The following is a 57,671-nucleotide window of genomic DNA, read 5'->3' on the forward strand; positions in this document are numbered from 1 at the left end:
CTCATTACAGTGTTTGCAGTAGAATCTTTGTTTTTTTATTTTAAGCATAAGAGGGTTATTACCTGACCTATTTAAAATTACTTTAACAATTTGTCTTCCATTTTTCACTACTGAATAATTTTCATTTACGCAACCGCATTTAGAGCATGCTTTTGGAACATATGTAAGCACTGCGTTTAATACCTTAAACTCAATACCTCTTATTTTTTCAATTCCATCTCCTGTAAATACTAAATTTTTATCGCTAACTCCTAGAATATTTGATATAATATTATTTGAACACATGTTAAGCCTCCTTGTTTTTTTGTTGTCGTGACTTAATTATACAACGAGTTTGACATGTGTTCTTTATTTTTTTAAAAAATAATAGCGCTGATAGTAATTAGTCCATTTTTGTCTAACGACAATTATGGATTTTTTATTACCATCAACGCTAAATATTATACAGCCAATTCAAGGAGCTTATATAGTTACAGGCCTTTTTATAGCCACATTCACACCACAGTATTATAATCATCACTTTCTCCTAAATTTAGTACTCTAACAATAGAATATAAAAAATATATTTATAAAATGGATAAAACATTAAAACATATTGAAAACCATCCGTATAATACATTTAGATATTAATTTTCATATAAAAGTATCGAGATATTTAATATAGAGCTAGGTTTTTGCATAAAGGGTATTTAGTGAAAAATATATTATAATAAGTTGTACAATATATATTGGGGGACTAGATTATGATAATTATAGGAGAAAAGGCATATCTAAAAAGTTATGATCCAAAGATGGATCAGGGCTCAAATATGCAAAGTGAGATAAGTAAACTGGTAAAAATGCAAAACGATGATAAAAACAATACTAAAATTCAAAGAAAAGAAAACAAAAATACAAACAATGATATATACAAAAACATAAAAAATAAAGCAAGTATATTAAATAAAGATCAAAGAAATATACAAGAAAAAATCTCTTTAATTCAACTTCAAGAGCAAAAAGTAGGGGATATGGAGAATATATTAAAACAAGTTAGATCTACCTATATACAGGCTATAGAAAACGGGAAACAAGAGGAAACAAAGCAAAAAATAAAAATAAAAAAGATATTAAGAGAAGTTGACGAGTTAAATGATGATTATGAATCAGAGAAAGAGTATATAAAAGGAGACGAAAGTATACTAAGTGTTGTAGATGAAGCACTAAACAAAATAAATTATATAAAAAATAAATTGGCTCAATATAAGTCCAGGTTACTAAGTTTGGAAAGTGAAGTTGACAGAAATAAAAGGGATATTGAATCCACGGAAAAGAGTATCGAAAGTTATAAGGAATCTGAGGAATACATAAGTGAGAAAATAATACTAAACCCTCTTGATTTTATATTTATTGAGGGAAGTATTGACAGTGGGATGATTATAAATATATTGATTTAGTGAAATAATGTACTCGAAAGCTTAGAACGTATGAATTATATCATATGCTCAAAGCTTTTTTATTTGAAGAAATGTATTATATAAAAGCGAATTAGATTTATTATGTAGATATAAGCATAAATATTACATTTTACAACAAAAAATTAGGAATATACAAAAAATACCTAAGTTTTTAAAAAAACTGACGTAAATACTTGATAAAAGTCTTGATATTAACTATTATGTAATTAAAATATAGTAATAATAATAACTAAATAAGCAAACCTAAAGAAATTTAGTGACGCAAAACTAAAGGGGCTAAAGTTATAGACCAAGCCAGCCAGTTGCCAAGGAGTTAAGAAACTGTTTGTTATCATCAACGATAAAAATATACTCTCTTTATGGTATATTTTTTTTAATAATTAGGTAGATTTATTTTTGAAAATTATAAATTATAGATAAAAAATGTAAACAATTGTCGAATTTAGAAAAAATAAAAATAAAATATGGTAGAAAAATATAAAAAAGTTGTATAATGAAAAAAGAGGTAGAAATATATCAATAGCATATAGGATTTTTACCTACAAAATTAAAAATATCTAATAATTGATAATTACATATAAAAAAGTTGTTTTTACTAGTTAGTTATAAGAGGTAATTAACTATTTATTTAATAAAGGGGGAATAATATGGAAACATATAATTTAATGAAGATGGGGCTAGATGCCACGGAACTAAGGGGCAGAGTGATTGCCAACAACATTGCAAATATAAACACTGTAGCATATAAAAGAAAGTATGTTACCTTTGAGGAAACTCTAGACGACAAGATGAAGGAACCTGAAATAGAGGTTAAAACTGATGAAGGATATATTATGAGAGAAGATGAGAATAATGTTGACTTAGAAAACGAAAAAGTCAATCAAGCAGCAACTACTCTTGAATATAATGCCTTAGTCAGCTTAACAAACACTAAAATAGCCATGGCAAAGAGCGTTATATCTGGGAGGTAGTTAGATGAATATATTTGGTGGCATGAGGATTAGTGCAAGTGGATTATCCGCAGAGAGAATGAGAATGGATGTAATATCGTCCAATGTAGCAAATGTTAAGACTACAAGAACTGAGGACGGAGGAGCATATAAGCGTAAGGTAGCTACCTTTGCTGAGAACTATGATAAGAAACTAGGAATGTTGGGGGTTAAAACAGTATCAATAGAAGAGGATAAATCTCCTCTTAGAAAATTATACGATCCTAACCATCCTGATGCTGATGCACAGGGATATGTTGAATATCCTAATGTAGATTTGTTAGTAGAGATGTCTGATTTGATAGCAGCATCTAGGGCATATGAATCTAATGTTGATACATTAAATGCCCAAAAAAGTATGATATCAAAGGCTTTAGAAATAGGAAGATAGTAAATGAGGTGAAATATGCAAGTGATAGGTGGATTACAGGGGATAAATAGTATAAAGATGGACTCAAATATATTTACTCAAGCCATAAAAAATCCTGAGGTAAATAAAAATCAGGAGTTAGATAATAAAAAAAATAATTTAGGCTTTATAGATATTATGGATGCAGCTATAAGTAAAGTAAATGATACTCAAGTAAATGCGAATAACATGATTGAATCTCTTATAAAAGGAGAAGATGTGACTATGCATGATGTAATGCTGTCTGTACAAGAGTCTCAAATGTCGATGCAACTTATGTTAGAGGTTAGGAATAAGTTGTATGAAGCATACCAGGAAATAAATGGAGTACAGCTGTAGGTCTATTAACAAGGAGCAGATAAATGAACATAAAGGAAATTATAAAAAAAGCGAAAGATTCTACAAAGAATAAAAAAGACCAATTTAAGGAACTTAAAAAGGAGAAAAAGATAGCAATTATAATTGGTGTTGTAGCTGTTATTTTAGCGATATTATTTGGGGTTAAATATATTAATGATAATAAGTACAAGGTACTTTTCTCCGGACTAGATCCAAATGATGCAGCTGCTATTACTAAGGAATTAGAGAGTAAAAAGATTGAGACAAAAATAGAGGGAGACAGCATATATGTACCTAAGGAAGAAGTTGATAAGCTAAGACTTGAACTGTCAGATAGTATATCCAATGGATCTAAGGGGTTTGAAATAATGGATCAGGGTTCATCATTTGGACTTACTGATGAAGAATTCGAAATAAAAAAACAGAGAATGATGCAAGGGGAGATAGAAAAAACTATAAAGACTTTTCCACAAGTTAACGGTGCAAGAGTACATATCACAAAAGGGGAAGAATCAGTTTTTTCAAAGGAAAGCATACCAGGTACTGCTGCAGTTTATATAGAACTAAATCCAGGTGCGAATTTGGATGCAAATCAAATAAGATCTATAATGTCTTTGGTTTCTGCAAGTAGTAAAAATATACCTAAACAAAATGTAGAGGTAGTAGACCAAAATATGACCTTGCTTTCAGAGGGATTATTTGATGAAAATGGTAAGGTTGGATCGGCTGACTCAAATGGAATTAATATTGCTAGAAATGCCGAAAAAGAACTTAGCAAAGATTTAGAAAGATCTATAATAGGGCTTTTAGAACCTATATTTGGAGAAGGTAAGGTAAAGGCAAAGGTAAATGCCGACTTAAACTTTGACAGTAGCGAAAAGACAGAAATAGTAATAGATCCAAATAAGGTAATTAAAAGAGAGTCCAAAAATGAAAACAAGTCCACTGAAGATGCTAAAGCAGGTGGGGCAGTAGACAATAACATGAATAACATGGGAAATGCAAAAAAAGATTTAAATGAAAGCAAAGAAGAAGATATTGAATATGAAGTTGGAAAAGTAGAAACAAAAACTGTAACAGCACAAGGTGAAGTTAAAAGAATAACTGCATCTGTGGCTATTGATGGCGCAGTAGGGGCAGGTGTTATAAAAAAAGTTGAAGACATGGTGGCAAATACTATCGGTATGGAAGATAAAAGGGGCGATGATGTTGCAGTTGTAGCTATGGACTTTGGACAAAATGACAAAGATGCTCTAGACAAGGATAAAGAGGTAGCAAAAGTGTTAAAGACAACAGGTTATATAGTTGCTGGACTTCTAGCACTTATAGTAATCGCATTGATTACAATGTTTATAATTAAGAAGAGAAAAGGATCGAATGTTGAAGATGAAGTTGATGTTGATTCTGACTTAGACTTAATAAATAAAAAGTTAGAAGAGATGGAAAGAAATAGACAAAACGGTATTTTTGAAGATGAAGAAGAAAACATAACTTTAGAAGAAGAAGTTAGAAACTATGCTTCTGAAAATCCAGAAAAAGTTACAGAATTGATTAATAGTTGGTTAAATGACTAGAAGGTGGTAGTTTATTTTGCAAAAGGAAGTTATTAAATCAGGTAATGCCTTTGATTTAGGCGATATACCTAAGGTAAGACAGGTCACTGGTTCAAGAAAAGCAGCTGTGCTTTTAATGACATTAGGAACCGATGTAGCTGCAGGTATAATAAAAAATTTATCAGATAAGAAAATACAAAAAATAGGTGTAGAAATAGCAAATATTAGTACAGTTAATGCAAGGGAAAGAAGGGAAATACTTCAAGAATTTATAGAATTAAACAAAGGGAAGGAATTTGTGTTAGAAGGCGGTATAGATTTTGCACAATCTTTACTTAATGGAGCTCTTGGAAATCAAAGGGCTAACAAACTTTTAGAAGGTATAAAATATGATGCTTATACAAAGGTCTTTATGGCAGCAAGGAAAGCAGAGGCAGAACAGATACTAGCTTGTATACAAGGAGAGAGTTCTCAAACCATAGCCATAATTCTATCGCATATTCAATCAGATAAGGCGGCTACGATTTTAAGTGAGTTGCCTGATGCAATCAAGAATGAGGTTTCCCTAAAAATAGGAGCAACTTCTTCTGTATCTCCAGCTGTTATAAAGGCTATTGACAAGGCTGTAGAAGCTAAGTTATCCAAATTAGGACAAAGAGAAATAGAAAACTCAGGTGGTGTTGATAGTTTAGTTGATATACTAAGCAGTGTTGACAGAAAGACAGAAAAAAGCATTATTGCATACATTGAGGAAAGAAACGATGAATTGGCTGAAGAAATTAAAGCGAATATGTTTATATTTGATGATATTGTTAGGCTTGAAAATACAGCTATTCAAAGAATTCTTAAAGAAGTTGATGTTAAAGACATTGCATTTGCACTTAAAGGATCATCTAAAGAGGTTTCTAATGCTATATTTAAAAATCAATCACAAAGAGCGTCTCAAGCACTTAAGGAGGAAATTGATTTATTAGGTAAGATTAAAATTTCTCAAGTTGAAGAGGCTCAACAGAATATAGTAAATGTGATTAGAAGGCTAGATGATGCAGGTGAAATAACTTTATCAAGAGGATCAGACGATGAATTTATTATCTAGTAATGTAATTAAGGCAAAAAATATAAAAATTAAAGGAAAAAAGGTTTTGAAAACTTTTCAAGATACACCACAAAATCAGGGTATGGATAATGAATTAAATTATAAGTTGGAAGAAGAATTTGCAGCTAGAGAAGAAGAAATAAAATTAAAATTAGAAGAAGCTGAAAGTAAGTATAATGAAATTTTAGAATCTGCACAGCTAGAAAGTGAAAGATTAATACAAGAAAGTAAACAGGAAGTTGAAAACATAGAGAAAAAAGCATATGAACAAGGCCATAGCCAGGGGCTTAAAAATGGGTATGAAGATGGATATAAAGAGGCCTATGAAGACAATATAGAAAAGGCAAAAGAAGAGGCTGAAAAAATAATACAAAATGCTAATAATATGCTTATTGAAGCTAAAGATGAGCTTGAAAATTATATCAAAAATAACAAGACAAATATACTTGATTTAAGTATAAGTATAGCAGAACAAGTTTTAAGAGAAAAATTTAGTGATCCATCTTCTATGAATAACTTATTAGACAGTATCATTGAAGAATATTCACTTAAGGAAAACTTCGTTGTAAAGGTAAACCCACTATACAAGAAAAACTTAGACTCACAAATCCTAGAACTTAAAGAAGATTACAAGATAAATGGAGATGTTTTCATATTATCAGATGAATCTGTAGAAGAAGGAAATGCAATTATAGATAGCTCAAAAGGTAGACTAGTAATTGGAATAGATAGTGTACTGGACAAGGTAAAAGAGGAGTTATTATGATTGATATAGATTTTGAAAAAATAATAGGAAAAGTTAGGGATATTCCACCGGTGATTTGTGAAGGAAAAGTAAAAAAAATAATAGGACTTACAATTGAGGTTGAGGGTATAAAAGCCTTTGTAGGGGAATTGTGTACTATTTACAATAATTTAAATAACCCTGTAAATTGTGAAGTCGTTGGTTTTAGGGACGGAGAGGTAATATTAATGCCCCTTGGAGAGCTAAGTGGCATAGGACCTGGATGTAGGGTTGTAGCACAGGGAATACCTCTTAGTGTTAAATGTAGTGATGAACTTCTAGGGAAGGTATTGGATGGTATAGGAAATCCAATAGATGATAATGTAACTTTATTAGGAGAGAGATATAGCTTGTCTAATGAACCTCCGGATCCTATGAAAAGACCTAGAATAACAAATATAATGCCCACAGGAATAAGAGCTATAGATGGTTTTTTAACTTGTGGAGAAGGACAGAGAATAGGTATATTTGCAGGTAGTGGTGTTGGAAAAAGTACAACCCTAGGCATGATGGCAAGAACTGCTGAGGCTGATGTAAATGTAATTGCATTAATAGGAGAAAGAGGAAGAGAAGTACTAGACTTTATAGAAAGAGACCTTGGGGAAGAAGGTATGAAAAAATCAGTGGTAGTGTGTGCTACCTCTGATAAATCTCCTCTTGTAAGATTAAAGGGGGCTTTAACAGCTACATCTATAGCGGAGTACTTTAGGGACCAAGGCAAAAAAGTTATATTGATGATGGACTCAGTAACAAGATTTGCAATGGCTCAAAGAGAGGTTGGACTAGCTATAGGTGAACCTCCAGCACAAAAAGGATACACGCCATCAGTTTTTGCGATGCTACCGAAGTTGATGGAAAGGACTGGATTATCAGAAAAAGGATCGATAACTGCGTTTTATACTGTGCTAGTAGATGGAGATGACTTCAATGAACCTATAGCGGACACTGTTAGAGGGATATTAGATGGACATATAGTTTTATCTAGACACCTGGCACATAAAAACCACTATCCTGCTATAGATATTTTAAATAGTATAAGTAGGCTTATGAAAGAAATTTCTGATGATAAACACAATAATGCTGCATCTTTTGCAAGAGACATAATTGCAACATATAAAGAGGCAGAAGACCTAATAAATATAGGTGCTTATGAACATGGATCTAATAAAAATATAGATACAGCTATAAAGTACATAGATACTGTAAATGAATACTTAAAGCAGGGTGTAAACGAAAGCACTCCATTTGAAATCAGTAGAGAGTTACTAATCAATATGTTTGATCAAGGGGGAAGAGTGGTTGAGTAAATTTAAGTTTAAACTTCAAAAGTTACTAGACATAAAGATAAAGGATGAAGAGGAAAGCAAATTAAATTATACTAAGGCACAAAATCAAAAAAAATTAGTTGAAGATAATTTAAGAAATTTAGAGTTAAATTATGAAAAGTACTCAGATATAAGTAGTGTATCTGATGTAGTTACTCAAAAGATAACAATAAACTATTTAGCATCACTTACTCAATCAATAAAAGTAACTAATGAGCAATTAGAAAGAGAAAAACTAACAGTACAAAAAAGAAAAGAAGAATTAATAGAAAGACAGATAAAGAGAAAGTCATTAGAGATTCTTAAAGAAAATGAATCAAATAGATTAAAGAAGGAAGAAGAAAGAGTAGAACAAATAACTAATGATGAGTTTGCCTTATATGCACATATAAGAAAAAAAGCAAATGCCTCATAAAGGGGTGATTTTATATGGATATGAATTTTAATATTTCAACACAGTTCACAAATTGTTTTAATAAAAATACCGGTAGTGCGGAGTTAAGTGATAGTAAAAATGAATTTACTAATTTTTTTAAAGGATTAGAAACTCAAATAAAAGACATTCAATTGGATATTGATACAGATAAAGGTAAAAAGGAAATTGATTATGATTTACTTCAAAATATATTGAGTAGTCTACAAGTATTTATGCAATCAGACAATATAGACAAGTTTGAAACTCTAATAGGTGGGGATTATAGCGATTTATTTGAGGGATTTACAAACTTAGATTTAAAGTCTCTAATTGATATTATGAAAAATAATGAAGAAAGCAAGGTAGCACTTAATAATTTGTTTGAAAAAACTTTAAAAGATAAAAATTTAGATTCAAACTCTATATCAGATTTAAAAAGTGAGTTATCAGATAAGATAAAAGAGATTTTGAGTTCTAAGGATAATAGTGATCTAGAATATACAAATCATCTATCAAAAACTGACAAATTAGAATTAGACAACTCTAGATTAAAAAATTTAGAAAGCTTTGGTGAAGTTGGTAGTTCAAAAAATGAAGGCAGTTATCAGCAATTAGAACTTGGCACAATCGCAAACAGAGGAAATATTCTTAAAAGTGAGGATATAAACCAAGGAGATAAAGAACTAGACACCTTAGAGGGGATAGTTGATAGAAAAGATAACCATAATTTTATAATACCAAATAATACAGTATCTAATAATACAAGCATTTCAAGTGATGGTTTATTAGAAAATATACCTGTAAAAGAAATAAGGCAGGAATTTATAGGAGATGACATTGTAAAAACAGTTAAATATCTAAAGTCAAATGGACTTGAGGAAATAAAAATCAAGATAAGTCCAAGAGAATTAGGTGATATGACTATAAAACTTATAAAAAACCCAGAAGAAACAAAGTTATCAATAACTATAAGCAAGGAAGACGTATTTAACTTAGTTAACAAGAACATAGGGGAAATAACAAAGCATTTAAACGATTTAAATATAAATGTTAAGCAAGTCTCTGTTGATATAAAGGGAGATAGCAAAAATGCTTTTTCTGATAATTTAAACCAAGAATTTAATAGAAAAAACCAACAAAACGAGAAAAGAAAAAATAAGTATAGGACTTTAGAGTTTGAAGGTATAGAAGAGGTCAAAGAAGCTAAAGAAGATAGCTTAAATATTTTAATTTAGGGGATATGTTATGAGCAACTTAACAATTAACAATAGAGGAGCCACAGTGGCTAATAAAACTGAAAATGGTACTCCAATAATAGAAGCAGGTAAGGAAAACAATAAAGAAATATTTCTAAAGATGCTAGTTGCACAAATGAAAAATCAGGATCCGTTTAATCCTCAAGATCCAACTCAGTATGTTACTCAGTTGGCTCAATTCAATCAACTAGAGCAAAGTATGACACTTAATGATAATATGGAAAATCTTATAGGTATGACTAATGGACTTTTGGTAAACTCAGCTATGGGTTCAGCTTCAAATTTAATAGGTAAACATATTGAAGCATATGATGTAGCTGAAAGCAAAGATGATATAGAAAATGATAAAGAAGAAAATACAAAAACTAAAATAATAACTGGAGTAGTTGAGAGCATCCATATAAAAGATGGGATTGTATATATGGATTTAAAAAATGATAAAACAGGAGAAGTTGTACCAGTTGAGTTTGGAGCTTTAATAAAAGTGAGTGGTAAAAATATAAATATAGAGAATAAAGGGGAGTAGATTCTATGCTAAGATCGATGTATTCAGGAATAAGTGGGATGAAAGCAAATCAAACGAAAATGGACGTTGTCGGTAACAATGTTGCAAACGTGGGAACTACAGCTTATAAAAAAACTGGAGCTAGGTTTTCAGATGCATTATACCAAGATTTGATATATGCAAGTGTTCCAGGTGGTGGAATAGGTGGGGTTAACCCAGGACAAGTAGGTATAGGAACGAAGGTAAGTGGAATGTTTAAAAATATGGTTCAGGGGGCGATACAACCTACAGGTAGACCGACAGATTTGGCTATAGATGGAGATGGATTTTTTACAATTCAGGTAGGACCAGGGCAGTTAGCATATACAAGGGATGGTTCATTTAGCTTAGATTTAAATGGAAATTTGGTTACTGCTGAAGGATACATGGTTTTAGGTAAAAAACCAGGAAAGCCTGATGAGCTTGAACCAATTAAAATACCTAAGGAATTTCATTTCCAAGCAGATGGAGTTACACCTGTAGTTGGAGCAGATGGAAAGCCTGCTGATAAGCCAATTGTAGGAGGGGTTACCAAAAAGGTGCTTTCATTTAATATATCAAAGGAAGGTAAAATATCGTACCTTTTAAATGATGGGACAAAGATGCCTAAAATAGATAACTTGGGACATGTAGATCCAAAAACGCAACAAATTTTAAAAGTATCGGTGTTCCAAAATCCAGAAGGGTTAGAACTATTAGGAGGGAATCTTTACTCAGTTTCAGCCAACTCAGGTGATCCAATAGTAACGGATATTTATGGAAAGGTAAATCAAGGGGCTGTAGAGATGTCTAACGTTGACCTATCAGAAGAATTTACAGAGATGATAGTTACAACAAGAGCTTTCCAGGCTTCAAGTAAGGTTATAACAACTAGCGACGAACTCTTACAAGAGATAATAAACCTTAAGAGATAATTAAAGGGGGACAAAAATGAAAAAGCAAGATATTTTAACACCAATAGGACTAGTATTTGCTGCTGCAGTAATGTTCTTTGGTATTGCGCAAGGGGATACGGGAATATCTTCATTTGTAGATATTCCGTCCATTGCTATAACTTTAGGAGGGTCATTGGCCGCTGTATTGGTGACATTTTCATTAGAGGATTTAAAAGAAGTACCTAAAGTTATAAAGATAAGTTTTACTTCTAATAATATATACAAAATGGACTTAATTGACCAGTTTAAAGAGATATCAAGAAAAGTAAGAAGAGACGGTGTTTTATCTATAGAACAGGAAGTATCAGAAATAGAGGATGAGTTCTTAAAAAAAGGATTAGAGTTGATTATAGACGGTATAGAGGCAGAGGATACCAAAGAGATATTAGAAACAGAGATATACTCAGTAGAAAATATGTATGATAGAGGATCTAAGATATTTAAAATCTGGGGATCCTATGCTCCTGCATTTGGTATGGTAGGAACACTTATAGGATTAATACAGATGTTAGCTGACCTAGGTACTCCAGATACAATAGCATCGGGAATGTCAAAGGCACTTATAACAACTTTCTATGGAGCTATACTTGCAAATGCTGTATTAAACCCTATAGGATTTAATGTACAGACTAAGGGAGAAAAAGAAGTAGAGTATATGGAAATGATGCTAAGTGGTATTAATAGTATACAAAATGGGGACAGCACAAGGGTAATAGAAGAAAAGTTGGTGACTTATTTAAATAAGTCAGAAATGAAGGCTTATTACAATAGAGAAGTTAATGAAAAGGGAGAAGGAATAGATGTCGCGTAGAAAAAAGAAAGGTGAAGATATCAACACGAATGGGTGGATGGATACCTATGCAGATACAATAACTCTTCTTCTTACATTTTTTATATTATTATACTCAATATCAGTAGTAGACAGCCAAAAACTAAATAAATTAGCAGAAGCCATGAAAAAATCTTTACAAGGCTCTACTAAGATAACAGAACTTGAAAATATTGAAAATCTAAAAGTTGGAGAAGGTAAGTCTGATTATGAGAATTTGGCAGAAAAGTTAAATACCGTAATAGAACAAAATGCATTAACTGATGTTGTAAAAATTAGAGAAGAAGAGAGGGGAGTTGTACTTCAACTCGATGAGACTATACTCTTTGATTCAGGAGAGGCAGTGCTTAAAGATTATAGCAGGAATATTTTAAATACGATAACAACAGTAATAAAAAATATAGACAATGATGTTCTTATAGAGGGAAATACAGATAATATACCTATAAATAATGAATATTTTAAATCTAACTGGGAACTTTCAACTGCGAGGACCGTTAGTATTGTAAGATATTTCGTAGAAACTAAAGAAATTAATCCAACTAGATTTTCAGTAAAAGGATATGCAGAGTATAAGCCACTAGTTGAAAACAATACAGAAGAAAACAGAAGTATAAATAGAAGGGTTGATATATTAATCGTTGAGCAAAAGGAGAAGTAAGAATAGATAAATGGATAATGTATTGCAATATATAATAAACTTAATTGTATTTGTACCTATTACTATTATTCTAATAGTTGTTTCAATAAGACTTAGCAAAACGAATATAGGAAATATAGGCCTAAACAAATACACGAAAGTATTGGAAAGAACAACCTTAAGTAAGGATACAGATGTCTTTGTACTAAAAATTGGTGATGAAGGTTGTGTGATAGTATCATCGAGTTCTAGTATAGAAAAGATAAAAGAATTAAGTAAAGAAGAAATAAGCAATATAGAGGGGTTAAAGGAAGAGTCAAAAGTTAAATTAAAGAGTTTTAATGAAAAAATGAACCTAGTTAGAAAAAAATCAGAGTTAAAGGAGAAAAAAAGATGGAAAACTTAGTTGATTTGGTAGCTAATAATCAAGAATTCACTCCTTTAATAAGAATGTTTATCATGTTGACACTTCTAATGTTTTTGTCAACTGCAGTCTTCATGATGACGAGTTTTGTAAGGATAATCGTCACATTTTCGTTTTTAAAGTCGGCATTAGGTGCTCAACAATCTATACCAAACCAGGTATTGACAGGGATTGCAATTGTATTGACGATATTTATAATGGCTCCGACCATGAATGAAATAAATGAAAGCGCAGTGCAACCATACTTGGAAAAAGAAATTAAATTTGAAGAAGCTATAGAAGAAGCACAAGTTCCTATAAAAAAGTTTTTATTAAATCAGACTAGAGAAGAAGATATAAAGTTGTTTGTAGATAGTGCAGATATCGACAAGAAGGAACTAACGAGGGAAAATTTACCTTTATATGTACTAGTTCCAGCATTTGCAATAAGTGAGTTAAAAACGGCCTTTCAAATAGGGTTTTTAATATATCTGCCATTTTTATTAATAGACCTAGTTGTATCAAGTACACTTATGTCTATGGGAATGTTTATGCTTCCTCCAGCTATGATTTCACTTCCGTTTAAATTACTACTATTTATAATGGTGGATGGATGGAACTTGTTAATTAAATCATTGCTGTTAAGTTTTTCATAGCGAGGAGAAAATATTATGACTGAAAATATGGTTATGAGTATAGTAAAAGAGGCCTTATATACAAGCATGTTAGTAGGAGGACCGATACTTATTTTGGCACTTCTAGTTGGGCTACTAGTAAGTATATTCCAAGCAACTACACAAATACAGGAACAAACGCTTACATTTGTTCCGAAATTAATAGTAATAGCATTGACTTTAGTTATTGGTGGCAATTGGATGCTGCAGGAGATTATAAAATTTACAAATAAAATTATGAACATGATAGCTGTTATAAAGGGGTAGACCAATTGATACTTATATTTATTAGATTAATAACATTTTTCGCTTGTATAAATGTCATATTTCCAACGGGCACTCCAAAAATGTTCAAGGTAACTTTTTCATTGTTTATGTCTATGGTAATTTCGTTTGTTATGGATGTAAATGTGGATATAAATAGTATGGCAGAGCTGATTGGATGTGTAGCAATGGAAACTACAACAGGTTTAGTTTTAGGATATATAACGAGAATATGCTTTAGTAGTTTGAAAATAGCGGGAAGCTTAATCGACCAGCAGTTAGGATTATCTATGGCCAACATATATGACCCGAGCAATAAGGAGCAGTCAACCCTTATTGAAAATCTTATTTATTGGGTAGGATTAATGGTGTTTTTTAATATGAACGGCCACCATAAACTAATAGAAGGGATACAACAAAGTTTTCAATTGATTGGTATTGGAGAAAATATTTTAACAAAAAATTTTGATTACATAGTATATGTATTTGTTCAGTACTTTATAATTGGATTTAAGATGGCAGTACCAATAATTCTAGCGCTTATTGTAACTGACTTAATTATGGGTCTTATATCAAGAAGTGTACCGCAATTAAATGTAATGATAATAGGAATGCCCCTAAAACTACTGGTAGGGATAGTGTTCTTTTTGATAGCTATGCCGTTTATATTAACTGAGATACATAATCTGTTTAACAAAATACCATCTATATTAGATGGAACACTTGGGATGAATAATACTACACTAGCCTCTCTTGGACCGATGATAGCATTGTCAACGGGTGGAGATAAGACTGAAGATCCTACAGCAAAGAAAAAAAGAGATGCTAGGAAAAAAGGAAATGTTGCAAAAAGTAAAGAAATAACAACAGCTATAACTTTGATAGCAGTTTTATTAATAGTTTATACGATGTCAGACTTTATAATTTTGGAACTAAAAAATTTTTTAATTGATTACTTAGGTGGAGCAGTTAGAACAAATATAAATTATGGAACTTTAAGAGTCACAGAAATAAAATTTTTGATTGCATTTATGAAAATATTTTTACCGGTAGGAGGGACTATACTTTTATTTGGAGTTATAGGAAACCTAATACAAACAGGAATTATGTTTACTGATGAGGGATTAAAGCCTCAATTATCTAAGTTAAATCCTATAAATGGATTCAAAAATATGTTTTCATTAAAGGCATTAGGAAACTTAGTAAAGAGTGTTGCTATTATAGTGGTACTCTTTTACATAGGATATTCATTTATGAAGAGAAACTTTGAGGGAATAATGAAAAGTGGAGATATTTATTTTCCATATCTTATATATACGATAATAGATTTAATAAAAAAATTATTAGGAGCTATATCCTTGGCTGTAGTTGTTATCGCAGTTATTGACTATGTGTACCAAAGATATACTCACAACAAAGAACTTAAAATGACTAAACAAGAGGTAAAAGAAGAGTTTAAACAAATGGAGGGAGACCCTCATATAAAATCGAAGATAAAACAAAAACAAAGACAGATGGCTACACAAAGGATGATGCAGGCTGTACCATCATCTACTGTAATTGTAACAAACCCAACTCACATATCTATTGCAATTAAGTATGAGAGGGGAAAGGATAGTACTCCTATAGTTGTTGCAAAGGGGGCTGATGTAATAGCTTTTAAAATAAGGGAAGTAGCCAAAGAGCATGAAATACCAATTATAGAAAATAAACCGCTTGCAAGGCTTATATACAAAGAGGTTGAGATAGATAGAGAAATACCAGAAGAAATGTATCAAGCAGTAGCTGAAGTATTAGTAGCTGTTTACAAAATAAAAAATAAATATAAATAGTTATAAAAAGAGGTTAGCGATGGAGAAATTAGATTTTAAAAAAAGGTTTGATATAATAGTTGGATTTGGTATTTTGGGTATAGTTTTAATGATTATAATACCATTACCACCATTTTTACTAGATATTATGTTGGCGATAAATATATCATTGTCAATATTAGTATTACTACTTACTCTTTTTTCAACTAATATATTACAATTGTCAATATTTCCTACTATATTGCTTGTTACAACCTTGTTTAGACTAGGATTAAACTTATCATCGACGAGGCTTATATTGGGACAAGGATATGCAGGAAATGTAATTGAATCTTTTGGTAGTTTTGTTGTTGGAGGAAATTATGTAGTAGGTGTAATAATATTTTTAATTATAATAATAGTTCAGTTTGTTGTTATAACAAATGGTTCAGGTAGAGTATCAGAGGTATCTGCAAGATTTACACTTGATGCAATGCCAGGTAAACAAATGAGCATAGACGCAGATTTAAACGCGGGAATGATGGATGAAAAGACAGCGAGAAAGAAAAGAAGAGAACTTCAGCAGGAAGCAGATTTTTACGGTGCTATGGATGGTGCCTCAAAGTTTGTAAAGGGTGATGCCATAGCAGGTATAATAGTAACTACAATAAATATACTTGGCGGAATTGTAATAGGTGTAGTAATGCTTGATATGAGTTTTGCTGAAGCAGTTCAAACTTATATCAGGTTAACTATAGGGGATGGGCTAGTAAGTCAAATACCAGCATTACTAATATCAACTTCAGCTGGGATATTGGTAACTAGAGCAGATAGTGATGAAAACTTTGGAAGCTTACTAGGAAAACAATTAATATCTGTTCCAAAGGCTATAACAATGACAGGTGTAGTTTTAATTATATTAGGTCTTATGCCAGGACTTCCAAAATTATCTTTCTTTTCATTGGCAATAGGAGCTATAGTAGTAGGAACTTTATTAAAGAAAGACGAAAAAAGTAAAATTGAGTTTTTAGAAAACGAACAAAACAATGAAGAGGACATTGCACCTAGCATAGATACAGCTGAGGATGTATCAAGTCTTATAAATGTAGAACCGATAGAGGTTGAGATTGGGTATGGGCTTATCCCGCTTGCTGATGAAAGTAGCGGGGGAGACTTACTAGAGAGAATAGTTTCAGTAAGAAGACAGTGTGCAATTGATATGGGGATAATAGTTCAACCAATAAGAATTAGGGACAACCTACAACTAAACCCTAATCAATATAGTATAAAAATCAAGGGAAATGTAGTTGCTGTATACGACCTTATGCCGACAATGTTAATGTGTATGAACCCTATGGGAATGAGTGTAGATATTGAAGGGATACAGACAAAAGAGCCTACCTTTGGTCTTGATGCTTTATGGATAAGTAAGGATAAGGCAGAGGAAGCAGAGCTGTACGGACTTACTGTAGTAGATCCTACAACTATATTAGTAACTCATTTGTTAGAAATAATAAAGGCAAAATCTCACGAATTACTTGGAAGACAAGAAGTAAAGGCTATAATTGATGCAACTAAGGAGAGATATAGTGCCGTAGTAGAGGAACTTATACCAGACTTGATGACTTTAGGGGAAGTTCAAAAAGTATTTCAGAGTCTTCTAAGAGAAAAAATACCTATAAAAGACAGAGTTACAATACTTGAAACACTAGCAGATAATGCTAGAAACACAAAAGATATAGAACTTTTAATTGAGTATGTAAGGATGGCAATGAGTAGAAGCATATGCGCCGATTTAATAGATGAAAATAACTCTATAACTGTGGCAACATTATCAATGGATATAGAGAATTTAATAGCTAACAATTTACAAAGGTCAATAGATGGGACTTACCCATCAGTGGATCCAGATACTACAAATAAAATATTTAAAGGTATTCAAAGCATAATAGAGGGTATTAACTTTACTAATAACAGGCCAATACTGTTGGTATCACCAAAAATAAGGGCGCCATTTAGGAAACTAGTAGAGATGGTTTTCCCTAATATAACAGTATTATCTCTTAATGAAATACCAAGCGACATTCAGATAAAGGCTCAGGGAGTAGTTAATATATAGCAAAAGGGGTTGAAAACATTGACTGCATATGAACAAGAAGAACTTATAATGAGCAACATGCCTCTTGTCAAGCATATTGCATCTAAATATCACACAAACAAAATTGGTATGGACTATGAAGATATAGTAAGCTGTGGAGTTATGGGACTTATAGATGCTAGCAACAAATTTGATGAAAGTAGAGGCGTTAAATTTTCGACATACGCATATATAAGAATATCCTCATATATAATTGATGAGATAAGAAAGCATTCACCTATATCAAGAAATTATATAAGTAAGATGAAAGAGTACAATAAATGTATAGATATACTTCAAAATAAATATATGAGATACCCTAGTATAGACGAAATAGCATCTCATATGAATTTATCTAGCACAGAAATCAATGATATACAGGTTAAATTGCTTAACTTAAATACTACGTCTTTAGATAACTCATTATTTGAAGAAGAAAATGAAGTTACACTTATAGATACAATAAAAGAGGACGAAGGCTTATTACCAGATAAAATAATTGAAGATAGGGAGCTTAAAGATGTAATGGCTCAGGCTATAGATACATTGAAAGAAAAAGACAGATTAGTATTGTCGCTTTATTACTATGAAGAGTTGACATTAAAGGAAATAGGGGCGATACTTGGGGTATCAGAATCTAGAGTATGTCAATTAAATAGTAGAGCAGTATCAAATTTAAGGGATGCAATGAAGAAGTTAAAATATGAATATTAAAGGAGTAAGATTATGTTAAGAGGTCTATATTCATCCGTATCATCAATGATTACACTTCAATCTAGACAGGGGATAATAACAAATAATTTAGCCAATGTAAATACTACTGGATATAAAGAAGAAACTTTAGTAGCTAAGAGCTTTGATGAAGTTATGTTATCTAATAGGGACAGCTATACAAATGGAAACCCTAAAAGACAAGAAATAGGTAGTATGAGTTTTGGAGTGGGAATTGATGATACTATAACTAGTTTTAAACAAGGTGTCCATATTTCTACAGAAAACAATACGGACTTTGCTATAAATGGAGCTGGATTTTTTAAGGTTTTAGATGGCAACAACAATCCATTTTATACTAGAGATGGGTCATTCAAAATAAATACACAAGGATATCTTGTAACAAATGCAGGACATCAAGTTACAGGGATAAACAATATGACAGGAAATGAAGAACCTATATATGTAGGTAATAGCAAAATAGTTGTGACCCCAGATAATAACATCAATTTAGAGGGGGTAAATAAATACACTTTTAATATAGTTGACTTTCAAGACTATAAAGGATTAGTCAAAAGAGGCGATAATTTATACTCAGGGGAAAATGCAATAAAGGCTAATGCTTTTAAAATAAAACAAGGGTATTTAGAAGGTTCAAATGTAGATGCTATAGCTACAACGGCGCTTTTAATGGAGACTGTAAAAGAGTTTGAAGCCAATCAAAAAGTTATACAAACTATTGATTCAACTCTTAGTAGAATAGCAAACGAAATAGGAACAGTAAGGTAGGGGAATAAACAATGTATAATATAATGCATAATAGTAAGACTGGAATGATTGCTAATCAAGGCAAGGTAGATGTTGTGTCAAATAACATAGCAAATGTACAGACTACAGGATATAAAAAGTTAGAAGTTGGATTTTTGGATTTGTATACAGAGACTCTAGATAGAAATTCATACCCTAACAATTCAAAAGATGCAATAACAGGTACAGGAATAAAGATATCACAGGCTACAAGGAATATGATTCAAGGGCCGATAAGAAATACAGGAATAAAAACTAATCTAGCAATAGACGGTGAAGGACTTTTTTGTGTTATAAGACCTGATGGAACACATAATTACACAAGAAATGGTGAATTCAACCTGGATGCAGGGGGAAGATTAGTGGATGATTATGGAAATATATTAGATATAACATATAATAATGGTATTTTGCCACAGAATGCGAACTTAGCAAATGGAGATTTAATTATAAATAAAGTAGGAGAAGTATTCCTAGATGACGAAAAAGTTGGTAAAATAGAGATGTATATACCTAAAGGAGATAATGATTTAATACCTGTAGGTGATAGCATATTTGCCCTAAGGGAAGGTGGGGGAATTTACTTAGCAGAAAAGTCAAAAATATTACAAGGACATATAGAAATGTCTAATGTAAATATGCAAAATGAAATGACTGATTTGATTATGGCACAAAGAGCATTCCAATTTAATAGTAGAGGTATCAAGGCTATTGATGAGATGTGGGGAATGATAAATAATCTTCAAGGAAGATAAAATCTAGAGGGGAGAAAGTAAAACGTATTATGGATCAAAATGTAAAAATATATGACTTTAAAAAACCTCAAAGATATTCATCGGATAATATGAGATTCGTATCTGTAATAGCAGGAGATTTTTGTAAAAATATAAACTTATTCTTAGCATATGAACTAAAAAGACAGAGTATAGTTTGTAAGGTAGAAAAAATAGAGCAAACTAACTATGAAGATTTTATAAGTGCATTAAATAAGGATTCAATAATAGTAGAGTATTCAATACAACCTCTAGTAAAGGGGCTTATATATCAAATAGATAAAGGGATTGCGCTTACTTTCATAGACTTAATGCTAGGTGGAGATGGCATATTTGATAATTATAAAAGAGAACTTACTGAAATTGACCAAGAATTAATTACTCACATTAGTTCAAATTTCCTATCAAACTTACACGTTGTTGAAGGTTGTGAATACAGAGAAATATCAAAGGTTCATATGAATGCTGGATCAAGTAAAAAATATCCTATAAGTGAATCAGTTCTAATTGCACATATGAAAGTTATGTATGGAGATAATGAAGTTGGTAAAATGCGTATTTGTAAACCATACTGTTGTATGGAACCAGTTTTAGAGCAATTAGAAACAAAGAAACTTTTTAAAAGCAGAAATATTGAATATGACTTTGAGTTTACAAATGCAATATACAATAATGTCTATGGAGCTAATGCTGAAGTAGATGTGAGATTGGGAAAAACCAAGATAAAGGTAAAGGAACTCTTAGAGTTAGGAACAGGAGATGTTTTAGCCTTAGACACTAAATCAGATGGCGAAATAGATGTTTACGTATCAGGTTCAAAATCATTTAAATGTAGACCTGGTCTTATTAAAACTAAAAAAGGAGTTATTATAACAGACTCTATAACAAAGGATGTGTAGGCATATGAGTGATAAACTTGATAGAGTGCTAGATATAGAATTGAATGTTACAGTTATACTTGGCAGGACAAAGATGACCTTAAAAGAAATATTTGATTTAACTAAGGGATCTCTGATAGAATTAGATACATTAGAGGATCAAGAAGTTGAAATATTTGTGAATGGAAGAAAGATTGGCTATGGTCAGGTTGTAATAGTAGACAGAAATTTTGGGGTAAAAATAACTAGTATACTAGGGGAAGAGGAGCTAGTAAAAACATTAGCATAAAAGCTACATACAAAGGATGGGTAATAGCATATGGCGAAAATGTTAAAAAGTAAATACAATAGTAGTGGAGAACGATGTGTAGATGCTTGTCTAAATTATGGAGGACTAAGATATACAAATGAAGATGGATCGCCTATCAAGATAGAAATACCTTGTGACAGATATGAAGAAGCTATAAGTGATTTTGAAGACAGGATTAAAGAAGGATTAACTGAAACTATTATGAATCCAAAGGAAATATTAGTTAGGGGAAACATTACATACAACCAAGCAAAATCTATAGCAATTGAAGGAAAGGTAAGAGGATTAGACTTTTTTGAAATCGATGGAAGTGTAGAGTGTGATCATATACTTGGTATATCGGGAAGTATAGAGTATGCCTTGGCAATATGGAATGGCAGTACAAAGGATGAAGCACTTCTAAAAGCAGTAGTTAGATCAATAAAAATATATGGAGAAGATTTTATAAAAGAGTTGACTTTAGATGAAAAGGTAGATAAATCATTATATATGAGGTTTGCAAAAGGGTTGTACTCAGTAGAAAATATGATTGATGTGGATTTATATGTATGTAAGAATTATGGTATAGACAATGAAATTTACTTTGAGGACTTAGACCCAAAAGAAAAGGTAATTAAAAATATGAATCTACCACTTGGAGTTTTAGGCGCATTCTTAGGATTTATATTGGTGCAAGTGCCGACTAATTTTGGACAAAATATCGAAAATAAAATGTTGTATCTAGCACTTACTATTACAGTAATGTTTATATTTATGATGATATTCATAAAGGGCATTAAATTTGCAAAAGATAAGTATGTACAAAATAGTACTTACTTAATAATGGAAATGTTTAATGACGAGTTGGAAAAATCTTGTTATGAAAATTTATTGACTGAAAAAGAATATAAGTTGATATTAAAAAATATAACAAGAGGAGAGGTTTCAAAGTTACTTTTGGATATGAAAGGTAGTGTAAATAAAAAGTTATCTTGTAACACTATAGTCACCAAAGAAACTAAGTTTACCTTAGATGCGAGAAGAATGGTTGTGTTACCTAGTGAATTTGAAATCATACAAATGGTATCAAAGCTTGTTGGAACATACCAAGACAAGCTTGCTAATGATTACAATGTAAATAATGTATAAAAGTGAAGTGTATGAGGCTACTATACCTAAAATATAGTAACTTCATACACCTTATTTTTTTACAAAAATTTATTTTAAATTAATGAAAATATAAAGTTATGTATATTTATGTCGTAATAATATACTAGAAGAATTACTATATTATTCAACCAAAATAATAACATAAAAAGTGGGAGAGGAATTTAAATGAGAAAAATTAGATTTAAAGATTTAAAGGTAGGGCAAAAGATAACAATAGCTTTTGTAACTGCTATTATACTTACAACAATTGCGAGTCTAAGTGTGTTATTTAATTTAAAAAAGGTAGCTAGCTTGGGTGATAGGTTATATGAAGAATCTTATAAATTAACAAACAGTGCTTTAGAAATTAGAAGGGATATAGTATCCATAGATCAAAATATTATGAACGAGCTTATGGTACAAAATCCGGCTGATACAGAGTATGAAGCCGCTGTAATAGGCAGCATTGATAAAATTAATAATAAAATACAAGCGATGAAAAGTATACCAGGGTCAGATAAGGGTTTAATTACTAAACTAGAGGCCTCAATAAACAACTTAGAAGGTGAATTCAATAAAGTTAATGATGCTATAAAGCGAGGAGATTATGAAGCGGCAAAAGAAATGGTTATAAACCAGAACCTAGAGTATTTTTCAGCATATGGTGAATCTTTAGGAAGTGCAAACAACTTATATGAGGAGTCAAAGAGTGATGCTAAAAACTTCCATAATGTCATACATCGTACAGTAAATAAATCTATTATCACATCAGGAGTATTAATTGGAATAAGTATAATTGCAGAAGTTGGTATATGCTTAAATATAACAATAAGATTAAAGAAACCAATTAAGGAAATTGAAGAAGTATCAAATAAAATGGCTGATGGTGACTTTGATATATATATAGAGTACGAGTCAGAGGATGAATTTGGTGTGTTATCTAACTCAATGACTCAAATGAGTGAAATAATAAGAGAAATTATAAATGATACTGTTCGTGTTTTAGGAGAGATATCCGTAGGAAACTTTAATGTTAAACCAGAGGCTAATTATATAGGTATATTTGAAAATATTGAACATTCTATAAATAAAATTACAGAGGATTTAAGTGAGACAATGTCACAGATAGATGCAGCTTCACAAGAAGTTGAGGCAGCATCTGAACAAGTAGCGGGTGGATCTCAAATGTTATCACAAGGTGCAACTGAACAAGCAAGTGCAATAGAAGAATTATCTGCAACCATTACAGAAATATCTAACAAGATAAAGGAAACTGCAAATAACGCTTCAGAGGCAAATGTATTATCAGTAAGTGCAGGTCATGAAGTTGAAGATGGTAATGAACAAATGAAACATATGATTAAAGCTATGGAAGAAATCTCATTTACATCTAATGAAATAGGTAGAATAATAAAGACAATAGATGATATAGCATTCCAAACTAATATACTAGCACTAAATGCTGCTGTTGAGGCTGCTAGAGCAGGTTCTGCTGGTAAGGGGTTTGCTGTTGTTGCTGATGAGGTAAGAAACCTTGCCGCTAAATCAGCAGAAGCCGCTAAAAATACAGCTACACTTATTGAAAACTCAATAAAGGCAGTTGATAATGGAACTAGTATTGTTGATAATACAGCCCAGTCTCTACAAAGAATAATTGATACAACTAATAAAACTATAGTATTGATAGATGAGATAGCTCAATCATCTGAAGAACAAGCAAGTTCTATTACACATGTAACATTAGGTGTAGAACAAATATCTGAAGTAGTTCAAACCAATTCAGCTACATCAGAAGAAAGTGCTGCAGCTAGTGAGGAATTAAGTGGACAAGCACAAATGTTGAGAGGGCTTATAGAGAATTTCAACTTAAAGGAAACGTACAACTCTAATAAAAAGAGTTCCGAGAAACATATGAATTTTAATGTCAACTAATCTGATTTTTTAAATAAGCTACTTTGTATATCTTAAAATGGAAGCTTTTAAGCTTCCATTTTTAGAAATTTTAGATATAGATGGATAGATAAGTATTAAGTTTATAAATTATAAAGGAGAAAAAATATGAGCGGAATGGATTCTTTAACTGAATTTTATGTTCAAGAAAATATGCAACTACTGGGACAGCTAGAGGAAACCCTACTTGCAGGGCAATCAGCTGACGGTGGCTTAGAAAAAAAGGAAATTGAAGAAATATTTCGTACAATGCACACAATAAAAGGTGCTTCAGCCATGATGGGGTACGATAGTTTGACAAAGCTTACTCATAGTATAGAGGATGTTTTTGATGAAATACGTAATGGACTTGAACTTTCACATGATAAATGGGAAGAATTAATAGACCTTGTATTAGATATTATAGATTTTCTAAAGGAAGAAATCTCAAATGTAAATGAAGGATTGCTTCCAGAATCTAGTATAGACGATCTGCATGAAAAAGCTGTAGGATTTTTAAAACATGCTAAAAATGATGGAAATGATGAAAGTGTTTCTGAAGAGGCAATCAGCATAGAATTACCAGGAGAAGATACTACAGTTTCTGAACAGCCAACTCAATCATCTGATGAGAGACATTTAAGAGTAAATGTTTTCTTTGAAAACGGATGTGCAATGGAATCGATCAGAGCACTTGGAGTAACTACTATGGTAGAAGGAATGTGCACCATAGAAAAAACTATACCTGAGGATTTAAGTTCAGACTGTGATGATGAGATAGCTAAAGATGGATTCAGTATGTTTATAAAAGCAGGTCAGGATATTAGTGGAATTGAAAAGACTATTCAAGAAACTATGTTTTTAAAGAACTATGAAATTGTAGACATAGTAGATGATATCTCCAAAGAAAATGTAAACAGTGGACCAGATGTAAATAATGAAGAAAATGCAATTAATGAGTCAGTTATAAGTGTAGAAAGCGATATAATAGTTCAAGAAGACTTGAAAATTATAGATAAACCAGCTGAAAAACAAGAAGAAATACCTAAAGAGAAAGAGGTTCACAAGGAAGAAGAGGTTCATAAACAAGAAGAGGTTCATAAACAAGAGCATGAACCTGCTAAGCCAGTAAAAAAAGAACAACACAATAATTCGCATGCACAAACTAAAAACAGTTATTTAACAGTAAACATAAACAAAATTGATATTCTTATGAACTTAGTAGGTGAAATTGTTACTACAGAATCAATGGTAGAAAAACAATCAAAATTAGAAAACTTTGATTTAGATAATTTTGAAAAACAGGCTAGAAGATTACATCAACTAACAAATGAGCTACAAGATGTAGTTATGTCTATTCGTATGGTACCTATATCATCTACTTTTACTAAGATGCAAAGAGTAGTAAGAGACATGAGCAAAAAGACTGGCAAAGAGGTTGATTTAGTATTAATAGGTGAACAAACTGAGGTAGACAAAAATATCTTAGAAAATATTTCAGATCCTCTTATGCATATGATAAGAAACAGTATGGATCATGGTATAGAGACACCAGAAGAACGTAGAAAAACTCCTAAGCCAGAAAAAGCTACCATTACATTAGAGGCTAAAAATACTGGTGGGGATGTTGTTATTATAATAAAAGATGACGGTAGAGGATTAAATAAAGAGGCTATTGTCAAAAAAGCAACTGAAAAAGGTATTACAACAAAAAATATCGAAGATATTAGCGATAAAGAAGCCTACAATTTTATACTATCACCGGGGTTCTCTACTAAAGAGGCTGTAACAGAGTATTCTGGACGTGGGGTAGGAATGGATGTTGTTTATACAAATATCCGTAAGTTAAGAGGTTCTATAAGCATAGATAGTGAACCTGGAAAAGGTACAATGTTTATAATGCGTATTCCACTAACATTAGCTATTGTAGATGGAATGAAAGTAAAAATAGGAGATGAAATATACATTATTCCATCACTTAATATAAAAGAAGTATTTAGACAAGGAGCTTATGAAATTGTTCAAAACCCAAATGGAGAAGAACATAGTATTATAAGAGGACAGTGTTATGAAATTTGTAGGTTATCAAATATATTGGGATTAGAAGAAAAGAATACTGAAGAAGGAATAATGGTATTGGTAGAGTCAGAGATGGGAAATGTCTGTATAATTGTAGATAGTATAATTGGACAGCAACAGGTTGTAATAAAACCAATACCGACACTACTTACAAAGTTTGAAAAAGTTCAAGCTTATATGTCAGGCTGTTCAATACTAGAAGATGGTTCTATAGGTCTTATATTTGATGTGAATGCAGTTATAAATAGATAAACTGGTAAAACAGAATAGATATTCAAAAGGAGATATACTTTATGGAGGGCAACAAAAAAATAAAAGTATTGGTAATTGATGACTCTATTATGTTTCGTCGTGTTATAGCAAAAAATCTCCAAGAACATCCAGGATTAGAGGTAGTGGCAACGGCTAAAGATTCATATGATGCAAGGGACAAGATATTACAATTTAAGCCAGATGTATTAACATTAGATATAGAAATGCCAGGGATGAATGGGATTGAGTTTTTGAAGATACTAATGGATCAATACCCTCTCCCTACGATTGTTATTAGTGGTGCTGATGGTAAATGTTTTGAAGCTATAAGTGCTGGAGCTGTTGGATTTGTTGAAAAGCCAAATGCAAACACAATGAGTGAATTTTCTAATGATTTAGCAGAAAAAATAAAAGAAGCATCTTTTGCTAAGCTAGATAGAAAGAAATACTCTAAAGATGATTCATCAAGAGCTGATCAGGTAATAGAGAAAAGAAATACGATTAATAATGAAAAATCGATAGAGAGTAGCAATAAAGATATAATAGCCATTGGGGCCTCTATGGGTGGAGTAGAGGCGATAGGAAAGTTATTAAGTGAACTTCCGCTTGGACTACCTGGAATTGTTATTACTCAGCACATGCCACCCATTTTTACAGAAAAGTATGCAGAGCGTTTAAATAGGCAGTGCTTGATAAATGTAGAAGAAGGAAAAAATGGTCAAGAGGTAAAAAGCGGATATGCATACATAGCCCCAGGCGGGTTACAAATGGGTATTATAAAAAAACATAATAAATATATATTAGAAATTAAACAAGGTGAGAAAGTTAGTGGTCATTGTCCATCAGTTGATTATTTATTTGATTCTGTAGCTAAAGCAGCCAAATCAAGTGCTATAGCTGTAATTTGTACAGGTATGGGGTCTGATGGGGCAAAGGGACTGCTTAATATAAAAAAGGCAGGGGGATATACAATTGGGCAAAATAAAAGCTCGTGTGTAGTATATGGAATGCCTATGGTAGCAAAAAATATGGGAGCGGTATTAAAGGAAACTTCCTTAGAAATGATCCCAAATGCAATATTAAATCAATTAAAAAAAAGGCAATTAAGCGCAAAATCTAGGAATTAGATAGAAAGTAGGTATATATGAAAATTGAATGTGATAAATTAAATGTATTTCGTGAGATTAGTAATATAGGTTCAGGTAATGCATCAACTTCATTAGCTTTGATGATTAATGAAATGGTTGATATAGGTATACCTAAAAGTGATATGGTTAAGTTTTCAGATATAACTAATGGTTATAGCTCACCTGAAGAATTAGTTGTAGGAACTGTACTGCAACTTTCAGGAGATATGGAAGGATTTATAATGGTTATCATGAAGATAGAGTCTGCACTTAATTTATTATCAAAGGTCTCAGGTCAAGAAATAAAATGTGATATAAATGATTATGATTCAGTTTGCAAGGAACTAAATCCTATAGGGGAAATTTGCAATATACTTTGTGGTACATACCTAACAGCAATATCTGATATGACAAACTTAAGTATAAGCCCGTCAATACCTTATTTTAGTGTAGATATGGTTATGGCAATTATGAACTTGCCGATATCATTATATGGACCAGTTAGCGATAAAATCTTGGCAATTGAAACAGAATTCTTCACGACTGACAGAGAAATAGATGGAAAGTACTATTTTATACCAAAAGTTGAGTCGTGCAATAAATTGTTATCCTCATTAGGGTTTGCTGTTTAGGTGAAATATGGATAACGTAACAGTAGGTATAGCAGAGTACAAGATTGTTAAAGCACCTAGTAAAATTATGACTATAGGACTTGGGTCTTGCTGTGGAGTAGTACTTTATGATGATATAAATAAGATTGCAGGGTTAGTTCATATTTTACTTTCGGAGTCTATCAATGGTGGAAATATACAAAATAAATCTAAGTATGCAGATACAGGAATTACTTTATTATATGAGCAAATGAAAAAATCTGGTGCAAATTCTAGGTTTATAAAAGCAAAATTAGCTGGTGGAGCACATATGTTTAATTTTAATAATCCAGGAAATAGTATATTCACTATTGGAGAGAAAAATGTAAAAGCATGTAAAGAAACACTAGCAAAATTAAACATTTCTATTGTTTCTGAAGATGTATTAGGAACTAGTGGAAGGACTATTATTTTTGATACTATGACAAGTAAACTTTGTATCAAAAGTGTTGGAAAAGCTGAAAAATTTATCTAAAAGGAGGAGATTATTTATGAGTACAAATGACGAAATGATAGATAATAAGTTAGATGATTTGTACATGGTTTTTATTATAAATGACAAAAAGTATGCATTATCATCAAAGTATATTATAGAAATTATTGAAATGTTACCTATAACAAAAGTTCCATTCCTTCCTAAATATATGAAGGGTATAATAAACTTAAGAAGTACAATTATTCCTGTAATGGATACTAGAATGAGATTTGATATGGAACCAATTGATTATAATGAAAGAACTTGCATTATTATAATTGAACATGAAACGGACAAGATAGGTTTGATAGTAGATGCCGTAAATGAAGTTATAAATATTTCACCTGATAAGAGTATGAAAATGAACTCAAGTAAAGATGGAGTTAAGCAGAATTTTATTAAGGGTGTAAGTGAAATAAATAATGAAGTTCAACTAATACTAGACTGTGAATCACTAGTTAGAATTGTAGAGGAAACAAACGATGGAATTGACGAATAATGACTTTACAAGATTGAAAAATTACATGTATAATAATTACGGGATAAATCTTGAGAAAAAGAGAACACTTATAGAAACAAGGCTGGCATTAGTTGTAAGACGTTTAGGGTTTGAGAGTTTTAAAGATTATACGGATAGTTTGATGAAAGATAAAACAGGTGAGTATGCATCTGTTTTAGTAGAAAAATTGACGACAAATTTTACATATTTTATGCGTGAAGAGATGCACTATGATTTTTTAAGAGATCAAGTATTTATACCTGGCTTGAAAAAAACGCCTATTGGGGGACTAAAAATATGGTCTGCAGCTTCATCGACGGGTGAAGAGGCCTACTGTATCGCAATGTTAGCATCCTCCGTATTTGGTAGAAGTGCAAAGTTAAAGGTTTCTATATTAGCATCTGATATATCTAGTGGTGTTTTAAAGCATGCTAAAACGGGTATTTATTCCAACGATAAAATTTCCAAACTACCTCAATTGTGGGTAAAAAATTATTTCAAGCAACTAAATGATAGTAGTTATGTAGTTGTAGATGATATAAAAAATTTAGTTGAATTTAAATATTTTAACCTAAACGATAATTTGGGCTGGTATAATGGTAAGTATGATGTTATTTTCTGTAGAAATGTTATGATTTATTTTGATAATCCCACAAAACAGAAATTATCTCAAAAATTATATGAATCACTTAAGCCAGGCGGATATTTGATAATAGGAATGTCTGAGAATTTATCTAATTTACAAACCGACTTTGAACGTGTGAAGCCCTCGGTTTATAGAAAAAGATTATAATTGTTAAAAATGGAGGAAATGTAATGAAAAGAGTATTAATAGTTGATGATGCAGCATTTATGCGTATGTCTATTAAAAATATGCTTGCAAATTATGAGTTTGAAGTAGTTGGGGAAGCTGAAAATGGTATACAAGCAATTGAAAAATATCAAGAGTTACAACCAGATATTGTAACTATGGATATCACTATGCCGGAATTAGATGGAATACAAGCGTTAAGAGAAATCAAAAAACTTGATCCTTCTGCATCAGTAGTTATGGTATCAGCATTAGGTCAAGAGGCTAGAATGAAAGAGGCAATTATTTACGGAGCAAAAGGTTTTATTGTAAAACCTTTTAAAGAAGAATTGCTTATATCTGCTTTGTCTAAATTATAAGAATGAAACTACAGGGAGATGTGTATACATCTTCTTTTTTTTGTTTTTGGAATAATTGTATTCACTCAAACTTTATAATATAATAATAAAGGATATAATAGCGGATATGTATAAGATATTTAATTGAAGAAAGTAGAAGTTTCTTGGTATAAAATATTAATCAATTAAATTCTAATGTGGTTAATATTTATTTCACGACGGCAATATTGGGTATACAATAGGGGAGGGCATTTAATTATAATGAAATGGGGGAATAATTTTGGAGTTAATAACTCAAATATTTGAATTTATAGAATTTCCAATATGGATAAAAGATGAGTATAATGAGATTATATTTATAAACAAGTCTTTTAAAATGAGTTTTAATATAGATTTATCATTAGGGGATATATCAAATGAAGTGATAAAAACTATAAGGAATATAGAAGAATCTACAAAGAATATATTGACGAGAGAGGATAATATATCAAGCTCTATTATTTTAAATAACAAGAGGTATAAACATATCACATTTTCATACCCAGAGACTCCAAACAAACTAGTTAGTATGTTATTAGAAACATCAAATGATGTTGAATTTGAAAAAATTTCGTATGAAAAAGATATACTAAGACTAGCAATAGATAATATACCAGAACTGATTTTTTATAAGGATAAAAATCTAAGGTATGTAGGTGTAAATAAAGAATGTGAAAAATTTTATACTGATAGGGGAGTGCTTAGTGTAATAGGCAAGACTGACTTAGAACTTCCTTTAGATAAAAATTTTATAGAAACCTGTAATAAGCACGATAAAATAGTTATAGAATCAAAGGAAACATTATATGTAGAGGAGTGTATTCATACAGAAAATAGTGATGAATGCAATATCTTTGAGACAGTTAAGACACCCATAATAAAAAATGACGGTAGTGTTTGGGGGTTAGTTGGTGTCGTTAGAGATATAACAGAACAAAAAAAGCTTGAGAAAAAACTTAGATACTTAAGTTATACAGATAGACTTACAGATTTATATAATAGGGCGTATTTTGATAAAAAAATAGAGGAGATAATAGAAAAAAAGAACTTTCCTATAGGAGTAATAATAGGAGATGTAAACGGCCTTAAGATGGTAAATGATACAATTGGCCACCTAGAGGGGGATCTTTTACTAAAAGAAATGTCAAAGGTTCTCACAAAAGCCTGCCCAGATAAGGGGATGGTATTTAGATGGGGTGGTGATGAATTTGTTACTGTTTTGCCGAATTCATCTGAGTCAGAGTGTAGAAGTATTATGAGTAAAGTAAATGAACTGTGCAATAAACAAAAATATGACAATTTTAAGCTAAGCATAGCACAGGGGTTTTCATTATACAATGAAAAGGACTCTATAGATGAGGTATTAAGGGAGTCAGAGGATAAAGTATATAGGCAGAAAATACTAGACAATAAAAGTGTCCGTATGTCCATGGTATCAACTTTGAAACAGACTCTTCAAAACAAGAATATAGAAACTGAAGATCATACTAAAAGAGTAGGAGAATATTGTATAAAGGTAGGAAAAAAATTAGGATTAGATGAAGAAACTATAAATACATTGGCCTTAGTAGCAAGGCTTCATGATATAGGTAAAACAGGAATACCTGAAGATATTTTATTAAAACCTGGAAAGTTAACGGATGATGAATATGAGATAATGAAAACACACTCAGAAAAAGGGTATAGATTAGCACTTTTAATGCCGGAACTTAGTCATATAGCAAGAGGGATTTTGACTCACCACGAGAGATGGGATGGAAAAGGATATCCCTTAGGGCTTAGAGGTGAAGAGATACCGCTTATTGCTAGGATAGTATCTGTCGTAGATGCATATGATGCCATGACAAATAGTAGTATTTACAAAAAATTAGTGGATAAAAATTTGGCGATAAAAGAACTGAAATCTTGCTCTGGTAAGCAGTTTGATCCTAAGATTGTTAATGTATTTTGTGAGATACTTATAGAAGAATCATAATTTTATTAACAGATAAATAACTCTTATATAACGTAAATATAACATAATTTCCTTATATCTAGTATACAATTATCTTGAGATAAAAAAAATAAAGTAATTGGAGTGGTATTATGCTTACGGCTACTGATTTTATTAATGATGAAGTTAAAATGAGAGAAATCTCGGACTTAAAAATGTTTAATAAGACAGAAGGTGCAAACAAGATATACCAGAAAAAGGAATATATCATATTAGAGGTTAAAAAAGGGTATATAGTATATAATACCAAGAAGGAATTTGAAAATGGTCATACACATCTTCGTAGTTTTCAAATGGCGAAAACAGTTATAGACAATAGTATAAGCAAGAAAAGACCTAAAACAAATGATAGATATTTACTAGAAAGTCATATAAGAATTACCTGTGATAGTAAGTACAAAAAGACATTAGAGGAAATCTTGACTGCTAAATTAAATAAAACAAAGGATAATAAATATTATAACAGGAGTTATTACAGTTTATGCTAATATAAAGTGTTTGAGTAATTTCCCCAGTCATCATTTAATTTTTAATGTCGACTGGGGTATAATATTATCTATTATATACAACACATTCATATGGTATAGGAGAACTTAACCTATTATTGGATATTAAAATATTTTCTATTAGTATAAAACTTTTTTTATCGAGCAATAAATCTCTTCCCCATGTATTCTGTTTTTTATATATGTCTATTATAGATGACAGTACTGAAATATTTATTGACGGAAATTGAGAAGATATAAGTTTTGCTACATCTTTAGAGAGATTATTATTTACATAGTCTATTCCCATTTGAACTGCATTTTTAAACGAATTTATTATATCTGGATATTTAATAGTATATGAGTCAAGGGCACAAAGGGTAGTATATGGAATGTAACCTGAATCTAGTCCTAGAGGTTTTATAATATGGAAGTCATAATTTGATACCAAATTTGTTGCAGCTGGCTCAAATTCAACTGTATAATCTCCATACCCAGCTGAAAATATATCAGCAGTTTTATTAAATGGTATAGATTTATTTATATTAACATCTGTTTCAGGATTTACACAGTTATTTTTTAAAATATATTCTAGGATAATTTCAGGCATACCATCATTTCTACTTCCCAATATAGTTTTTCCTTTAACATCATTCCAATTAAAATTATCATGGAAATACCTAGAAACTAAAAAATTGCCAGGACGGTTGGTCAATTTTGCAAAATTCAATACATTTTTATTAGACTTTTCGTTGTAAAGATAAAGAGTGCTTTCAGGTCCAACAATACCTATATCTGAATACCCTAGTAGTAATGATTTTGTTGCATTATCGCTTCCGAATTCTGTTTTTAAATTAATATCCAATCCTTCTTTTTTGAAATATCCATTTTCTATAGAGACATATATCGGTGCATAGAAAATGGAGTGGTCGGCCTCGCTTACAATTATACTTTTCATAATACCTCCTAGTTGTTATGATTTTTTGACATATAGGGAGGTTCCTTATATGTATTTCATCAAGATGTTTTATTATATTCAATGTGTTGTAAAATGGTTCACTTATTAGATCATATGTAATGGATTATGCCTCAAAAATAAAGAATATGAATGTATATAAAGAATCTAAAAAATTAGCATATTATGTATACTTTGAATTTATTAATAGTCTGATTCATATAATATAGACTATAATTAAGGTATGGAAATAAATTATATTTGATCTTTGTACAGATATTAAAAGGATGTGTTTAAATGAATATGCAAAAATATGATAAAGACAAGCCAAGGCTAGTTAATTCTATTGTATGCGCGATAGATACATTAGGTTTTTCTCAAATGATTTCAAATTCCTGTGAAAGCGGGTATGGCGACAAACTACTTAGAGAAATAAACTATCTTATAAATAAAAACAAACAATGTATAATTCCTAATAAGTATAGTCAAGGAAAAATAAAAATCTTTACCGATAATATGGTTGTTGCATACCCTATAAAAGGAGATGGAGAAGAAGAGTTGGACGAGATACTTCAAAATGTATCAGAGTATCAGTTCAACTTAGCACTAGAAGGTCTTTTTGTAAGAGGAGGGGTAAGTGTAGGTGATTTTTACATAAATGAGGATCATAAATGAGGATATAGTTTTTGGACCAGCTCTTTTAGATGCTCACCATATAGAAAGTACTGTTGCCTGTTATCCTAGAATTATTTTGGATGAAAAAACTGTAGAGAGGGTACAGAAGTATATAAATTACTACGATGTTGCCCCACAAAAAGGAAAGATACTAATTGACAGTGATGGACAGTGGTTTTTAAATTATTTAAGTACTATTTTTAAATATTATACAGAATGTAACAACGAATATGAATTTGAAAGGGTTCAGTTTGGATTGCTACTAAAGCATAAACAAAAAATTGAAGAATTATTATTTGAGTACAAGGAAGACATAAGGGTTTGGGATAAATATGTTTGGACTGCTAACTACCATAACTATTTCTGTGATTTACATTTTCCAGGAGAAAGAGATTTAAAGATATCTAGAAAGACACTACTTTCGTGGCCTAGGGAGATTTCGAATGGTGATTTTTAGTGAACAAGTAAATTATTTACAAAAATAGACTTAAGGTAATGGTATTTAGTTTAAAAATATATAAATTTGGGTAATAATTAGTATAATTGACACTTATGTTTAGGTAAATTATAATTTGTATAATTATTACAATATAGAAATAATAAATATTTTAAATTTTACGAAAGAAGGTATTTGTATGCTTAAGGAGTTTAAAGAATTTGCTGTAAAGGGCAATGTTATTGATCTTGCCGTAGGGGTTGTAATTGGTGGTGCCTTTGGGAAAATAGTTACTTCGTTAGTTAACGATATTATTATGCCAGCTATAGGAGTTTTACTTGGAGGCATTAATTTTACTGATTTAAAATATGTAATTACTCCTGCAAGTGGAGATATTGCGGAGTCAGCAATTTTATACGGTTCTTTTATTCAGTCTATAGTAGACTTTCTAATAATATCATTTTCTATTTTTATGTTTGTTAAGCTTATTTCTCTAATGAAGAAAAAAGAAGTAGCGGTTGATGTAGAACCTGAACCAGAAGTATCTAGCAAAGAGGCGGTATTGCTTGAAGAAATTCGTGATCTATTAAAGGCAAACAATTAGAAAATTTTGAAGGATTAAATATTTATGGGAACTAGAATCTTAATAGAGAGGCTAGCTCCCATATTTATATGTGATAGTATAAGGGTAATATATAAAAGATGAGATTGAATAAAATAAAAACCAAGTGTATAATTTCTAAAGAAGAGTAAAAATTGAAGTTATAATAGCGATATTTATGTCGAATATATCAAAAAGGAGGATTAGTTATGGCAAGATATAAACAACAGAGAGATTTTTTGAAATCTAATTTCAATGAATTTAAAAATATAAAAACCGATAGGATGATGAAGATAGAACAACCACCTATTGTTAAACCATATGATAAATCATCTAAGATTATTGACCTACCAGAGGTTAGTGAAAAGGTTGTAAAAAATAATGATATATATAAATGTATAAAAGAAAGAAGAAGTACGAGATTTTATAGTGATGAGTCGATTAGTCTTGAGGAGTTATCATATTTACTATGGGCTACTCAGGGGATTACAACTACTAACAAGGCAGGAATTACATTAAGAACAGTTCCATGTAGTGGGGCAACACATTCGTTTGAAACGTATTTATTTATAACAAATGTTGAAGGAGTAAAGACAGGGGTTTATAGATACCTACCAGTAGAACATAAGCTACTATTTATGTTTGAATTAGACGGGATAGATAAAAAAATTGATGAGATTACTTTGGATCAACCCTTTGTTCCTAATTTTGCCAAGAAAGCAGCTGTACTATTTGTATGGAGTACTATTCCATACAGATCAGAGTGGAAGTTTGATATTACAGCTCATAAAAAGATTTTAATAGATATCGGTCATGTATGTCAGAATCTTTATTTAGCAAGTGAATCTATTGAGTCAGGAACTTGTGCTATAGGTATATATGACCAAGAAATGATAGATAGCCTTCTAGGACTAGATGGAGACGAAGAGTTTGTATTATATCTTGCTGCAGTAGGAAAGAAGAGGGATTAATTTAATATTATCTTGTTTTATTCCTATAAAAAAATAGTGTAACCATACTTAAAAAATCATACTATAATAACATATAATGAAAATTAGTATATAGGTGGTGAGGCTAAAGTGGAATATGAGGTGATAGTTAAGTACAATGGAGACCTATCAAGAATAGAATTCGACTTAGGTGTAACAGCAGAAATACTAGGATATAATTATGCAATAATAATTTCAGAATCAGAAGAGCAGATATCGAAATTACTTGATTATCCAGAAATAGAATATGTAGAAAAACCATTTATATTAGAAACTCAGGATGCCCAAAGTTTCTCTAGTACTGGTATAACAAGATTTAAGCAGCGAAATAACTTGACAGGAAAGGGAGTTATATTGGGTGTAATAGATTCTGGTATAGATTATAATTTGCCAGTATTTAGGGATAAAGATGGAAAATCTAAGATACTTTACTACTGGGATCAATCAGATATTGGAACACCTCCACAGGGGTTTAGGAATGGAGCTTTATATACAAACGAAGATATAAATAGAGCAATTAATGGAGAAATTAATATACCAGTATCAGCTACTAGTACTCATGGTACACACGTTGCAGGAATTTGTGCGGAAATTGCAAGTGATGCCAATATAATAGCTGTTAGAGTTGGAAGTAGAACTATGGATACATTTTCAAAAAGTACGGAGTTTATGAGAGCTATAAAGTTTATATTAGACAGAGCATTGGAACTAAAAATGCCTGTAGTTATAAATATAAGTTATGGAAGTAATGAAGGCTCTCATAGAGGGTTATCTTTATTTGAGCAGTATATTGATGATATGTGCTCGTTTTGGAAAAATAATATAGTTGTTGCAGCGGGAAATAATGGAGACAAAGGTGGACATAAATTCATAAATATTAAAGACTCGGGCAAAAACACAGAGGTTGAATTTGTAGTTGGAGTGGATGAGGATTTACTAAACATAAATATATGGCCTAGTTTTATTGATGATTTTAGAGTTTATCTAGTAAATCCGTCAAATGTAAGAACCCAATCAATTTCATTGGTATCAGGTGAAGTGAATAATACCATAGGTTCGACGATAATAAATGGATATTTTTATCCAATAGTTCCGTACTCTTTATTACGAAGAATTAGTATACAGATGAGATCAATAGGATCAATAAACCATGGAATATGGAAAATAGTATTTGAACCAATAGATATAGTTGATGGAGATATCGATATATATCTTCCGACTGCAGAAAGTATAAGTAAAGATACTAGGTTTTTGACACCGACTAGAGAACTTACTGTTACTGTTCCAGGTACAGCTAGAAAGGTAATTACGGTTGGAAGTTTTAATTCTAGAAATGATATAGTATCTATATTTTCAGGAGAGGGAGATATAGAAAGAGGAATTTATAAACCAGATTTATTAGCACCTGGAGAGGATATAATATCGTATTTGCCAGGTGGAAATTTAGGAAGCTTAACAGGTACTAGTATGGCTACACCTCATGTTACAGGTGCGGTGGCGTTACTAATGCAGTGGGGAATTACAGATAGGAATGACTTGTTTTTATACTCACAAAAAATGAAGTATTTGTTGACTAGATATGCAAGAAGAAAGCCGCAGTATACTTTTCCAAATAACTCTATGGGGTATGGATTTTTAGATTTATCTAATATCAGTCTAGTTAATGTAGCTCAGATTAATTTAGAAAAAATGTTAAGTTATTAATTAAATACAAATGAAAAATAGTATGCCTATATAGTTTAAATTATATAATAAGCATACTATTTTTTACGTATCATGAAATTATAATTAATCTTAGACTGTGAGTACCTTGTATAACTTAAAAATTTCAATATACTGGCCTTGTAAGTAAAAAAAATTTAGCAACGAACGAAGTCGTTGGCGACATGAGCTAAGCGAATTTTTTTAGTTTTGTCTTATAACTGGAGTTAAAAATGATACTCCATCCATAGATTGAAAAATTTGAAAACTAGGAAAATTCCCTATAATGTATAGTGTATATATTTGACTTGGATTTATAGCGATTCTGTTGCTTCTTAATAATCTGTTGTTTTGAGAAAGTTCTATATTTATTTTATAAAAATTAGATGGAAGCTCTATATAATCTGTAACTTCTCTAAATCTAACGTTAGAAAATAGTGTTAGATCATATGATAGTATGTTTAATTCTGGAAGGTTGGGTGATAAGTGAACTACTCTCATTTTTGAATTATCTCCGCTAATTCCATTTTTATCTTCTGGAATAATCAATGCTTTGATATCATAGTAATTTCCAGTCATAGATAGGGTTGCAAGTTCTCCGTTTCTAATTCTTATAGTTTGTCTCAATATAGGATTTTCTTTAGTCCTAGTATAAAAAACTGTTAGTTCATAAGCTCCCTCTGGAATATAAATATATGGACTAAATTGAGTGAAAAACACTCTATTGAAAAGTAGACTACCATTTAGATATATGTCAACAGGCATTATTCCAGGGACCGCATGTAAAAATCTAACCAATGAATATTTATTATCGAATTTCCTCAATATTAACATCTCCTATACTTAATAAATTATAATATTATGATATTATTTTAAAAAAATTTTGATACTATACTACAAATATTTATTAGGACTATTGATAAGTAGAAGTACATATATATAATAGAAATGTTTATAAAATTGCTAGGTTTATTTAATCTATGGATTAGATAATTAGTATTATGGTAGATTTAAAGTTAAGTTTGAAGTTTAAAAATAATTGGTTTTGAAGCGAGGTGTTTACTATAGAATACGAGGTGGTAGCTAAATATAGTGGATCTATCAATAAAATAGAAGAGGATATTGGGGTAGAAGTAGAAATACTAGGATGCAACTATGCAATAATAACTTCAAATTCAAAAAGAAAAATAAGGGAATTATTAAATTATCCAGATATAATAAGTCATATAGAAAGTCCATTCTTATTGGAAAGACAGGAGATAGAAAGATTTTCTAGTGAAGGATTAGAGGAATTTAAGAAAAATAACAAATTGACTGGGAAGGGGACTATACTTGGCATTATAGATTCAGAAATAAACTACGATTTAGATATACTAAAGGATGTAAGTGGAAAATCAAAAATATTATATTATTGGAACCAATCAGATGAAAGAGCACCATATACTAACCAAGAGATAAATAAGGCGATAAACGGGGATTTAGAAATACCTATAGAAAAAAATACAGGAAATAATGAAGACGTACACCGTATATGTTATGAAATAGCAAATGATTCAAATATAATTTTTGTGAAAATAAGAAATGTAAAGAATAGTGAATTGATAAAAAGCACTGATTTAATGAGGGCTATAAAGTTTATACTAAACAAGTCTCTAGAGTTGGAGATGCCAGTAGCTATAAGCATAAATTATGTTACTAATGAAGTTTACAACAAGGATATATCCTTATTTGAACAATACATAGATGATATGTGTTTGTTTTGGAAAAATAATATAGTAGTTGCACCTGGAAATAATGACAACAAATATTGTTGCAAGGAAATAGCTATTAAAGATAAAAAAGTAAAAGCAGAGTTTAATATAGTTGAAGGTGAAACTTTATTAGATTTAGATATATGTTCAGATTTTATAGACGAATTTAGTGTTTATCTAGTAAGCCCATCTAACATACGAACAAGATCTATCTCATTAACATCTGGAGAAGTAAAAAATATTATAGGGACAACTAAAATAAAGGGGTACTTTCATCCTATATCACCATACAGTCTACTAAGACGAATAAGAATACAAATGAGCTCTAAAACATCAATAGAACCTGGAAAGTGGAAGATTGTATTTGTTCCCATAGATATAGTTAGTGGGGATATATGTATATATTTAAAAAATTCTTTTAAAATTCTAAAGAATACAAAATTTATAGAGTCTAATAAAAATCCATTTAAATTTATTCCTCAAAATACAAGCAAGGTCATACATTCATATCCATATATGGCAGGAATTTTAGCACTTTTTATGCAGTGGGGAATAGTAGAAAAAAATGATCTATACCTGTATTCTCAAAAGCTAAAGGCATCTATATTGAAGCTGATGAATCAAAACTCTAATAATTTAGATAGATTAACTAGATATAATAAGCTAGATTTATCTAATGTTAATTTAGATGATATATTAAAAAAAGGCAGAGAAAAAATACCTAATGAGATAGATTTGAAATCAGAAAGATTTAGTAGAGGATTAAGAAGAGAATACTCTAATCAGGCATCGAATGTTAGATATGGTATAAACATAATACACGATGGAAATTTTGAGGAGGATATGCAGAGCCTTGGGATACCATATGAATATTATAAAATAAGCGAAGAATTTGGAGTGGTATTTATATCGCCAGAATATCAGGAATATGTATCTTATATACTTAACTTTGAATCTGTAGTTACTTATCAAATTAATATACGTATATCTTTGTTGGGGGAAATAAGCCAGGGAACATCACAGGGAATTACTGCAAATGAGGAGATAGGTGCAAATTTTTTTAAAAATAATCCCAATGTATCTATAACTGGCAGAGGAGTGGTAATATGTATTGCAGATTCGGGGATAGATTATTTGCATGAAGATTTTATATACCCAGATGGAACTTCAAAAATAAGATATTTATGGGACCAAACAAAAGAGGGAAATCCACCTGAGGGATTTTCAATTGGAACAGAATACACTAGAGAAGATATAAACAATGCAATAGCAAATAAAGATCCAAGCCTATCAATAGATGAAGAAGGACATGGTACGATGATTAGTGGTATATGTTCAGGGATGGGGAGAGTAAATAGTGAATATCCAGGTGTTGCAGAAGATTCAGAGTTGATAGTAGTTAAGTTGTCTAAAATAGGAGGATATTATACGAATGCTAGTCTGATTGCGGCTACAGAATATTTTAACAAAAAATTCTACGATGAGAATATACCTGTTATAATAAACTATTCGCTTGGTGGTAATATGCCCGGAAGAACCTCATCAACAGTAATAGGAAGTACATTTTTTGTAAGAGGTATGTATACAGTAGCGGCGGCAGGAAATGAGGGGAATACACAAACTCATACATCAGGAAGGCTTCAGTTCAATGGTGAGATAAAGGATATAGAGTTAGAGCTATTGGAAGAAGAGGACACATTGGATATAGATATATTAATGGATAAACCAGATCTAGTAACAGTGGGTATCGTATCGCCAATAGGGGAGCAGAGCAAGTTATTAATAGAAACGGACTATACCCCAGTGACGGGTTTATTTGACTTTGAGGGAACGAGTTATTCTATATCATATATATATCCTACAAACTACTCAGGACAAGAACTTGCACGGATAAATTTGAATAATGTGAAAAAAGGAATTTGGAGAATAAGGTTAATTGGAAACTATATAACGAGTGGTGTCTATCAGGCATACTTACCTAATAGGGTATTTTTGAAACCAGGAACTAAATTTAGAGATCCTGACCCATTATATACCATAAACTATCCTGCAACATATGATGAGAATATATCTGTAGGAGCTTATGACACTATAAATAATAGCATGTGGGTAAAATCGTCTAGAGGTCCAACTATAGCAGGAACATATAAACCAGATATTGTGGCCCCGGGGGTCAATATAATAGCACCTTACCCGGGAAATACATATGCTACAATAACTGGAACAGCTCCAGCAGCTGCATATGTAGCAGGCTCAGCTGCTCTTTATATGCAATATGTATTAGTAGATGGGATATATCCTACTAAGTCATTTTCTCAAAAAATAAAAACCTATCTTAAGGCAGGAGCGAAAAGAAGTGCAGATATCTCATATCCAAATGGTAGTTATGGATATGGGATATTGGATATAAGGGGAGTTTTCGAACAATTAAAATAAAGTAGGGGATATAGATATGGAGAGGGCTTATATTTTTATTTATGAAGGGCCACAAGATCAGCTAATCAATGAATTACGAGAAAATAATATAGATATATATGTTATATTGAACAATAAGCTTGGTGTTTTGTATGTAACTGCAGATTTTAATGAAAGAAAATTGGCAACAATAAAAGGGATTACGACTTGGGAACAATCAAGGCCAGTAAGTTCATTGATACAAATAACTGATGATATCCAATCAGGAACGACTTCTATAGGGGCATCGGGTGCAGACTATATATACAAAAGTCCATATATATCTTCAGCGGGAAAGGGAGTAGTGATTGCATCCATAGATTCAGGCATAGACTACTTGCACCCTGATTTTATAAATGACGATGGAACTACAAAGATAATATCTATATGGGATCAAAATGTAGAAAGAAGAGAAGAAGATGATATTCCGTTTGGTAGGGAAATTACTAGAGAGGAAATCAACAGGGCAATTGAGGAAAATGATGATAGTCTAACGCAGGATGATATTGGGACGGGAACAATATCTGCAGGAATAAGTTGTGGAAGAGGAGCACTAAATCAACTATATAAAGGGGTAGCTATAGATAGTGAATTAATAGTAGTAAAGCTAAAAGAATACAAAGATACTTATATTAAGGGAAGAATCAATTATCAATCTGCAGACTTATTAGCTGCGATAAAGTATGTTTTAGATGTTTCGATTAATCAAGGAAAATTTTTGATAATAAACTTGACAGTAGGAGATATATCTACAGCTACTACAGATCTAACACTAATGGATTCCTTTGAATCTTTACAATCGCCAGGAGTAATTGTAGTAAGTGGTGCCGGAAACGAGGGAAACACAGATATTCACTATGAGGGTAAGATAAGAAATTACAACACTATAGAAGACGTGCTAATTCAAGTTGGCGATCAACATGCACTTGATATTGTTTTGACAGGTAGAGGAATAGATAAAATAAGTATTCAGTTGATATCTCCAGCAGGGGAATTGGGGAATGTGGTTAATTATAAACCTGAGTATTATCCGTATTATGGAGTTTTCAACTTAGAAAATACCTCATATAAGATTTTATATTCATATCCTTGGCTACAATCAGGAGGAGAATATACACAAATATATATAAATGATATAAAGCCAGGAGTATGGACTATGAGATTAGTGCCTGAGTTTATAGTTGATAGAGAGTATGATATATACTTGCCTAATAAAAACTTGATATCTAAAGATACTAGATTTTTGGATTCAAATTCATACGCAACAATAACATTATACGCAACAACTGAAAATGTAATAACAGTTGGGTGTTATAATCAGAAAATAAATAGTATGTGGATAGGGTCATCAAAAGGACCTGTAAAAAGAGAGCGTATAAAACCAGATATAGTAGCACCTGGTGTAGATATAATAGGGACCGCAAGAGGGAGATCTTATAATACGGCTACAGGAACCGGTGTTAGTAGTTCTATTGCAAGCGGGGTAATAGCTATTATGCTTGATTATATAGTAGAGCAGAAAAAATTAAAAAGAAACCTCTTGTACACACAAACTTTGAAAACTTACTTGATGCTAGGTACTACTAAACAGGACATATATAAATATCCGAATGTATCTCAAGGGTATGGAATTTTAAATTTACAGGAAACTATAAGGCAGGTTGCAAACATAGTGAGATAATAGATTGCTAGAGCTATAAATATAAAGTCTAGTAGATAAAATGACCATACCAAAATATAAGGTATGGTTATTTTATTATAATATCTTTGTGACAGGATACATATATATATTATAATGGATAGTTTTATAGTAATTGAAATCAAAGTTTTAATTTAGAAATCAAATCAGATTTATTTAAGGGGGGGATTGATATAGACTATGAGGTATTAGTTAGATACAAGGAAGAAATATATAGACTTAAGAAGGTAAAAGGTGAAAAAATAAATATAGAGTTAAAAGTTGATGAACAGGAAAAATTACTGGAAATAAATATGCAGTTAAGCTTAACTGATGATTTTTATATATATTTAGTAGATCCGTCAAATAGAAGAACTAGATATATATCATACAAGTCTAGAAGAATAAAAAATATTATAGAAAATACTAAGGTAAAAGGTGATTTATACATTATAAATTCAAATCCTAGAATAAGTGAAGTAAGTATACGATTAAGTTCTACAGAATCTATAAAAGCAGGAATATGGGAATTAGTCTTTCAGCCAGTAAGTACAGCCGCTAAAAATATAGATATACTTTTATCAATATCAAACAACGTTTCCCAAAATACAGAAATATTGAAGATAGATGAAAGTTATGATAAGGGAAAAAGGCAAATAGAAAATAGTTTTGAAAATTTGATACCTGTACGCAATATACTTCATGGTCCAGAATTTGAGCAGGAATTTATGCAATTAAATACATCATACAAATATTACAAAATAGCAGATAATTTTGGGACCATTTTCACAGATAGACCAAATATTGATGAAATAAAAAGAATTTTAACTTTAAAGTCCGTGGAAAGTTCAGAACGCTGGGTTAGGGTGGCGCTTCTAGGAAATATAAGGCAAAGTATATCAGGGGGTGTTGTTGCCACAGAAGATATAGGAGCTAATTTTTTAAAAAATAATCCGAATATTTCTATAACTGGGAGAGGTGTAGTTATTGGTATTATAGACTCTGGCATAGACTATTTACATGAAGATTTTATTTATCCTGATCGCACATCAAAGATAATATATCTGTGGGATCAAACAAAAGATGGAAATCCTCCGAAAGGGTACTCTATTGGAACGGAGTATACTAGAGAGGATATAAACAAAGCCATTCAAGACAATGATTCAAGTTTATCGACAGATGAAGAGGGTCAAGGAACGATGTTAAGTGGCATATGTGCAGGACTTGGAAATGTAAATAAGGAATATGCTGGTATAGCAGAAGACGCCGAGTTAATAGTAATAAAAATGAAAAAAATAAATGGATTCTACAATAATGCTATGTCATATATAGCAACACAGTATATCTACCAAAAGGCTAAAGAAATTAAGATGCCTGCTGTTGTAAATCTTTCTGTAGGATCGACACAATTAGTAGGAAGAAGTTCTAGAATTATAAAAGAAAAATTATATTTCTCTCAAGGATTTACTGTAGTAGCAGCGGCGGGAAATGAGGGAAACACACAAACTCATGCATCAGGTAAGCTAGAGTTTAGGGGAGATGTAGATTATATAGATATACAGTTATCGGAGGACGAAGATCAATTACAAATACAGATATTGGTAGATAAACCTGATAAAATGTCTGTTGGAATCATAACCCCGACAGGAGAAAGAAGCAAAGTATTACAGGTTACAAATTTTAATGACGTATCAGGCGTGTTTGACTTAGAAGCAACAGACTACCTTATAACATATATATACCCGACGTCATACTCAGGTCAGCAAGAGACGATTATAAATTTGAAGAATGCAAGAAAGGGTACCTGGAGAATTATGTTAATAGGAGAATATGTAATAAGTGGAGTATACCATATATATTTACCTAATAGGGTATTTTTAAAACCAGGTACTAGGTTCACTGATCCAGATCCACTATACACCATAAATTATCCAGGGAATTATTATGACCAAATTACAGTAGGAGCATATGATACCAAAAATGAAAGTCTTTGGCCCTCATCATCTAGAGGTCCAACTATAGATAACTTATCAAAACCAGAAATAGTTGCACCAGGGGTAGATATAATAGCACCTTATCCTGGAAACAAATATGCCACAATAACAGGAACAGCAGTAGCTTCAGCTCATACTTGTGGAGCAATAGCTCTTTTTTTACAATACATTTTAGTAAATGATATGTATCCGAATAGAGCATTTGTTCAACAGATAAGACCATTCCTTGAGATAGGAGCTAAAAGAGACCCAAATAATATATATCCTAATGTAAATTATGGATATGGAGTATTGGATATAAGAGGAATGTTCGATCAATTAAAATAAAAGGGGATTTTAAAATATGGAAAAATCTTACCTTATAATGTATCAAAGTGGAAGGACTGAATTAGAAGATACATTGAAGTCCAATGGTATTGATAGATATATAATATTAAACTCTCAACTAGCCGCTATATATACAAAAAGAGATTTTGATGAAGATATACTTAATAGTATCAAAATTATAGGATGGTGGCAAAGGTCGAGTCCTATGAGTTCGTTGATTGAGATAACCAATAACATTGAAAATGGTGAGACTGTATCGACTGCTGCAGGGACCGAATTTGTATACAGCAATCCATATAGTAGTGTTACTGGCAAGGGGGTAATAATTGGAATTATAGACTCAGGGATAGATTATCTCCATCCTGATTTTATAGATGAGGATGGAAATACAAAGATAATTTCTATATGGGATCAAGATAGTAAACATGGAGATCCACCATCAGAATGTTTGTTTGGGACTGAGTTTTCAAGGGAGGATATAAACAAAGCAATAAGTGAAAATAATGGAAATCTTACTTCAGATAATACAGGAACGGGAACTATGGCAGCTGGGATATGCTGTGGAAGGGGAAATTTAAATTCGCAGTATAGAGGGGTAGCAATAGACAGTGAATTAGTTGTTGTAAAATTAAGAGAATATAGAGGGAGGTTTAAGGAAGGCAAAATTAATTATCAGTCATCAGACTTTTTATCAGCTATAAAATATATAAATGATGTTGCAACTAAAGAGAGAAAGTATATAATAATAAATTTAACTGTAGCTACTGCACCTGGTGGAGAAATAGAGGTGTCACTTCTAGATTCATTTAATTTCCTATATGAAGAAGGAGTGATATTAGTTGCGGGAGCAGGGAATGAAGGGAATACAGATATTCACAATGAAGGAGAAATAGCGGCTTTTGATGAACCTCAAGATGTAATAATTCAGGTAGGAGAACAAAATAACTTAGAAATATACTTGATAGTGGATGGACCTGATAAAATAGGTATTCAAGTCATATCACCATCAGGTGAAATTAGCGATAATATAGTATACTCACCTGATAATTACCCATATTATGGAAAATTTAATTTAGAAAATACAGAATATGAATTACAAATTGTCTATCCTTGGTTTGAATACGGAAGTGAAAAACTTTTTATAGGTTTATATGATATAAAACCAGGTATTTGGACACTTAGATTAAAGCCGGAGTATATAATAGATGGACTTTATGATATATATCTTCCAAACAAGAGTTTAATATCTAATACAACCAGATTTCTAGATCCGACATCTTCATCTACAATAACGTCATTTGCAAATATAGAAAATGTAATAAGTGTAGGTGCGTATAATTATAGAACATCAAGCATGTGGATAGGCTCCTCCAGAGGTTCGTTGAGAACTAGCTTTATAAAACCAGATATAGTTGCACCTGGTGTAGATATAATATCGACTTATATAAATCAAAGCTATAATACAGGCACAGGCACAGGAATTAGTAGTTCAGTTGTAAGTGGAGTTTTAGCACTTCTAATGGATTTTATAAGTCAACAGGGTCTATATCCAAGAAAAACTATGTATACTCCAACACTAAAAACATATCTAATGTTAGGGGCTAGGAAAGAGCCTATATACATTTATCCAAATACATATCAGGGATACGGTATTTTGGATTTAGCAAATACTATGAAGCAGATTTCGAAAACACTATAAAAGGTATATATTAAATACAATAAGTCTATAAATTTTATCTCAAGAAGATAATATTTTATAGGCTTATTTAGATTCAATAGTTTTATAGTGCATAAACTTGATTTTATAATAACTGAAAATACCATATGGAGTATAAAAAAATTAAAAAAACACTATATATTGTGTTTTGGAATTTATCATAAGGGGAATATAGATATATAGCGAGATTTTTTATAATGCTTAGGAAATTATATTAATTTTCAAACTGTTGCTAAATATAATTTCCGTATACGCATTTAAAAAAATTATTAGTTAAATGTTTTAAATAGAAAATTTTTCTATAAATCTATTTTAAACTTATAAAAAACAAATTTATATTTTAATTATGAGAATTATTCTAAAGAGGAGAAATTAAATGAATTGGATAGAGCTTAATAATCAAGTGATAATAAAAGATGAACATGGAAAATATCAATTAGAAAAAGATATAGAGGCCCTAAACTGCTATCTAGATGAATACATAAAACCTAGACTAAAAGTATTTGATAGTCTGGAAGATAGGTTGAAATATTTAGTAGAAAATGATTATTATTCAAGCGAAGTAATAGAAAAATACGATATTGATTTTATAAAAGAAATTTATGAAACTATAGAAAATAATGATTTTAGATTTAAGTCTTATATGAGTGCAAATAAGTTTTATCAAAACTATGCACTAAAAAGCAATGACGGAAAGTATATATTAGAAAACTATAACGATAAGGTTCTAATAGTATCGTTAGCACTTGGAAACGGAGATAGAAAGCTTACACTTAACTTAGCAGAGAAATTAATAAAACAAGAGTTTCAGCCAGCTACACCGACATTTTTAAATGCGGGTAGAAAAAGAGCTGGGGAGATGGTATCTTGCTTTTTATTATCTGTGGAGGATAGCACTGAGGGAATATCTTATGCAGTATCCTCAGCCAATCATCTATCTAAGATAGGTGGGGGTGTAGGATTAAATTTATCAAAACTAAGAGCATCAGGAGATCCTATAAAAGATATAGAAGGAGCTGCAGGAGGAGTTGTTGGAGTAGCTAAGTTATTAGAGCAGTCATTTAGTTATTTTAATCAAATGGGCTCTAGGCAAGGGGCAGGGGCAGTATATTTAACTGTATTTCACCCAGACTTTGAACTTCTTATGGATACAAAGAAAATAAATGCTGATGAAAAGATAAGGTTAGCTACATTAGCTATTGGAGCAATTATTCCTGATAAATTTATGGAGTTAGCAGAAAAAAATGAAACAGGATATGCTTTTTATCCCCATTCGGTATATAAAAGGTATGGAGTTTATCTTGATGATATTAATATGGATGAATGGTACGATAAGCTAGTAGCAGATGAAAAAATCAGGAAAAAAGAAATAAATCCAAGAAAAATGCTTACTAGAATGGCTCAGATGCAACAAGAAAGTGGATATCCTTATGTTGTATTTATAGATACTGCTAATAAAGAACATGTATTAAAAGATATTGGAATGATTAAAATGTCTAACTTATGTTGTGAAATATTTCAGTATCAAACACCTTCTGATATAGAAGGGTATGGGGGTAAAAATATCTGGGGTAAGGATATAAGCTGCAACCTAGGTTCTTTAAATATAGCGAATGTAATGGATAACAAGAATATAGAGAGTACAGTGGATGCAGCGGTTAGAGTATTATCTTTTGTATCGGATAAAACAAGCATAGATCCAGTTCCTACTATAAAACGGGGCAATGAGTCATCACACTCTATTGGTCTTGGGGCGATGAATTTACATGGATATCTGGTTAGAGAAAATATATTATATACATCAAAAGAGGCTATAGATTTTTCAAATGTATTTTTTGCAATGATAAGATACTATGCGATTAAATCATCAATGCAAATATCTATAGAAAGAGGTAAGGCTTTTGATGGTTTTAAAAAGTCTGAGTATGCTAAAGGAAAAGAAAGTAGTGTTCTTTCAAAGTATTACGAAAAATCTTATTTGCCAGAGACGGATAAGGTAAAAAAATTATTTGAAGGTATATATATACCAACAAATGAGGATTGGTCAAATTTATTAGAAGATGTAAAGAAAAAAGGTATATACAATGCTTATTTAACAGCAATAGCACCTACACAGAGTATTAGCTATGTTCAAAATGCTACATCTAGTATAATGCCTATTACTGAATCTGTTGAGATAAGAACTTATGGTGACTCAACTACAATCTATCCTATGCCGTTTTTAACTAATGAAAATATGCTTTACTATCAATCTGCTTATAGAATGGACATGAGGTATGTTATAGATCTTGTTTCGACTGTCCAGGAACATATTGATCAAGGTATATCTACTACACTATTTGTAACAGATGACAAAACTACTAGGGACATAGCTAGATACTATATATACGCGTATAAAAGAGGATTAAAAAGTTTATATTATACAAGGACAAAAATGACTAGAGATACTAATGAGTGCCTTATGTGTTCTATATAAATAGAAATTAACAGATAGATTAGGTATTATATATAAAATTTAATATGTGGAGGGAAAAAATGACGTTTAAATTAAGTCAAGTACACAAGGCTGTAAATTGGAATAAAGAAGATGATGGATTCACACAGGCTTTTTGGGATCAAAATGTCAAACAATTCTGGTTGCCAGAGGAAATATCGGTATCTAAGGATCTTAAGGTTTGGAGCCAATTAGAAGATAGAGAACGAGAATTATATAAAAAAGTTTTGGGTGGATTGACATTACTAGATACAAAGCAAGGGAATAACGGTGTGCCATCTATGATGAGCTTAACAGAAAATCTTCAAAGAAAGGCAGTTTTATCATTTATGGGAACTATGGAAGAAATACATGCAAAAAGTTATTCTTCTATATTTATGACACTACTTTCTAATACCGAGATAGATGAATTGTTTGAGTGGATAGAAAAAGAACCGACGTTACAAAGAAAGGCAGATTTAATATTAGCTCAATATGAAAGTACTCATTGCAATAAAAGCTTGTATCTTTCAATGGTTACGAGTGTATTTTTAGAGAGTTTTTTATTTTATTCAGGATTTTTCTATCCGTTATATTTGTCTGGTCAAGGGAAGATGGTTGCAAGTGGAGAAATAATATCTCTTATACTTAGGGATGAGTCTTTACATGGAAAATATATAGGACTTCTTGCTCAGGAAGTATATAGTTCTTTTGATGAAGAAGAAAAAGTCGTTTTAAAGGAAAGAATGTTTAAAATATTAAGTGATCTTATGGAAAATGAGATAGAATACACAAATAATATATACAAGGAAAGTGGATTAGAGGAAGAGGTCATAAACTTCCTAAAGTATAATGCAAATAGAGCATTGGATAATCTGGGATTTGAAAAGTTCTATGAAGTAAAAGATGTAAATCCTATAGTATTAAATGGTTTAAGTACGGAAACTAAAACTCACGACTTTTTTTCAACTAAGGGGAATGGATATCAAAAAGGGATTTATGAGGAATTAGAGGATGAGGATTTTTTAATTTAACAACTATATTAGTAAAATATAATTGGTGAAATTTAGAGATTGTCTAATTAAAATTAGCTATACAAAACTTAGATTAATAAGTTAATATATAAGTATAGATTAGTTTAGTACAATACTAGAAAGGAAACCAATATGTCAGTTGATTTATCAAAATACGAGATTGTAGGATATATAGATGAAAACATTGCCAAATTGGCAGGAATTAAGTATATTGGCAACGTCTATGCAGCACCAGGAGTAATAAAACATATAAAGAAAAGACATAAAAATGAATTAACTAAGAACATATTGGACAACCTTTTAGATACAATAAAAGATATTGTGAAAAATCCAGAGTATGTGGGTCGTGGTAACAAAAAAGTAGGTACCAGTATAGAGTTTATAAAGAAGGTAGATAAGAATATATTAGTAGCTGCGGATTTAGACATAAAAGAAGGATACTTGTATATAGCATCGCTATATCCTATAAAGAGAGCAAAAATAGAAAATAGACTAAATAGCGGAAGAATAAAGCAGTATAAGAAGAAATAAATACAGAGTTATACTTAATTAGTATTGTAATAAATGAGATATTTAGGTATAATTTAATTATAAAGTGTATAAAATATATTGATTGGATTTGAGGTTGGAAATGGCACCCAACGCGCTACCCATGTGGATAGTAACCAGAGATACAGGATACGCCGCCCTGTCAATTCTAATCGGATTTTAAGAGAGGATTATATCCTCTCTTTTTTACGTATAAGGAAATTATAATCACTCTTTGACTTTGAATAACTTATACAACTTAGAAATCTCAATATAATGGTCTTGCAAGTAAAAAAATGAGCAACGGAAGAAGTCGTTGTCGACATGAGAGAAGAGAATTTTTTAATTATTAATTTTAGATAAAATTAACAATTTATTTCACTTAACTTTAGGGAACAATAATATAAAATTTAGATTTTGATTATCAGACTAATATGTATGACAGGAAAGGGTGTAAGAAATGGGAATATTAGAATTGGCATCTAAATTAAGTGAAATAGTATATTTGGTTGCTGAGGAAAAGGGCATTACAAAAGAGGAAGCATGGGATGAAGGTGTAGAGATATTTAAAAATGAATACGAATATAATGATTAAATTAATAAACAGGTAGCGCTTTACAATATTATAAAGCGCTACCTATTTTATTTTGAATTATATTTACCAATAAATCTATAAAGAGTTCTTTTTTATATACCCTCTTTTTTCTAGTTTTTTTATATGCTCTTTTCTTATATCCTCAATGTTAATACCGTATTGTTCTTCTAGCTTAAACATCATAGTAACACAAGTTTGAGCCACATCCATAAGTTCTTTAGCTGTTTTTTCTATAATTTCTATTTCAGATAGATTATTGTTTTCACCGCTTAGATTTCTAAATTTTCCTATGCATTCGGCAAGTTCGCCTTGCTCTTCGCCCATTTTTATAAATGTAGATTCGAGTGTGGGATCTAAGTTATTAAGTTCTGGTAAAGAAATAGTTTTTAATTTCATAAGCTCTCCTTTCGATTAAAAAATATTCTAGTATCATAAAACACCATATGAAAATAATACTAAAACAATAGAATGACTTCAATATAATATTATTTGTATATTAAGTCAAAATGATTATATCTATTAAAAAGTATCTTCATTAATAGATATTGATTTATATAATACTTCACCTATAGAATCATGAATAACTATATCAGCCTTGTAATCAGCAGAAGTAGTACTTTTGTTTATGAGTACAAGTGTATCTCCTTTAAAATAGTCGATAAGCCCTGCAGCAGGATAAACCACCAAAGAAGTTCCTCCTATAATCAGAGTATCAGCCTTAGAAATAGCTTTAATTGCACCAGAGATTACATCTTCATCTAGTCCTTCTTCATAGAGAACTACATCAGGCTTAACTTTACCACCGCATTTTGTGCAGGTAGGTATTTTATCAGAATTGAGTATAAAATTTTGGTCATAAAAAGCGTTACAATCCATACAATAGTTTCTTAATACTGAACCATGCAGTTCAAAAACCTTTTTATTTCCAGCTACCTGGTGAAGTCCATCGATATTTTGGGTTATAACAGCTTTTAATTTTCCTATTTTCTCTAGATGAGCAAGTGCTAGATGTGCTTTATTTGGCTTAGCATCTGGATATATAAGCTTATCTTTATAAAATTTAAAAAATTCTTCCGGATACTTAACAAAAAAAGTATGAGACACTAACTCTTCAGGTGAAAAACTTTTATTTAACTTTTGATTGAATAATCCAGTAGAACTTCTAAAATCTGGTATGTTGGATTCGGTGGATACACCTGCACCTCCAAAAAAAACTATATTGTCACTATTGTTTAAAATCTCTTTTAATTTTTTTATATTATTATCCATAAAAACACCTCCAAACTATATTTATTATCTAAGTATTACAAGACATTATAACTTAATTATATACGAAATTGTACTTGCCACAAAGTTAGATTGAGAAAAATTAAGAATTACTTTATCTTGTGGTAATATTTACTAATAGCAAGCGATGTCGTATAATTGTTATATAAGTAGTCTCATGTCCAAGAATAGGGGGAAATGTATATGAAAAATAAAGTTGCCATAGCAACATTAGCAGCATTACCAATGGCATTTACGAGTGTACATGCTTCAGGTCAAATAGGGGTAGTTACAGCGAGTAGTTTAAACATAAGAAGTGGCCCAGGTATAAGTAATAAAATAAACTTTGTGGCCAAGAAAAACGATAAACTTACAATTCTAAGCTCATCAAATGGTTGGTATAAAGTTAAATCTGATTCAGGAAAAGAAGGATGGGGATCATCTAAATACATATCCATTTCAAGTCAAACTACTACTAGCAATTCATCATCCAATGGCAGCAAACAGGTTACTGCTAGTAGACTAAACATGAGAAATGGTGCAGGTATGAGTTATAGAGTTATCTGTGTCCTTAATAAGGGAGACAAGGTTGAGTTAATATCTAAAAGCAATGAATGGTCAAAAATAAAGCATAATGGAAGAATAGGGTATGTGGCCAACCAGTACTTAGGAGATATAAAAACAAGTGAAGGAACGACTAATACTGGAACTGTAAATACAACAAAAAAACAGGTAAATGCTTCATCATTGAACGTAAGAAGTGGAGAAGGCACTAGTTGTGGTGTAATAGGTAGTCTGAAAAGGGGTGCTATAATAGATGTCATATCACAAAAGGCCGGATGGTCTAAAATAAACTACAACGGCAAGATAGGATATGTATCTAGTATTTATTTAAAGGAAGTAGCTCAGAATAATACAAATAACAATCAAAACAATAACACAAATAATACTAACAATAATGCAAATATAATAAAGAAACAGGTAAATACAGCAGCATTAAATGTTAGAAGTGGTCCAGGTACAGGATATAGTAAGCTAGGAACTCTTACTAGAGGAAAGGTAGTAGATGTGCTATCTGAAAATGGTGGATGGTCTAGAATAAAGTATAATGGAAAGGATTGCTATGTATCTAGTGGATATTTAATTAATTCTTCTTCACAAGCACCATCCAATTCCCAAGGCAACAACACAAATAACAATACAAACAATAACAATACAAACAATAATAGTAGTAATGAAACTCAAGTAGGAGGTTCTGAAACTGTAAATGGATTCAATGTTAATTATAAATCGTTAAACTATACACTAGATGATCATATTAACAAACAATACGAAAAAGCTGTATCAGGAGGAAATATAATTGCTTCGATTAATTCAAGAAGCTCTAGTGCCCTTAATATATTAGGTGAATCACTTACAACATTTTCTATAAGAGGTTCTAGCCCATATGTATGTGCTAGCAAAACAGACTTAGAAAGATATTTAAATCCAAATAATTTTACATCTAGCACAAGTGGAATTATGCAGTTTTTAAGAACAGATAGTTATAGAGAGGGTATTTCTGTTGAAAGTTTAAATTCATATTTAAATAGTCTACCTTCAACATCAGGAACAAATGTATTCTATAATCAAGGGCAAGCATTTATAAATTCAGCTAGAAAATATAATATAGATCTAACTTATTTAGTTGCAAATGCTATGTGGGAGACTGGATATGGAAGGTCAGTTCTTGCTCAAGGGCAGACAATAACTTCTTATAAAGGACAAGAACTTCCAAATCCTGTAAAGGTATATAACTTCTATGGAATAGGAGCTATTGATAGAAGTGCAAATGTTTCAGGAGCAGAGGCAGCATACTCTAATGGATGGACAAGTGTAGAGGCTACAATAGATGGTTCAGCTAAATGGATATCTCAAAACTATATACATAATTCTAAATATAATCAGAATACAGTTTATAAGATGAGATGGAACTATGATTACACATGGCATCAATATGCCAGCGATGTAAATTGGGCTAACGGCATATCTAATATAATGGGTAAAATAGCAAGTAAATGTGGGGCTTCATCAAACGTAACTTTTGAAGTTCCTAAGTACAGATAATAATATACAAATACTATGAATAAGGTAGGTTTTAGGGATGTGATATGCTCATTTTGTTATAAATAGAGCATATCACAAAGATAAGACACTACCTTTTTGTATTAAAAAATTTAAGCAAAATATCTTCTATATTTAAAGAATAAATCGAGGTTGTGATCTGATATTATAGTTTTTATATTTCCATAATTATAAGTAGCTAGAGCATACTCTTTTATTTTGTCGAATATGAGTTTTTCTCCTTCATTTTCAAAGGTAAGTATAGACTCGGCAATATCCCAAGCATCGCATTCTCTTAGTATTAAATTTTTTTTCAAATTTAGAACACATTGATCTAATTCAATAGGTAAGTTTTTTTTATGAAATTTACTATCATTAATATCAATATTATATTCAATGAGTTTGTCTATAATATTGGACAATATATTTGTGTACTCGGTTTTTGTATTAGCTATATTAGGATCTAGTATATGACCTACCTCATGTGCAACTACAATTTTGGCTATACTCTTAATACTAGATTTTGATATAGGTATATTAGTATTTATGTTGTCTGTAAAGTTATAAAAATTAAAACAAAAAGATAAAAAACCTTGTCTAGAAGATAGTATAAGTTTTATCGTAGGCAGTGCGCATATAGGAATATTTTTTCTACGTGAATAATAAAAAAATACTTTTTTATTTACAGAAATTTCTTTAAGAGATTTTTTGAAAAGTTTCTTTTCTCCCAACTCCATATAGTTTAGGACTATTTTTTTGAATTTAATATGGTTATCATATGCCATAAAAACACCGCCTTATATAAACAAATTGAAGACTCTGTATTATATAATATTAAAAGTTAGTCAATTTGTAGCTAATCCTAATTTCAAATACTAAAATAAACCTTTACTATATTGGTTGTGGTATAATATTTTAACATTTATATTTTAATATCTAATTAGCACTTATATGTAGCACTAAATGGGTATAATTTCAAATGTGTTAAAAATAATTAATTAGAGGTGAGACAGTGGAGAGCGTAAAAGAATATTTAGATAAATTGGAGATAAATAATAATCTACTGTGTAAACAACTTAAAGAAGTTTATATAAAAAAAGTAGTGTATTTTAAAGAAGAAAGAATAGTATATTTTCACCTAACCTCAAAAGGGATAATTTTAAATGAAATATTATTAAATTTAAGAAGTGAATTACTTTTAAAATTAGATTATTTCAAAGATATAAAAGTGAAAATTAGCTATACGGGTTTAGATAGGAAATCGAGCAAAG

General features: G+C 31.0%; 56 protein-coding genes and 1 riboswitch (1 of these 57 running past the window's edge). Of the genes, 50 read left to right on the forward strand and 6 right to left on the reverse strand.

From position 1 onward, the window contains the following. Positions 1 to 285: transposase family protein (locus BUB34_RS05820; RefSeq protein ID WP_143153329.1), on the reverse strand; the 285-nt coding region annotated here is incomplete at its 3' end. Between the two features lie 458 nt (positions 286 to 743). On the opposite strand from BUB34_RS05820, the gene BUB34_RS05825 reads away from it, so the two are divergent. From BUB34_RS05825 to BUB34_RS05995, 35 genes are all read left to right on the forward strand, one after another. Then, positions 744 to 1,436: a hypothetical protein gene (locus BUB34_RS05825; protein ID WP_073125256.1), complete on the forward strand. Its 693-nt coding sequence runs from the start codon at positions 744 to 746 to the stop codon at positions 1,434 to 1,436. 247 nt (positions 1,437 to 1,683) lie between these two features. Beyond that, a riboswitch (cyclic di-GMP riboswitch) is annotated at positions 1,684 to 1,767 on the forward strand. Positions 1,768 to 2,104: 337 nt separating this feature from the next. Further along, positions 2,105 to 2,428 (forward strand): flagellar basal body protein, encoded by a 324-nt coding sequence (locus BUB34_RS05830; RefSeq protein WP_073125259.1) that lies wholly within the window; start codon positions 2,105 to 2,107, stop codon positions 2,426 to 2,428. Between the two features lie 4 nt (positions 2,429 to 2,432). Continuing rightward, positions 2,433 to 2,837, forward strand: a complete 405-nt coding sequence (gene flgC / locus BUB34_RS05835; protein ID WP_073125262.1) for a flagellar basal body rod protein FlgC — start codon at positions 2,433 to 2,435, stop codon at positions 2,835 to 2,837. 15 nt (positions 2,838 to 2,852) lie between these two features. Continuing rightward, the gene (gene fliE, locus BUB34_RS05840; RefSeq protein WP_084120225.1) at positions 2,853 to 3,194 is read left to right on the forward strand and encodes a flagellar hook-basal body complex protein FliE; all 342 of its coding nucleotides are present in this window, start codon (positions 2,853 to 2,855) and stop codon (positions 3,192 to 3,194) included. Between the two features lie 23 nt (positions 3,195 to 3,217). Next, complete coding sequence (fliF, locus tag BUB34_RS05845; RefSeq protein ID WP_084120228.1) at positions 3,218 to 4,768, forward strand: flagellar basal-body MS-ring/collar protein FliF; 1,551 nt, start codon at positions 3,218 to 3,220, stop codon at positions 4,766 to 4,768. A 16-nt stretch (positions 4,769 to 4,784) separates the two neighbouring features. Next, positions 4,785 to 5,843: a flagellar motor switch protein FliG gene (gene fliG / locus BUB34_RS05850; RefSeq protein ID WP_143153330.1), complete on the forward strand. Its 1,059-nt coding sequence runs from the start codon at positions 4,785 to 4,787 to the stop codon at positions 5,841 to 5,843. Continuing rightward, positions 5,827 to 6,609, forward strand: coding sequence for a FliH/SctL family protein (locus BUB34_RS05855; RefSeq protein WP_073125264.1), 783 nt, complete (start codon positions 5,827 to 5,829; stop codon positions 6,607 to 6,609). Before fliG ends, BUB34_RS05855 begins: the two co-directional genes overlap by 17 nt. Beyond that, positions 6,606 to 7,934 carry a flagellar protein export ATPase FliI gene (gene fliI, locus BUB34_RS05860; protein ID WP_073125267.1) on the forward strand — a complete coding sequence of 443 codons (1,329 nt, stop codon included), beginning with the start codon at positions 6,606 to 6,608 and terminating at the stop codon, positions 7,932 to 7,934. Before BUB34_RS05855 ends, fliI begins: the two co-directional genes overlap by 4 nt. Further along, positions 7,927 to 8,367 carry a flagellar export protein FliJ gene (gene fliJ, locus BUB34_RS05865; protein ID WP_073125270.1) on the forward strand — a complete coding sequence of 147 codons (441 nt, stop codon included), beginning with the start codon at positions 7,927 to 7,929 and terminating at the stop codon, positions 8,365 to 8,367. Before fliI ends, fliJ begins: the two co-directional genes overlap by 8 nt. A gap of 14 nt (positions 8,368 to 8,381) precedes the next feature. Then, positions 8,382 to 9,602: a flagellar hook-length control protein FliK gene (locus tag BUB34_RS05870; RefSeq protein ID WP_073125273.1), complete on the forward strand. Its 1,221-nt coding sequence runs from the start codon at positions 8,382 to 8,384 to the stop codon at positions 9,600 to 9,602. A 10-nt stretch (positions 9,603 to 9,612) separates the two neighbouring features. Then, entirely contained in the window at positions 9,613 to 10,149 is a 537-nt protein-coding gene (locus BUB34_RS05875) for a flagellar hook assembly protein FlgD (RefSeq protein WP_073125276.1), read from the forward strand. Positions 10,150 to 10,154: 5 nt separating this feature from the next. Further along, entirely contained in the window at positions 10,155 to 11,081 is a 927-nt protein-coding gene (locus BUB34_RS05880) for a flagellar hook-basal body protein (RefSeq protein WP_073125279.1), read from the forward strand. A 16-nt stretch (positions 11,082 to 11,097) separates the two neighbouring features. Next, entirely contained in the window at positions 11,098 to 11,913 is an 816-nt protein-coding gene (locus tag BUB34_RS05885; RefSeq protein ID WP_073125282.1) for a motility protein A, read from the forward strand. Beyond that, on the forward strand, positions 11,903 to 12,592 hold the full coding sequence (locus BUB34_RS05890; RefSeq protein WP_073125285.1) for an OmpA/MotB family protein: 690 nt from the start codon (positions 11,903 to 11,905) through the stop codon (positions 12,590 to 12,592). Before BUB34_RS05885 ends, BUB34_RS05890 begins: the two co-directional genes overlap by 11 nt. A 10-nt stretch (positions 12,593 to 12,602) precedes the next feature. Further along, positions 12,603 to 12,977 (forward strand): flagellar biosynthetic protein FliO, encoded by a 375-nt coding sequence (locus tag BUB34_RS05895; protein WP_073125288.1) that lies wholly within the window; start codon positions 12,603 to 12,605, stop codon positions 12,975 to 12,977. Then, positions 12,965 to 13,630: a flagellar type III secretion system pore protein FliP gene (gene fliP, locus BUB34_RS05900; protein WP_073125291.1), complete on the forward strand. Its 666-nt coding sequence runs from the start codon at positions 12,965 to 12,967 to the stop codon at positions 13,628 to 13,630. The genes BUB34_RS05895 and fliP overlap by 13 nt, the downstream gene beginning before the upstream one ends. A gap of 15 nt (positions 13,631 to 13,645) precedes the next feature. Further along, positions 13,646 to 13,915, forward strand: a complete 270-nt coding sequence (gene fliQ / locus BUB34_RS05905) for a flagellar biosynthesis protein FliQ (protein WP_073125294.1) — start codon at positions 13,646 to 13,648, stop codon at positions 13,913 to 13,915. A gap of 5 nt (positions 13,916 to 13,920) precedes the next feature. Beyond that, a complete protein-coding gene (locus BUB34_RS05910) occupies positions 13,921 to 15,744 on the forward strand; it encodes a fused FliR family export protein/FlhB family type III secretion system protein (protein WP_073125296.1) in 1,824 nt (607 codons plus the stop codon). A 19-nt stretch (positions 15,745 to 15,763) separates the two neighbouring features. Continuing rightward, entirely contained in the window at positions 15,764 to 17,821 is a 2,058-nt protein-coding gene (gene flhA / locus BUB34_RS05915) for a flagellar biosynthesis protein FlhA (RefSeq protein WP_073125300.1), read from the forward strand. Between the two features lie 18 nt (positions 17,822 to 17,839). Next, positions 17,840 to 18,553, forward strand: coding sequence for a sigma-70 family RNA polymerase sigma factor (locus tag BUB34_RS05920; RefSeq protein WP_143153331.1), 714 nt, complete (start codon positions 17,840 to 17,842; stop codon positions 18,551 to 18,553). A gap of 12 nt (positions 18,554 to 18,565) precedes the next feature. Further along, the gene (locus tag BUB34_RS05925) at positions 18,566 to 19,339 is read left to right on the forward strand and encodes a flagellar hook-basal body complex protein (protein ID WP_073125303.1); all 774 of its coding nucleotides are present in this window, start codon (positions 18,566 to 18,568) and stop codon (positions 19,337 to 19,339) included. A gap of 11 nt (positions 19,340 to 19,350) precedes the next feature. Further along, a complete protein-coding gene (locus tag BUB34_RS05930) occupies positions 19,351 to 20,112 on the forward strand; it encodes a flagellar hook-basal body complex protein (protein ID WP_073125305.1) in 762 nt (253 codons plus the stop codon). A gap of 29 nt (positions 20,113 to 20,141) precedes the next feature. After that, complete coding sequence (locus BUB34_RS05935) at positions 20,142 to 21,029, forward strand: flagellar motor switch protein FliM (protein WP_073125308.1); 888 nt, start codon at positions 20,142 to 20,144, stop codon at positions 21,027 to 21,029. A gap of 4 nt (positions 21,030 to 21,033) precedes the next feature. After that, complete coding sequence (gene fliN, locus BUB34_RS05940) at positions 21,034 to 21,297, forward strand: flagellar motor switch protein FliN (RefSeq protein WP_073125310.1); 264 nt, start codon at positions 21,034 to 21,036, stop codon at positions 21,295 to 21,297. Between the two features lie 30 nt (positions 21,298 to 21,327). Beyond that, entirely contained in the window at positions 21,328 to 22,446 is a 1,119-nt protein-coding gene (locus tag BUB34_RS05945; RefSeq protein WP_073125313.1) for a hypothetical protein, read from the forward strand. Between the two features lie 186 nt (positions 22,447 to 22,632). Further along, the gene (locus BUB34_RS05950; RefSeq protein WP_073125316.1) at positions 22,633 to 24,378 is read left to right on the forward strand and encodes a methyl-accepting chemotaxis protein; all 1,746 of its coding nucleotides are present in this window, start codon (positions 22,633 to 22,635) and stop codon (positions 24,376 to 24,378) included. 126 nt (positions 24,379 to 24,504) lie between these two features. Further along, complete coding sequence (locus BUB34_RS05955; RefSeq protein WP_073125319.1) at positions 24,505 to 26,706, forward strand: chemotaxis protein CheA; 2,202 nt, start codon at positions 24,505 to 24,507, stop codon at positions 26,704 to 26,706. 41 nt (positions 26,707 to 26,747) lie between these two features. Continuing rightward, the gene (locus BUB34_RS05960; protein WP_073125322.1) at positions 26,748 to 27,833 is read left to right on the forward strand and encodes a protein-glutamate methylesterase/protein-glutamine glutaminase; all 1,086 of its coding nucleotides are present in this window, start codon (positions 26,748 to 26,750) and stop codon (positions 27,831 to 27,833) included. Positions 27,834 to 27,850: 17 nt separating this feature from the next. Beyond that, positions 27,851 to 28,465, forward strand: coding sequence for a chemotaxis protein CheC (locus tag BUB34_RS05965; protein WP_073125325.1), 615 nt, complete (start codon positions 27,851 to 27,853; stop codon positions 28,463 to 28,465). Positions 28,466 to 28,472: 7 nt separating this feature from the next. After that, positions 28,473 to 28,958, forward strand: a complete 486-nt coding sequence (locus tag BUB34_RS05970) for a chemotaxis protein CheD (RefSeq protein WP_073125328.1) — start codon at positions 28,473 to 28,475, stop codon at positions 28,956 to 28,958. Between the two features lie 16 nt (positions 28,959 to 28,974). Further along, positions 28,975 to 29,457, forward strand: a complete 483-nt coding sequence (locus BUB34_RS05975; RefSeq protein ID WP_073125331.1) for a chemotaxis protein CheW — start codon at positions 28,975 to 28,977, stop codon at positions 29,455 to 29,457. Beyond that, positions 29,441 to 30,250 carry a CheR family methyltransferase gene (locus tag BUB34_RS05980; protein WP_073125333.1) on the forward strand — a complete coding sequence of 270 codons (810 nt, stop codon included), beginning with the start codon at positions 29,441 to 29,443 and terminating at the stop codon, positions 30,248 to 30,250. Before BUB34_RS05975 ends, BUB34_RS05980 begins: the two co-directional genes overlap by 17 nt. A gap of 23 nt (positions 30,251 to 30,273) precedes the next feature. Next, the gene (locus BUB34_RS05985; RefSeq protein WP_073125336.1) at positions 30,274 to 30,627 is read left to right on the forward strand and encodes a response regulator; all 354 of its coding nucleotides are present in this window, start codon (positions 30,274 to 30,276) and stop codon (positions 30,625 to 30,627) included. A gap of 259 nt (positions 30,628 to 30,886) precedes the next feature. Then, positions 30,887 to 32,620, forward strand: coding sequence for a sensor domain-containing diguanylate cyclase/phosphohydrolase (locus BUB34_RS05990; RefSeq protein WP_084120232.1), 1,734 nt, complete (start codon positions 30,887 to 30,889; stop codon positions 32,618 to 32,620). 110 nt (positions 32,621 to 32,730) lie between these two features. After that, positions 32,731 to 33,126: a hypothetical protein gene (locus BUB34_RS05995; protein WP_242948835.1), complete on the forward strand. Its 396-nt coding sequence runs from the start codon at positions 32,731 to 32,733 to the stop codon at positions 33,124 to 33,126. Between the two features lie 64 nt (positions 33,127 to 33,190). On the opposite strand, the gene BUB34_RS06000 is transcribed toward BUB34_RS05995, so the two are convergent. Next, a complete protein-coding gene (locus BUB34_RS06000; protein ID WP_073125343.1) occupies positions 33,191 to 34,081 on the reverse strand; it encodes an ABC transporter substrate-binding protein in 891 nt (296 codons plus the stop codon). A 294-nt stretch (positions 34,082 to 34,375) separates the two neighbouring features. Between BUB34_RS06000 and BUB34_RS13535 the strand changes: the two genes are divergently transcribed. The 5 genes from BUB34_RS13535 (at position 34,376) to BUB34_RS13765 (ending at position 38,483) form a co-directional block, all read left to right on the forward strand. Beyond that, positions 34,376 to 34,753 carry a hypothetical protein gene (locus tag BUB34_RS13535; protein ID WP_242948836.1) on the forward strand — a complete coding sequence of 126 codons (378 nt, stop codon included), beginning with the start codon at positions 34,376 to 34,378 and terminating at the stop codon, positions 34,751 to 34,753. After that, positions 34,737 to 35,210: a hypothetical protein gene (locus BUB34_RS13540; protein ID WP_242948837.1), complete on the forward strand. Its 474-nt coding sequence runs from the start codon at positions 34,737 to 34,739 to the stop codon at positions 35,208 to 35,210. Before BUB34_RS13535 ends, BUB34_RS13540 begins: the two co-directional genes overlap by 17 nt. Before the next feature lie 178 nt (positions 35,211 to 35,388). Next, entirely contained in the window at positions 35,389 to 35,793 is a 405-nt protein-coding gene (mscL, locus tag BUB34_RS06010; RefSeq protein WP_073125346.1) for a large-conductance mechanosensitive channel protein MscL, read from the forward strand. Positions 35,794 to 35,999: 206 nt separating this feature from the next. Next, positions 36,000 to 36,761: a SagB/ThcOx family dehydrogenase gene (locus tag BUB34_RS06015; protein ID WP_073125349.1), complete on the forward strand. Its 762-nt coding sequence runs from the start codon at positions 36,000 to 36,002 to the stop codon at positions 36,759 to 36,761. Positions 36,762 to 36,869: 108 nt separating this feature from the next. Beyond that, on the forward strand, positions 36,870 to 38,483 hold the full coding sequence (locus BUB34_RS13765) for a S8 family peptidase (protein WP_084120234.1): 1,614 nt from the start codon (positions 36,870 to 36,872) through the stop codon (positions 38,481 to 38,483). A 201-nt stretch (positions 38,484 to 38,684) separates the two neighbouring features. Here BUB34_RS13765 and BUB34_RS06025 read toward each other — a convergent pair whose 3' ends face one another. Continuing rightward, positions 38,685 to 39,305 (reverse strand): DUF4397 domain-containing protein, encoded by a 621-nt coding sequence (locus BUB34_RS06025; RefSeq protein ID WP_073125351.1) that lies wholly within the window; start codon positions 39,303 to 39,305, stop codon positions 38,685 to 38,687. A 230-nt stretch (positions 39,306 to 39,535) separates the two neighbouring features. Between BUB34_RS06025 and BUB34_RS06030 the strand changes: the two genes are divergently transcribed. From BUB34_RS06030 to BUB34_RS13770, 8 genes are all read left to right on the forward strand, one after another. After that, on the forward strand, positions 39,536 to 42,667 hold the full coding sequence (locus BUB34_RS06030) for a S8 family serine peptidase (protein WP_073125354.1): 3,132 nt from the start codon (positions 39,536 to 39,538) through the stop codon (positions 42,665 to 42,667). Between the two features lie 16 nt (positions 42,668 to 42,683). Continuing rightward, positions 42,684 to 44,366, forward strand: a complete 1,683-nt coding sequence (cspC, locus tag BUB34_RS06035) for a bile acid germinant receptor pseudoprotease CspC (RefSeq protein WP_073125357.1) — start codon at positions 42,684 to 42,686, stop codon at positions 44,364 to 44,366. Positions 44,367 to 44,677: 311 nt separating this feature from the next. Continuing rightward, positions 44,678 to 46,684, forward strand: a complete 2,007-nt coding sequence (locus BUB34_RS06040) for a S8 family peptidase (RefSeq protein ID WP_073125360.1) — start codon at positions 44,678 to 44,680, stop codon at positions 46,682 to 46,684. Positions 46,685 to 46,700: 16 nt separating this feature from the next. Beyond that, the gene (cspC, locus tag BUB34_RS06045; RefSeq protein ID WP_073125363.1) at positions 46,701 to 48,383 is read left to right on the forward strand and encodes a bile acid germinant receptor pseudoprotease CspC; all 1,683 of its coding nucleotides are present in this window, start codon (positions 46,701 to 46,703) and stop codon (positions 48,381 to 48,383) included. A gap of 394 nt (positions 48,384 to 48,777) precedes the next feature. Further along, positions 48,778 to 50,877 (forward strand): class 1b ribonucleoside-diphosphate reductase subunit alpha, encoded by a 2,100-nt coding sequence (gene nrdE, locus BUB34_RS06050; protein WP_073125369.1) that lies wholly within the window; start codon positions 48,778 to 48,780, stop codon positions 50,875 to 50,877. 59 nt (positions 50,878 to 50,936) lie between these two features. Continuing rightward, positions 50,937 to 51,908 carry a class 1b ribonucleoside-diphosphate reductase subunit beta gene (nrdF, locus tag BUB34_RS06055; protein WP_143153332.1) on the forward strand — a complete coding sequence of 324 codons (972 nt, stop codon included), beginning with the start codon at positions 50,937 to 50,939 and terminating at the stop codon, positions 51,906 to 51,908. Between the two features lie 132 nt (positions 51,909 to 52,040). Continuing rightward, positions 52,041 to 52,439: a PBECR3 domain-containing polyvalent protein gene (locus tag BUB34_RS06060; protein ID WP_073125375.1), complete on the forward strand. Its 399-nt coding sequence runs from the start codon at positions 52,041 to 52,043 to the stop codon at positions 52,437 to 52,439. 457 nt (positions 52,440 to 52,896) lie between these two features. After that, entirely contained in the window at positions 52,897 to 53,031 is a 135-nt protein-coding gene (locus BUB34_RS13770; RefSeq protein ID WP_278276706.1) for a hypothetical protein, read from the forward strand. A gap of 75 nt (positions 53,032 to 53,106) precedes the next feature. On the opposite strand, the gene BUB34_RS06065 is transcribed toward BUB34_RS13770, so the two are convergent. After that, positions 53,107 to 53,427 (reverse strand): MazG-like family protein, encoded by a 321-nt coding sequence (locus BUB34_RS06065; RefSeq protein WP_073125377.1) that lies wholly within the window; start codon positions 53,425 to 53,427, stop codon positions 53,107 to 53,109. 123 nt (positions 53,428 to 53,550) lie between these two features. Further along, positions 53,551 to 54,300 carry an NAD-dependent protein deacylase gene (locus BUB34_RS06070; protein ID WP_073125380.1) on the reverse strand — a complete coding sequence of 250 codons (750 nt, stop codon included), beginning with the start codon at positions 54,298 to 54,300 and terminating at the stop codon, positions 53,551 to 53,553. A 201-nt stretch (positions 54,301 to 54,501) separates the two neighbouring features. On the opposite strand from BUB34_RS06070, the gene BUB34_RS06075 reads away from it, so the two are divergent. Continuing rightward, positions 54,502 to 56,403, forward strand: a complete 1,902-nt coding sequence (locus BUB34_RS06075; RefSeq protein WP_073125383.1) for an SH3 domain-containing protein — start codon at positions 54,502 to 54,504, stop codon at positions 56,401 to 56,403. A 110-nt stretch (positions 56,404 to 56,513) separates the two neighbouring features. Here BUB34_RS06075 and BUB34_RS06080 read toward each other — a convergent pair whose 3' ends face one another. After that, positions 56,514 to 57,185 (reverse strand): hypothetical protein, encoded by a 672-nt coding sequence (locus tag BUB34_RS06080; protein ID WP_073125386.1) that lies wholly within the window; start codon positions 57,183 to 57,185, stop codon positions 56,514 to 56,516. A 227-nt stretch (positions 57,186 to 57,412) separates the two neighbouring features. Here BUB34_RS06080 and BUB34_RS06085 point away from each other — a divergent pair, with 227 nt between their 5' ends. After that, positions 57,413 to 57,671, forward strand: the 5' end (the start) of a protein-coding gene (locus tag BUB34_RS06085; protein WP_073125388.1) for a PolC-type DNA polymerase III. Its footprint extends 4,040 nt past the window's final position; 259 of the gene's 4,299 nt are visible here — the first part of the coding sequence; its start codon is at positions 57,413 to 57,415; its stop codon lies off the right edge, out of view.

This window comes from Asaccharospora irregularis DSM 2635 (assembly GCF_900129815.1).
Classification (GTDB): Bacteria; Bacillota; Clostridia; order Peptostreptococcales; family Peptostreptococcaceae; genus Asaccharospora; species Asaccharospora irregularis.

Excerpts from the sequence above, each read along its gene's own strand:
- BUB34_RS06080 (WP_073125386.1), bottom strand. The coding sequence starts at position 57,185 with ATGGCATATGATAACCATATTAAATTCAAAAAAATAGTCCTAAACTAT.
- BUB34_RS06065 (WP_073125377.1), bottom strand. The coding sequence starts at position 53,427 with ATGAAATTAAAAACTATTTCTTTACCAGAACTTAATAACTTAGATCCC.
- BUB34_RS05985 (WP_073125336.1), top strand. The coding sequence starts at position 30,274 with ATGAAAAGAGTATTAATAGTTGATGATGCAGCATTTATGCGTATGTCT.
- fliP (WP_073125291.1), top strand. The coding sequence starts at position 12,965 with ATGGAAAACTTAGTTGATTTGGTAGCTAATAATCAAGAATTCACTCCT.
- BUB34_RS05885 (WP_073125282.1), top strand. The coding sequence starts at position 11,098 with ATGAAAAAGCAAGATATTTTAACACCAATAGGACTAGTATTTGCTGCT.
- BUB34_RS05945 (WP_073125313.1), top strand. The coding sequence starts at position 21,328 with ATGGCGAAAATGTTAAAAAGTAAATACAATAGTAGTGGAGAACGATGT.
- fliI (WP_073125267.1), top strand. The coding sequence starts at position 6,606 with ATGATTGATATAGATTTTGAAAAAATAATAGGAAAAGTTAGGGATATT.
- BUB34_RS06040 (WP_073125360.1), top strand. The coding sequence starts at position 44,678 with ATGCAGTTAAGCTTAACTGATGATTTTTATATATATTTAGTAGATCCG.
- BUB34_RS05935 (WP_073125308.1), top strand. The coding sequence starts at position 20,142 with ATGGATCAAAATGTAAAAATATATGACTTTAAAAAACCTCAAAGATAT.
- fliQ (WP_073125294.1), top strand. The coding sequence starts at position 13,646 with ATGACTGAAAATATGGTTATGAGTATAGTAAAAGAGGCCTTATATACA.
- BUB34_RS05880 (WP_073125279.1), top strand. The coding sequence starts at position 10,155 with ATGCTAAGATCGATGTATTCAGGAATAAGTGGGATGAAAGCAAATCAA.
- BUB34_RS05890 (WP_073125285.1), top strand. The coding sequence starts at position 11,903 with ATGTCGCGTAGAAAAAAGAAAGGTGAAGATATCAACACGAATGGGTGG.
- BUB34_RS05825 (WP_073125256.1), top strand. The coding sequence starts at position 744 with ATGATAATTATAGGAGAAAAGGCATATCTAAAAAGTTATGATCCAAAG.
- BUB34_RS05875 (WP_073125276.1), top strand. The coding sequence starts at position 9,613 with ATGAGCAACTTAACAATTAACAATAGAGGAGCCACAGTGGCTAATAAA.
- BUB34_RS13535 (WP_242948836.1), top strand. The coding sequence starts at position 34,376 with ATGAATATGCAAAAATATGATAAAGACAAGCCAAGGCTAGTTAATTCT.
- fliN (WP_073125310.1), top strand. The coding sequence starts at position 21,034 with ATGAGTGATAAACTTGATAGAGTGCTAGATATAGAATTGAATGTTACA.
- fliF (WP_084120228.1), top strand. The coding sequence starts at position 3,218 with ATGAACATAAAGGAAATTATAAAAAAAGCGAAAGATTCTACAAAGAAT.
- BUB34_RS05975 (WP_073125331.1), top strand. The coding sequence starts at position 28,975 with ATGAGTACAAATGACGAAATGATAGATAATAAGTTAGATGATTTGTAC.
- BUB34_RS13540 (WP_242948837.1), top strand. The coding sequence starts at position 34,737 with ATGAGGATCATAAATGAGGATATAGTTTTTGGACCAGCTCTTTTAGAT.
- BUB34_RS05830 (WP_073125259.1), top strand. The coding sequence starts at position 2,105 with ATGGAAACATATAATTTAATGAAGATGGGGCTAGATGCCACGGAACTA.
- nrdE (WP_073125369.1), top strand. The coding sequence starts at position 48,778 with ATGAATTGGATAGAGCTTAATAATCAAGTGATAATAAAAGATGAACAT.
- BUB34_RS05960 (WP_073125322.1), top strand. The coding sequence starts at position 26,748 with ATGGAGGGCAACAAAAAAATAAAAGTATTGGTAATTGATGACTCTATT.
- BUB34_RS06075 (WP_073125383.1), top strand. The coding sequence starts at position 54,502 with ATGAAAAATAAAGTTGCCATAGCAACATTAGCAGCATTACCAATGGCA.
- BUB34_RS06070 (WP_073125380.1), bottom strand. The coding sequence starts at position 54,300 with ATGGATAATAATATAAAAAAATTAAAAGAGATTTTAAACAATAGTGAC.
- BUB34_RS13770 (WP_278276706.1), top strand. The coding sequence starts at position 52,897 with ATGGGAATATTAGAATTGGCATCTAAATTAAGTGAAATAGTATATTTG.
- BUB34_RS05925 (WP_073125303.1), top strand. The coding sequence starts at position 18,566 with ATGTTAAGAGGTCTATATTCATCCGTATCATCAATGATTACACTTCAA.
- BUB34_RS05995 (WP_242948835.1), top strand. The coding sequence starts at position 32,731 with ATGCTTACGGCTACTGATTTTATTAATGATGAAGTTAAAATGAGAGAA.
- cspC (WP_073125357.1), top strand. The coding sequence starts at position 42,684 with ATGGAGAGGGCTTATATTTTTATTTATGAAGGGCCACAAGATCAGCTA.
- BUB34_RS05950 (WP_073125316.1), top strand. The coding sequence starts at position 22,633 with ATGAGAAAAATTAGATTTAAAGATTTAAAGGTAGGGCAAAAGATAACA.
- fliE (WP_084120225.1), top strand. The coding sequence starts at position 2,853 with ATGCAAGTGATAGGTGGATTACAGGGGATAAATAGTATAAAGATGGAC.
- BUB34_RS05970 (WP_073125328.1), top strand. The coding sequence starts at position 28,473 with ATGGATAACGTAACAGTAGGTATAGCAGAGTACAAGATTGTTAAAGCA.
- BUB34_RS06000 (WP_073125343.1), bottom strand. The coding sequence starts at position 34,081 with ATGAAAAGTATAATTGTAAGCGAGGCCGACCACTCCATTTTCTATGCA.
- cspC (WP_073125363.1), top strand. The coding sequence starts at position 46,701 with ATGGAAAAATCTTACCTTATAATGTATCAAAGTGGAAGGACTGAATTA.
- mscL (WP_073125346.1), top strand. The coding sequence starts at position 35,389 with ATGCTTAAGGAGTTTAAAGAATTTGCTGTAAAGGGCAATGTTATTGAT.
- flhA (WP_073125300.1), top strand. The coding sequence starts at position 15,764 with ATGGAGAAATTAGATTTTAAAAAAAGGTTTGATATAATAGTTGGATTT.
- BUB34_RS05980 (WP_073125333.1), top strand. The coding sequence starts at position 29,441 with ATGGAATTGACGAATAATGACTTTACAAGATTGAAAAATTACATGTAT.
- BUB34_RS05870 (WP_073125273.1), top strand. The coding sequence starts at position 8,382 with ATGGATATGAATTTTAATATTTCAACACAGTTCACAAATTGTTTTAAT.
- BUB34_RS05930 (WP_073125305.1), top strand. The coding sequence starts at position 19,351 with ATGTATAATATAATGCATAATAGTAAGACTGGAATGATTGCTAATCAA.
- BUB34_RS05895 (WP_073125288.1), top strand. The coding sequence starts at position 12,603 with ATGGATAATGTATTGCAATATATAATAAACTTAATTGTATTTGTACCT.
- BUB34_RS06015 (WP_073125349.1), top strand. The coding sequence starts at position 36,000 with ATGGCAAGATATAAACAACAGAGAGATTTTTTGAAATCTAATTTCAAT.
- BUB34_RS05965 (WP_073125325.1), top strand. The coding sequence starts at position 27,851 with ATGAAAATTGAATGTGATAAATTAAATGTATTTCGTGAGATTAGTAAT.
- flgC (WP_073125262.1), top strand. The coding sequence starts at position 2,433 with ATGAATATATTTGGTGGCATGAGGATTAGTGCAAGTGGATTATCCGCA.
- nrdF (WP_143153332.1), top strand. The coding sequence starts at position 50,937 with ATGACGTTTAAATTAAGTCAAGTACACAAGGCTGTAAATTGGAATAAA.
- BUB34_RS06060 (WP_073125375.1), top strand. The coding sequence starts at position 52,041 with ATGTCAGTTGATTTATCAAAATACGAGATTGTAGGATATATAGATGAA.
- BUB34_RS05955 (WP_073125319.1), top strand. The coding sequence starts at position 24,505 with ATGAGCGGAATGGATTCTTTAACTGAATTTTATGTTCAAGAAAATATG.
- BUB34_RS05855 (WP_073125264.1), top strand. The coding sequence starts at position 5,827 with ATGAATTTATTATCTAGTAATGTAATTAAGGCAAAAAATATAAAAATT.